General features: G+C 51.6%; 51 protein-coding genes and 2 pseudogenes (1 of these 53 running past the window's edge). 33 read left to right on the plus strand and 20 right to left on the minus strand.

All coding sequences use genetic code 11. The features are described from left to right. Positions 1-1,529: autotransporter outer membrane beta-barrel domain-containing protein (locus H9644_RS18035; protein WP_225221448.1), on the minus strand; the 1,529-nt coding region annotated here is incomplete at its 3' end. Positions 1,530-2,095: 566 nt separating this feature from the next. Between H9644_RS18035 and yahO the strand changes: the two genes are divergently transcribed. Then, entirely contained in the window at positions 2,096-2,371 is a 276-nt protein-coding gene (gene yahO, locus H9644_RS18040; protein WP_000848012.1) for a DUF1471 family periplasmic protein YahO, read from the plus strand. 110 nt (positions 2,372-2,481) lie between these two features. On the opposite strand, the gene prpR is transcribed toward yahO, so the two are convergent. Continuing rightward, positions 2,482-4,068, minus strand: a complete 1,587-nt coding sequence (gene prpR / locus H9644_RS18045; RefSeq protein ID WP_191775747.1) for a propionate catabolism operon regulatory protein PrpR — start codon at positions 4,066-4,068, stop codon at positions 2,482-2,484. A 238-nt stretch (positions 4,069-4,306) separates the two neighbouring features. On the opposite strand from prpR, the gene prpB reads away from it, so the two are divergent. The 6 genes from prpB to codA all read left to right on the plus strand — a co-directional run bounded on the left by prpB (position 4,307) and on the right by codA (position 12,991). Next, positions 4,307-5,197, plus strand: coding sequence for a methylisocitrate lyase (gene prpB / locus H9644_RS18050; RefSeq protein WP_032280350.1), 891 nt, complete (start codon positions 4,307-4,309; stop codon positions 5,195-5,197). A gap of 255 nt (positions 5,198-5,452) precedes the next feature. Continuing rightward, positions 5,453-6,622: a bifunctional 2-methylcitrate synthase/citrate synthase gene (gene prpC, locus H9644_RS18055; protein ID WP_130206117.1), complete on the plus strand. Its 1,170-nt coding sequence runs from the start codon at positions 5,453-5,455 to the stop codon at positions 6,620-6,622. A gap of 33 nt (positions 6,623-6,655) precedes the next feature. After that, the gene (prpD, locus tag H9644_RS18060; protein ID WP_191775749.1) at positions 6,656-8,107 is read left to right on the plus strand and encodes a 2-methylcitrate dehydratase; all 1,452 of its coding nucleotides are present in this window, start codon (positions 6,656-6,658) and stop codon (positions 8,105-8,107) included. Between the two features lie 39 nt (positions 8,108-8,146). Further along, positions 8,147-10,033, plus strand: coding sequence for a propionate--CoA ligase (prpE, locus tag H9644_RS18065; protein WP_191775751.1), 1,887 nt, complete (start codon positions 8,147-8,149; stop codon positions 10,031-10,033). A 425-nt stretch (positions 10,034-10,458) separates the two neighbouring features. Then, positions 10,459-11,718, plus strand: a complete 1,260-nt coding sequence (gene codB / locus H9644_RS18070; RefSeq protein WP_000076233.1) for a cytosine permease — start codon at positions 10,459-10,461, stop codon at positions 11,716-11,718. Further along, the gene (gene codA / locus H9644_RS18075) at positions 11,708-12,991 is read left to right on the plus strand and encodes a cytosine/isoguanine deaminase (RefSeq protein WP_064527015.1); all 1,284 of its coding nucleotides are present in this window, start codon (positions 11,708-11,710) and stop codon (positions 12,989-12,991) included. Before codB ends, codA begins: the two co-directional genes overlap by 11 nt. 136 nt (positions 12,992-13,127) lie before the next feature. On the opposite strand, the gene cynR is transcribed toward codA, so the two are convergent. Continuing rightward, positions 13,128-14,027 (minus strand): transcriptional regulator CynR, encoded by a 900-nt coding sequence (gene cynR, locus H9644_RS18080; protein WP_191775887.1) that lies wholly within the window; start codon positions 14,025-14,027, stop codon positions 13,128-13,130. Between the two features lie 109 nt (positions 14,028-14,136). On the opposite strand from cynR, the gene cynT reads away from it, so the two are divergent. Genes cynT through H9644_RS18095 form a run of 3 tightly spaced genes read left to right on the plus strand, consistent with a single transcriptional unit; the run spans position 14,137 to position 16,484 of the window. Then, positions 14,137-14,796: a carbonic anhydrase CynT gene (cynT, locus tag H9644_RS18085; RefSeq protein ID WP_064527019.1), complete on the plus strand. Its 660-nt coding sequence runs from the start codon at positions 14,137-14,139 to the stop codon at positions 14,794-14,796. Positions 14,797-14,826: 30 nt separating this feature from the next. Next, positions 14,827-15,297: a cyanase gene (cynS, locus tag H9644_RS18090; protein WP_191775753.1), complete on the plus strand. Its 471-nt coding sequence runs from the start codon at positions 14,827-14,829 to the stop codon at positions 15,295-15,297. A 5-nt stretch (positions 15,298-15,302) separates the two neighbouring features. Beyond that, positions 15,303-16,484, plus strand: a complete 1,182-nt coding sequence (locus H9644_RS18095; protein ID WP_191775756.1) for a CynX/NimT family MFS transporter — start codon at positions 15,303-15,305, stop codon at positions 16,482-16,484. 85 nt (positions 16,485-16,569) lie between these two features. Here H9644_RS18095 and lacA read toward each other — a convergent pair whose 3' ends face one another. The 5 genes from lacA to H9644_RS18120 form a co-directional block, all read right to left on the minus strand. Continuing rightward, on the minus strand, positions 16,570-17,181 hold the full coding sequence (gene lacA, locus H9644_RS18100; RefSeq protein ID WP_191775758.1) for a galactoside O-acetyltransferase: 612 nt from the start codon (positions 17,179-17,181) through the stop codon (positions 16,570-16,572). Positions 17,182-17,245: 64 nt separating this feature from the next. Then, entirely contained in the window at positions 17,246-18,499 is a 1,254-nt protein-coding gene (lacY, locus tag H9644_RS18105) for a lactose permease (protein WP_064527027.1), read from the minus strand. A 51-nt stretch (positions 18,500-18,550) separates the two neighbouring features. Continuing rightward, positions 18,551-21,625: a beta-galactosidase gene (gene lacZ / locus H9644_RS18110; RefSeq protein WP_191775760.1), complete on the minus strand. Its 3,075-nt coding sequence runs from the start codon at positions 21,623-21,625 to the stop codon at positions 18,551-18,553. A 122-nt stretch (positions 21,626-21,747) separates the two neighbouring features. Continuing rightward, the gene (lacI, locus tag H9644_RS18115; RefSeq protein WP_191775762.1) at positions 21,748-22,839 is read right to left on the minus strand and encodes a DNA-binding transcriptional repressor LacI; all 1,092 of its coding nucleotides are present in this window, start codon (positions 22,837-22,839) and stop codon (positions 21,748-21,750) included. A 67-nt stretch (positions 22,840-22,906) separates the two neighbouring features. Further along, positions 22,907-23,740, minus strand: coding sequence for a DNA-binding transcriptional regulator (locus H9644_RS18120; protein ID WP_225221451.1), 834 nt, complete (start codon positions 23,738-23,740; stop codon positions 22,907-22,909). A 190-nt stretch (positions 23,741-23,930) separates the two neighbouring features. On the opposite strand from H9644_RS18120, the gene H9644_RS18125 reads away from it, so the two are divergent. The 8 genes from H9644_RS18125 (at position 23,931) to H9644_RS18160 (ending at position 32,359) form a co-directional block, all read left to right on the plus strand. Next, a complete protein-coding gene (locus tag H9644_RS18125) occupies positions 23,931-25,595 on the plus strand; it encodes a bifunctional 3-(3-hydroxy-phenyl)propionate/3-hydroxycinnamic acid hydroxylase (protein WP_191775767.1) in 1,665 nt (554 codons plus the stop codon). Position 25,596: 1 nt separating this feature from the next. Beyond that, on the plus strand, positions 25,597-26,541 hold the full coding sequence (gene mhpB, locus H9644_RS18130) for a 2,3-dihydroxyphenylpropionate/2,3-dihydroxicinnamic acid 1,2-dioxygenase (RefSeq protein ID WP_191775769.1): 945 nt from the start codon (positions 25,597-25,599) through the stop codon (positions 26,539-26,541). 17 nt (positions 26,542-26,558) lie between these two features. Next, positions 26,559-27,425, plus strand: a complete 867-nt coding sequence (gene mhpC / locus H9644_RS18135) for a 2-hydroxy-6-oxonona-2,4-dienedioate hydrolase (protein ID WP_191775890.1) — start codon at positions 26,559-26,561, stop codon at positions 27,423-27,425. Between the two features lie 9 nt (positions 27,426-27,434). Further along, positions 27,435-28,244 carry a 2-keto-4-pentenoate hydratase gene (mhpD, locus tag H9644_RS18140; protein ID WP_191775772.1) on the plus strand — a complete coding sequence of 270 codons (810 nt, stop codon included), beginning with the start codon at positions 27,435-27,437 and terminating at the stop codon, positions 28,242-28,244. After that, a complete protein-coding gene (gene mhpF / locus H9644_RS18145) occupies positions 28,241-29,191 on the plus strand; it encodes an acetaldehyde dehydrogenase (protein ID WP_191775774.1) in 951 nt (316 codons plus the stop codon). The genes mhpD and mhpF overlap by 4 nt, the downstream gene beginning before the upstream one ends. Then, entirely contained in the window at positions 29,188-30,201 is a 1,014-nt protein-coding gene (gene mhpE, locus H9644_RS18150) for a 4-hydroxy-2-oxovalerate aldolase (protein ID WP_191775776.1), read from the plus strand. The genes mhpF and mhpE overlap by 4 nt, the downstream gene beginning before the upstream one ends. A 305-nt stretch (positions 30,202-30,506) precedes the next feature. After that, positions 30,507-31,718 (plus strand): 3-(3-hydroxy-phenyl)propionate transporter MhpT, encoded by a 1,212-nt coding sequence (mhpT, locus tag H9644_RS18155; RefSeq protein ID WP_064527044.1) that lies wholly within the window; start codon positions 30,507-30,509, stop codon positions 31,716-31,718. 101 nt (positions 31,719-31,819) lie between these two features. Beyond that, positions 31,820-32,359 carry a DUF2058 domain-containing protein gene (locus H9644_RS18160; protein WP_064527047.1) on the plus strand — a complete coding sequence of 180 codons (540 nt, stop codon included), beginning with the start codon at positions 31,820-31,822 and terminating at the stop codon, positions 32,357-32,359. A gap of 88 nt (positions 32,360-32,447) precedes the next feature. Here the strand turns inward: H9644_RS18160 and H9644_RS18165 are convergent. The 6 genes and pseudogenes from H9644_RS18165 to H9644_RS18190 all read right to left on the minus strand — a co-directional run. After that, positions 32,448-32,639 (minus strand): annotated as a pseudogene (locus tag H9644_RS18165) (alpha/beta hydrolase-fold protein); the annotation flags it as partial. Positions 32,640-32,708: 69 nt separating this feature from the next. Next, positions 32,709-33,818: an S-(hydroxymethyl)glutathione dehydrogenase gene (gene frmA, locus H9644_RS18170; RefSeq protein ID WP_064527049.1), complete on the minus strand. Its 1,110-nt coding sequence runs from the start codon at positions 33,816-33,818 to the stop codon at positions 32,709-32,711. A gap of 34 nt (positions 33,819-33,852) precedes the next feature. Continuing rightward, positions 33,853-34,128 (minus strand): formaldehyde-responsive transcriptional repressor FrmR, encoded by a 276-nt coding sequence (gene frmR, locus H9644_RS18175; protein WP_001141271.1) that lies wholly within the window; start codon positions 34,126-34,128, stop codon positions 33,853-33,855. A gap of 203 nt (positions 34,129-34,331) precedes the next feature. Then, positions 34,332-35,105, minus strand: coding sequence for a YaiO family outer membrane beta-barrel protein (locus H9644_RS18180; RefSeq protein WP_191775778.1), 774 nt, complete (start codon positions 35,103-35,105; stop codon positions 34,332-34,334). 1 nt (position 35,106) lies between these two features. After that, positions 35,107-35,700 (minus strand): LbetaH domain-containing protein, encoded by a 594-nt coding sequence (locus H9644_RS18185; RefSeq protein ID WP_225221455.1) that lies wholly within the window; start codon positions 35,698-35,700, stop codon positions 35,107-35,109. Further along, on the minus strand, positions 35,666-36,862 hold the full coding sequence (locus H9644_RS18190) for a glycosyltransferase (RefSeq protein ID WP_191775780.1): 1,197 nt from the start codon (positions 36,860-36,862) through the stop codon (positions 35,666-35,668). Before H9644_RS18190 ends, H9644_RS18185 begins: the two co-directional genes overlap by 35 nt. Before the next feature lie 24 nt (positions 36,863-36,886). Between H9644_RS18190 and H9644_RS22080 the strand changes: the two genes are divergently transcribed. Beyond that, complete coding sequence (locus tag H9644_RS22080) at positions 36,887-37,006, plus strand: hypothetical protein (protein WP_449757719.1); 120 nt, start codon at positions 36,887-36,889, stop codon at positions 37,004-37,006. A 126-nt stretch (positions 37,007-37,132) separates the two neighbouring features. Here H9644_RS22080 and H9644_RS22085 read toward each other — a convergent pair. Next, positions 37,133-37,543: pseudogene (locus H9644_RS22085) on the minus strand (PIG-L deacetylase family protein); the annotation flags it as partial. A 607-nt stretch (positions 37,544-38,150) separates the two neighbouring features. On the opposite strand from H9644_RS22085, the gene tauA reads away from it, so the two are divergent. Genes tauA through tauD form a run of 4 tightly spaced genes read left to right on the plus strand, consistent with a single transcriptional unit; the run spans position 38,151 to position 41,565 of the window. Further along, positions 38,151-39,113 (plus strand): taurine ABC transporter substrate-binding protein, encoded by a 963-nt coding sequence (gene tauA / locus H9644_RS18200; RefSeq protein WP_191775784.1) that lies wholly within the window; start codon positions 38,151-38,153, stop codon positions 39,111-39,113. A 12-nt stretch (positions 39,114-39,125) separates the two neighbouring features. Beyond that, positions 39,126-39,893, plus strand: a complete 768-nt coding sequence (tauB, locus tag H9644_RS18205) for a taurine ABC transporter ATP-binding subunit (RefSeq protein WP_064527059.1) — start codon at positions 39,126-39,128, stop codon at positions 39,891-39,893. Continuing rightward, positions 39,890-40,717 (plus strand): taurine ABC transporter permease TauC, encoded by an 828-nt coding sequence (gene tauC / locus H9644_RS18210; RefSeq protein WP_191775787.1) that lies wholly within the window; start codon positions 39,890-39,892, stop codon positions 40,715-40,717. The genes tauB and tauC overlap by 4 nt, the downstream gene beginning before the upstream one ends. Then, positions 40,714-41,565, plus strand: coding sequence for a taurine dioxygenase (gene tauD, locus H9644_RS18215; protein ID WP_191775789.1), 852 nt, complete (start codon positions 40,714-40,716; stop codon positions 41,563-41,565). Before tauC ends, tauD begins: the two co-directional genes overlap by 4 nt. Positions 41,566-41,605: 40 nt before the next feature. Here the strand turns inward: tauD and hemB are convergent, their stop codons facing one another. After that, the gene (hemB, locus tag H9644_RS18220; RefSeq protein ID WP_001295337.1) at positions 41,606-42,580 is read right to left on the minus strand and encodes a porphobilinogen synthase; all 975 of its coding nucleotides are present in this window, start codon (positions 42,578-42,580) and stop codon (positions 41,606-41,608) included. A gap of 525 nt (positions 42,581-43,105) precedes the next feature. On the opposite strand from hemB, the gene H9644_RS18225 reads away from it, so the two are divergent. Next, positions 43,106-46,069, plus strand: coding sequence for an autotransporter outer membrane beta-barrel domain-containing protein (locus tag H9644_RS18225; protein WP_191775791.1), 2,964 nt, complete (start codon positions 43,106-43,108; stop codon positions 46,067-46,069). Between the two features lie 87 nt (positions 46,070-46,156). Continuing rightward, positions 46,157-46,780, plus strand: coding sequence for a hydrogen peroxide resistance inhibitor IprA (iprA, locus tag H9644_RS18230; RefSeq protein WP_064527067.1), 624 nt, complete (start codon positions 46,157-46,159; stop codon positions 46,778-46,780). Here iprA and ampH read toward each other — a convergent pair whose 3' ends face one another. Continuing rightward, positions 46,781-47,938: a D-alanyl-D-alanine-carboxypeptidase/endopeptidase AmpH gene (gene ampH, locus H9644_RS18235; RefSeq protein ID WP_191775793.1), complete on the minus strand. Its 1,158-nt coding sequence runs from the start codon at positions 47,936-47,938 to the stop codon at positions 46,781-46,783. Between the two features lie 351 nt (positions 47,939-48,289). Between ampH and sbmA the strand changes: the two genes are divergently transcribed. Further along, complete coding sequence (sbmA, locus tag H9644_RS18240) at positions 48,290-49,510, plus strand: peptide antibiotic transporter SbmA (RefSeq protein WP_191775795.1); 1,221 nt, start codon at positions 48,290-48,292, stop codon at positions 49,508-49,510. 12 nt (positions 49,511-49,522) lie between these two features. Further along, positions 49,523-50,617, plus strand: a complete 1,095-nt coding sequence (gene yaiW / locus H9644_RS18245) for a surface-exposed outer membrane lipoprotein YaiW (protein ID WP_191775797.1) — start codon at positions 49,523-49,525, stop codon at positions 50,615-50,617. A 52-nt stretch (positions 50,618-50,669) separates the two neighbouring features. On the opposite strand, the gene H9644_RS18250 is transcribed toward yaiW, so the two are convergent. Then, positions 50,670-50,978, minus strand: a complete 309-nt coding sequence (locus H9644_RS18250) for a YaiY family protein (RefSeq protein WP_064527077.1) — start codon at positions 50,976-50,978, stop codon at positions 50,670-50,672. A 259-nt stretch (positions 50,979-51,237) separates the two neighbouring features. On the opposite strand from H9644_RS18250, the gene H9644_RS18255 reads away from it, so the two are divergent. Further along, positions 51,238-51,450, plus strand: a complete 213-nt coding sequence (locus H9644_RS18255; RefSeq protein WP_191775800.1) for a DUF2754 domain-containing protein — start codon at positions 51,238-51,240, stop codon at positions 51,448-51,450. A 168-nt stretch (positions 51,451-51,618) separates the two neighbouring features. Here H9644_RS18255 and ddlA read toward each other — a convergent pair whose 3' ends face one another. Then, positions 51,619-52,713 (minus strand): D-alanine--D-alanine ligase, encoded by a 1,095-nt coding sequence (gene ddlA, locus H9644_RS18260; protein WP_135486597.1) that lies wholly within the window; start codon positions 52,711-52,713, stop codon positions 51,619-51,621. Positions 52,714-53,177: 464 nt separating this feature from the next. Between ddlA and iraP the strand changes: the two genes are divergently transcribed. From iraP to adrA, 4 genes are all read left to right on the plus strand, one after another. After that, entirely contained in the window at positions 53,178-53,438 is a 261-nt protein-coding gene (gene iraP, locus H9644_RS18265; RefSeq protein WP_064527081.1) for an anti-adapter protein IraP, read from the plus strand. A gap of 99 nt (positions 53,439-53,537) precedes the next feature. Further along, a complete protein-coding gene (gene phoA, locus H9644_RS18270) occupies positions 53,538-54,953 on the plus strand; it encodes an alkaline phosphatase (protein ID WP_191775803.1) in 1,416 nt (471 codons plus the stop codon). 118 nt (positions 54,954-55,071) lie between these two features. Further along, positions 55,072-55,392 carry a phosphate starvation-inducible protein PsiF gene (psiF, locus tag H9644_RS18275; RefSeq protein ID WP_191775806.1) on the plus strand — a complete coding sequence of 107 codons (321 nt, stop codon included), beginning with the start codon at positions 55,072-55,074 and terminating at the stop codon, positions 55,390-55,392. A gap of 100 nt (positions 55,393-55,492) precedes the next feature. Beyond that, positions 55,493-56,608 carry a diguanylate cyclase AdrA gene (adrA, locus tag H9644_RS18280; RefSeq protein WP_191775809.1) on the plus strand — a complete coding sequence of 372 codons (1,116 nt, stop codon included), beginning with the start codon at positions 55,493-55,495 and terminating at the stop codon, positions 56,606-56,608. 16 nt (positions 56,609-56,624) lie between these two features. On the opposite strand, the gene proC is transcribed toward adrA, so the two are convergent. After that, positions 56,625-57,434, minus strand: a complete 810-nt coding sequence (proC, locus tag H9644_RS18285) for a pyrroline-5-carboxylate reductase (RefSeq protein ID WP_064527089.1) — start codon at positions 57,432-57,434, stop codon at positions 56,625-56,627. 120 nt (positions 57,435-57,554) lie between these two features. Between proC and H9644_RS18290 the strand changes: the two genes are divergently transcribed. Beyond that, positions 57,555-57,671, plus strand: partial view of a YaiI/YqxD family protein gene (locus H9644_RS18290; RefSeq protein WP_191775813.1) — the beginning only. Its footprint extends 342 nt past the window's final position; the window shows 117 of its 459 coding nt (coding positions 1-117); it begins with the start codon at positions 57,555-57,557; its stop codon lies beyond the right edge, outside the window.

Below are 57,671 nucleotides of genomic sequence, written 5' to 3' on the forward strand. Positions count from 1 at the left end.
GGGGTATACGGTCCTGCGGGAATTTCACTGGTTAAAAACCAGTTCTGGTTGTCGCTTTTTACCACGTTGTAGTCATAAGGACCGGCAACAATACGGCCTTCTTTACTGAAAACGCCCTCTGACAGGCCGTCAACCTCCACAATTTTTATCCCTTCCAGGGTATCCGCGCCCAGACCGCCCGCATTGTTGACCATGACGCGGGTGCTACCGGAAGTATCACCTTTTACAATGAGTTTATCCGTTGCGGAATTATCATCGCCTAATACAGTATGCATGACTAACAAACCATCACTGGCAGTATAGTTGCCGTCAATGGTCAGAGTGGTCGGCGTGAACTCGTGGCCCTGTTCATACGAAGACAGCGTCGCCGTACCAGCCAGCGCCAGCGTTTTTAACGCCTGCGAATAACCGTTTAAATCGAGATGTCCACCACTGTCGACAATATAATCGGAGTTGGCGCTGAAGGTATTATCGTTACCTGCGCGTAGGCTGCCTTTGGTTATATAGGTATTACCGTCATAGTTATTCATACCGGATAATGTTGTCGTTCCGGAGCCGACCTGGTTAACCTGGCCTTTGCCATCTATGGGTACGGTCAGAACAAAATTAGCATTGGTGTGATTAAAGTTTACTATCGACGTAGTAGAGGTATTTGCCCCTCCTAAAATAATGACGGGAGTATTAATTGAACCAGCAGGCTGCGCAGCTTCACCTTGCGCCCCTCCAATATTTAACACTCCTGTTCCGTTAGAGGAGACGCCAACCATGATATATAAACTCGCATTGATTACGGCATCGTTGCTGACAGTGAGGACCCCGGTAGTATCAGAAGTAGAGGATGGGTCATATCCGCCCAGAAGTATATATGGGGCATTTACTGTTGAGTTTTTGTCGGCAACCTGAACTTCTCCATAACTACTCTGGTTAGCTGACAAAGGAGAATGTGCGTTAACATACCCAATATTCAGTTGTTTCAGGGAAGTGAGTGTTCCGCCATTAGTAACAGATACTTTTCCCGTTCCCTGATCGCCAACAATAGCAATGTTAGTGGTGACTGATGAGTTTTCTCCATCAATAACCAACGTCCCCCTGGCATCACCATAAAACTCACCGATTCTTATTGATTGCAGGCCACTTATCTTACTACCTTCTAACACGTATAACGTACCGGACCCTTCGTTAGTGCCCAAAAAAATATTGGAAGTAGGGGTGTCTAACTGCCAGTTGGTATGATTGGTTAAAGTGATGGTGCCTTCAGCATGATTACCAATGCTGGCTGATGAAGTGGTAAATGAAAGATTATCAATGAGCAATGAACCATTAGAGTCTTCACCTACTTTCAATGATTTAAAATGCTCCCATCCGGGATCGTAGCCCTCTGAGGCAATGAGTTTTACCTCTTCATTATTATTAATGACAACATTACTATCTGAATTTATAGGTGGGGTGATGGCCAGGGATTCTGGCGTAAATAATATGGTTAAAATGGCTATAGACAGCGTTGATAAAGCATGTTTTGTTAACTTCATATCACTTACTTTCATCCTTAAAAATCATATGGCGAGATGTGTTTCATTGCAGTGCTTTTCTCCAGCTATCTAATAAGGCTTAAGCATGCAGTTATAGAATAATAGCTTCAATGTGGCCTATTAGAAGATTGTTCAACTATTGGTTGTTCATTGTATCTTTAGAATTTGGCGGTTAATAAGTGATGTTGCCATGTTTTTTTATTGTTTTTAAATAAAATAATGATGAATTATCTGAATGTTTATGTAAATGAATTCAATAAAACCAATAAAAATCATATTAATATGTTTTGTTGGTTTTGTTATTCGGAAAAATAGCAATAGAAGTGTGAGTTTTGCATTGATTTTTGTGCTGGTTGGATATTTCAGATTTTTGTGAAAAATAATTTAAGTCGTGCTATCGATAATTGTATTAAACGGTGGGGCTAGTGTAGCCCCCATTAAGAACAATACAAATATATTTTCTTTTCCTGTGGATTTTTCCTAACCGCTGAACTACTTATTAATCAACCCTGATGATGACTGTTAGCTTCAGGGCATTAGCCAATCACACATTATGGAGTTCACCTATGAAAACTGGAACTAAGCTCTTAGTTGGTGCGTTAGCTTTTGTTGTCACAAACGTCTATGCCGCTGAATTGATGACCAAAGCGGAATTTGAAAAGGTTGAATCGCAATATGAAAAAATAGGTGATATTTCAACAAGTAATGAAATGTCGACTGCAGATGCAAAAGAAGATTTGATCAAAAAAGCGGATGAAAAAGGTGCTGATGTGTTGGTACTGACCTCCGGTCAGACTGACAATAAGATCCACGGCACGGCAAATATCTATAAGAAGAAGTAATTCTGAAATTCATATAAACATGCCCGATGCGCACGTCTATCGGTGAACGCAACATATTGAAATTCATGATTTTGTAGGCCGGATAGGGCGTTCACGCCGCATCCGGCAATTTAATTTTTCAGCCGCCGCCAGAACGTTGTTCGGCTGATACCTAAATAATTCGCCGCTGCTGTTTTATCACCATTAAATTTCTCCAGTGCTTGTTGGGGTGTCAGCAAGGCTGGGGCGGGAATTTTCGCCGACTCGCGCGCCAGTTCCGGCAGTAGCAGCTGCAAAAATTGCGGCGTTAAATCCGGCGTCGGTTCCACACTTAAAAATAGCGCCAGTCGCTCCATCATATTGCGCAGTTCTCGAATATTTCCCGGCCACTCATAGTGCAATAAAACCACCTGGCAGGTATTTAACCCCTCACGTAACGCAGCAGAACACGGGGCGGAGAGCGCCGCCAGTGACACTTTCAAAAAGCTCTCTGCCAGCGGCAGAATATCTGTAATCCGCTCGCGCAGTGGGGGTAATTGCAGGCGCAAAATACTCAGACGATAAAACAGATCACGGCGAAACTGACCTTGTAGCATATCCTCCTCCAGATTGCAGTGGGTGGCGCTAATGACCCGCACACTTACCGGAACAGGCTGATGCCCGCCGACGCGGGTAACCTCTTTTTCTTCCAGCACTCGTAACAGGCGAGTCTGCAATGGCAGCGGCATTTCGCCAATCTCATCAAGAAACAGCGTGCCGCCGTGAGCAATTTCAAACAGCCCGGCGCGACCTCCGCGTCGTGAGCCGGTAAATGCCCCTTCCTCATAGCCAAACAGCTCCGCTTCCAGCAATGATTCGGCAATCGCTCCGCAGTTAACGGCAACAAACGGATGCGACTTTTTGCCCTGTCGCGCTTCGTGGCGGGCAAAGTATTCCCGATGAATCGCCTGGGCCGCCAGCTCTTTGCCCGTCCCCGTTTCCCCCTCAATCAACACCGCCGCACTGGAGCGGGCATACAGCAAAATAGTCTGCCGCACCTGTTCCATTTGTGGCGATTGACCAAGCATATCGCCCAGCACGTAACGAGTACGCAGGGCGTTGCGGGTCGTGTTGTGGGCATTATTCCGCAGAGACATACGCGTCATATCCAGCGCATCGCTGAACGCCTGGCGCACGGTGGCAGCAGAATAGATAAAAATTCCGGTTATTCCGGCTTCTTCTGCCAGATCGGTAATCAGCCCCGCGCCGACCACGGCTTCGGTGCCATTAGCTTTGAGCTCGTTAATCTGCCCGCGTGCGTCTTCTTCGGTAATGTAGCTACGTTGGTCGAGACGCAAATTAAAGGTTTTTTGAAACGCGACCAGCGCCGGAATGGTTTCCTGATAAGTGACAACGCCGATAGAAGACGTGAGTTTTCCCGCTTTTGCCAGTGCCTGTAACACATCGAATCCGCTCGGTTTAATCAGAATTACCGGCACCGACAGGCGACTTTTCAGATACGCGCCGTTAGAGCCAGCAGCGATGATAGCGTCGCAGCGTTCGTTTGCCAGTTTCTTGCGGATGTAGGCCACCGCTTTTTCAAAGCCAAGCTGGATAGGGGTGATGTTCGCCAGATGATCAAACTCGAGGCTGATATCGCGAAACAGTTCGAACAGTCGCGTCACCGATACTGTCCAGATAACTGGTTTGTCGTCATTCAGCCGTGGTGGATGTGCCATAGCGCACCGCAAAGTTAAGAAACCGAATATTGGGTTTAGTCTTGTTTCATAATTGTTGCAATGAAACGCGGTGAAACATTTCCTGAAACGTTAACTGAAACGCATATTTGCGCATTAAGTAAGAATGTTTTAATTAAGTAATTGAAATGCATCGATTATTTTATTTTTAATAATTCTGGCACACCCCTTGCCTTGTGTTTATCAACGCAAATAACAAGTTGATAACAAAGGATGGGCTATGTCTCTACACTCTCCAGGCAAAGCGTTTCGCGCTGCACTGAGCAAAGAAACCCCGTTGCAAATTGTCGGCACCATTAACGCTAACCATGCGCTGTTGGCGCAGCGTGCCGGATATCAGGCGATTTATCTTTCCGGCGGTGGCGTGGCGGCAGGTTCTCTGGGGCTGCCCGATCTCGGTATTTCTACTCTTGATGATGTGCTGACCGACATTCGCCGTATCACTGACGTTTGCTCGCTGCCGCTGCTGGTGGATGCAGATATCGGTTTTGGCTCTTCGGCCTTTAACGTCGCCCGCACTGTGAAATCGATGATCAAAGCAGGCGCGGCGGGCTTACATATTGAAGATCAGGTAGGTGCGAAACGTTGTGGTCATCGCCCGAACAAAGCGATCGTCTCAAAAGAGGAGATGGTGGATCGGATCCGTGCGGCGGTGGATGCGAAAACCGATCCTGATTTTGTGATCATGGCGCGCACCGATGCGCTGGCAGTAGAAGGGCTGGACGCCGCGATTGAGCGCGCGCAGGCCTACGTTGAAGCCGGTGCCGAGATGTTGTTCCCGGAGGCGATTACCGAACTCGCCATGTACCGCCAGTTTGCCGATGCGGTGCAGGTACCGATCCTTGCCAACATTACTGAATTTGGTGCAACACCGCTGTTTACTACCGACGAATTACGCAGCGCCCATGTGGCGATGGCGCTCTACCCCCTGTCAGCATTCCGCGCCATGAACCGCGCCGCTGAACATGTCTACAACGTCTTGCGTCAGGAAGGTACGCAGAAAAGCGTCATCGACACTATGCAAACCCGCAACGAACTGTACGAAAGCATCAACTACTACCAGTACGAAGAGAAACTCGACGACCTGTTTGCCCGTAGCCAGGCGAAATAAGAAGAAACGTCCGTTGGTTGTATCCGACAACCGATGCCTGATGCGTCACTGACGCGACTTATCAGGCCTACGGGGGAACTGAGCTGCAGATCGGATAAGACACACAGCGTCGCATCCGACAACCGATGCCTGATGCGTCGCTGATGCGATTTATCAGGCCTACGGAGTGTACTGAGCTGCAGGTCGGATAAGACGCACAGCGTCGCATCCGACAACAATCCAGACCCTACAAATGATAACAATGACGAGGACAACATGAGCGACACAACGATCCTGCAAAACAGTACCCATGTCATTAAACCGAAAAAATCTGTGGCACTTTCTGGCGTTCCGGCGGGTAACACCGCGCTTTGTACCGTAGGCAAAAGCGGCAACGACCTGCACTACCGCGGCTACGATATTCTTGATCTGGCAGAACATTGCGAATTTGAAGAAGTGGCGCATCTGCTGATCCACGGCAAACTGCCGACCCGTGACGAACTTGCCGCCTACAAAACGAAACTGAAAGCCCTGCGTGGTTTACCGGCTAACGTGCGTACCGTGCTGGAAGCCCTACCTGCGGCGTCGCACCCGATGGATGTCATGCGCACCGGCGTTTCCGCGCTCGGCTGCACGCTGCCGGAAAAAGAGGGGCATACCGTCTCTGGTGCGCGGGATATTGCCGACAAACTGTTGGCGTCGCTGAGTTCGATTCTTCTCTACTGGTATCACTACAGCCACAATGGCGAACGCATCCAGCCGGAAACCGATGATGACTCTATCGGCGGTCACTTCCTGCATCTGTTGCATGGCGAAAAGCCATCGCAAAGCTGGGAAAAGGCGATGCAGATTTCGCTGGTGCTGTACGCCGAGCATGAGTTTAACGCCTCCACCTTTACCAGCCGGGTAATTGCCGGCACCGGCTCTGATATGTATTCAGCCATTATTGGCGCAATCGGCGCATTGCGCGGGCCGAAACATGGCGGGGCGAATGAAGTCTCACTGGAGATCCAGCAACGCTACGAAACGCCGGACGAAGCCGAAGCAGATATCCGTAAGCGCGTGGAAAACAAAGAGGTGGTGATTGGTTTTGGGCATCCGGTTTATACCATCGCCGACCCGCGCCATCAGGTGATCAAGCGTGTGGCGAAGCAGCTCTCGCAGGAAGGCGGCTCGCTGAAGATGTACAACATTGCCGATCGCCTGGAAACGGTAATGTGGGAGACGAAAAAGATGTTCCCCAATCTCGACTGGTTCTCAGCCGTTTCTTACAACATGATGGGCGTTCCCACCGAGATGTTCACTCCACTGTTTGTTATCGCCCGCGTCACCGGCTGGGCGGCGCACATTATCGAACAACGTCAGGACAACAAAATTATCCGTCCTTCGGCGAATTACGTTGGACCGGAAGACCGCCCGTTTGTCGCGCTGGATAAGCGCCAGTAAACCTCTACGAATAACAATAAGGAAACGTACCCAATGTCAGCTCAAATCAACAACATCCGCCCGGAATTCGACCGTGAAATCGTTGATATCGTCGATTACGTCATGAACTACGAAATCAGCTCCAGAGTGGCCTACGACACCGCGCACTACTGCCTGCTCGACACTCTCGGCTGCGGTCTGGAAGCTCTTGAATACCCAGCCTGTAAAAAACTGTTGGGGCCAATTGTCCCCGGCACCGTCGTACCTAACGGCGTGCGCGTCCCCGGAACTCAGTTCCAGCTCGACCCCGTCCAGGCGGCATTTAACATCGGCGCGATGATCCGCTGGCTCGATTTCAACGATACCTGGCTGGCGGCGGAATGGGGCCATCCTTCTGACAACCTCGGCGGCATTCTTGCAACGGCGGACTGGCTTTCACGCAACGCGGTCGCCAGCGGCAAAGCGCCGTTGACCATGAAACAGGTGCTGACTGGAATGATCAAAGCCCATGAGATTCAGGGCTGCATCGCGCTGGAAAACTCCTTTAACCGCGTCGGCCTCGACCACGTTCTGTTAGTGAAAGTCGCCTCCACCGCCGTGGTAGCTGAAATGCTCGGCCTGACCCGCGAGGAAATCCTCAACGCCGTTTCACTGGCGTGGGTAGACGGTCAGTCGCTGCGCACTTATCGCCATGCGCCGAACACCGGCACGCGTAAATCCTGGGCGGCGGGCGATGCGACGTCTCGCGCGGTACGTTTGGCGCTGATGGCGAAAACGGGCGAAATGGGTTATCCGTCAGCCCTGACCGCGCCGGTGTGGGGCTTCTACGATGTCTCCTTTAAAGGTGAGTCGTTCCGCTTCCAGCGTCCGTACGGTTCCTACGTGATGGAAAATGTGCTGTTCAAAATCTCCTTCCCGGCGGAGTTCCACTCCCAGACGGCAGTTGAGGCGGCGATGACGCTCTATGAACAGATGCAGGCGGCAGGTAAAACGGCGGCAGATATCGAAAAAGTGACCATTCGCACCCACGAAGCCTGTATTCGCATCATCGACAAAAAAGGGCCGCTCAATAACCCGGCTGACCGTGACCACTGCATTCAGTACATGGTGGCGATCCCGCTGCTGTTCGGACGTTTAACGGCGGCAGATTACGAAGACAAGGTTGCGCAAGATAAACGCATTGACGCCCTGCGTGAGAAGATCAATTGCTTTGAAGATCCGGCATTTACCGCTGACTACCACGACCCGGAAAAACGCGCCATCGCCAATGCCATTACCCTTGAGTTCACCGACGGCACGCGTTTTGAAGAAGTGGTGGTGGAGTACCCAATTGGTCATGCTCGCCGCCGCCAGGACGGCATTCCGAAACTGGTCGATAAATTCAAAATCAACCTCGCGCGCCAGTTCCCGACTCGCCAGCAGCAGCGCATTCTGGATGTTTCTCTCGACAGAGCTCGCCTCGAACAGATGTCGGTCAACGAGTATCTCGACCTGTACGTCATTTAAGCAAACAGCGGTAAGGCGTAAGTTCAACAGGAGAGCATTATGTCTTTTAGCGAATTTTATCAGCGTTCGATTAACGAACCGGAGCAGTTCTGGGCCGAGCAGGCCCAGCGTATCGACTGGCAGACGCCCTTTACGCAAACACTCGATCACAGCAATCCACCGTTTGCCCGTTGGTTTTGTGAAGGCCGAACCAACTTGTGCCACAACGCCATCGACCGCTGGCTGGAGAAACAGCCAGAGGCGCTGGCATTGATTGCCGTCTCTTCAGAAACAGAAGAAGAGCGCACCTTCACCTTTCGCCAGCTGTATGACGAAGTGAATGCGGTGGCGTCAATGCTGCGCTCACTGGGCGTGCAGCGTGGCGATCGGGTGCTGGTGTATATGCCGATGATTGCCGAAGCGCATATTACGCTACTGGCCTGCGCGCGCATTGGCGCTATTCATTCGGTGGTATTTGGTGGTTTTGCCTCGCACAGCGTGGCGGCGCGGATTGATGATGCCAGACCGGTGCTGATTGTCTCGGCAGATGCAGGCGCGCGCGGTGGTAAAATCATTCCGTATAAAAAATTGCTCGACGATGCGATAAGCCAGGCGCAGCACCAGCCGCGCCACGTTTTACTGGTGGATCGCGGGCTGGCGAAAATGGCGCGCGTCAGTGGGCGGGATGTCGATTTCGCTTCGTTGCGTCATCAGCATATTGGTGCGCGAGTCCCCGTGGCCTGGCTGGAATCCAACGAAACCTCCTGCATTCTCTACACCTCCGGCACGACCGGCAAACCTAAAGGCGTGCAGCGTGATGTCGGCGGTTATGCGGTGGCGCTGGCGACCTCGATGGAAACCATTTTTGGCGGCAAAGCGGGCGGTGTGTTCTTTTGTGCGTCGGATATCGGCTGGGTAGTAGGGCATTCGTATATCGTCTACGCGCCGCTGCTGGCAGGGATGGCGACCATTGTTTACGAAGGATTGCCGACCTGGCCGGACTGCGGCGTGTGGTGGAAAATCGTCGAGAAATATCAGGTGAGCCGTATGTTCTCGGCGCCGACCGCCATTCGCGTGCTGAAAAAATTCCCCACCGCTGAAATTCGCAAACACGATCTCTCGTCGCTGGAAGTGCTTTATCTGGCAGGAGAACCGCTGGACGAGCCGACCGCCAGTTGGGTGAGCAATACGCTGGATGTGCCGGTGATCGACAACTACTGGCAGACCGAATCCGGCTGGCCGATTATGGCGATTGCTCGCGGTCTGGACGACAGGCCGACGCGTCTGGGAAGCCCCGGCGTGCCGATGTATGGCTACAACGTGCAGTTGCTCAACGAAGCCACCGGCGAACCGTGCGGTGTCAATGAGAAAGGGATGCTGGTGGTGGAAGGGCCGCTGCCGCCGGGCTGTATTCAAACCATCTGGGGTGATGACGACCGTTTTGTGAAGACTTACTGGTCGCTGTTTTCCCGTCCGGTTTACGCCACGTTTGACTGGGGCATCCGCGACGCTGACGGGTATCACTTTATTCTCGGGCGTACCGATGACGTGATTAATGTTGCCGGGCATCGGTTGGGGACGCGTGAGATTGAAGAGAGTATCTCCAGCCATCCGGGCGTTGCCGAAGTGGCGGTGGTTGGGGTGAAAGATGCGCTGAAAGGGCAGGTGGCGGTGGCGTTTGTCATTCCGAAAGAGAGCGACAGCCTGGAAGACCGTGATGTGGCGCACTCGCAAGAGAAGGCGATAATGGCGCTGGTGGATAGCCAGATTGGCAACTTTGGCCGCCCGGCGCACGTCTGGTTTGTCTCGCAATTGCCGAAAACACGATCCGGAAAAATGCTGCGCCGCACGATCCAGGCAATTTGCGAAGGACGCGATCCGGGGGATCTGACGACCATTGATGATCCTGCGTCGTTGGATCAGATCCGCCAGGCGATGGAAGAGTAGGTTATTGTCGGATGCGTCGCGGGCCGCATCCAACAGTCGTGCGCCGATGCCTGATGCGACGCTGGCGCGTCTTATCATGCCTACAGGCCTGAACCGTAGGTCGGATAAGGCGCTCGCGCCGCATCCGACAGGCGTGCACCGATGCCTGATGCGACGCTGGCGCGTCTTATCATGCCTACGGGCCTGAACCGTAGGTCGGATAAGGCGCTCGCGCCGCATCCGACAGTCGTGCGCCGATGCCTGATGCGACGCTGGCGCGTCTTATCACGCCTACCCACTGTTTTTACACAGATAATTTTTTCCCCACCTTTTTTCACTCATTCATATAAAAAATACATTTCCCCACGGAAACGATTGCTTTTTATCTTCAGATGAATAGAATGCGGCGGATTTTTTGGGTTTTAAACAGCAAACGGAGGAATTTCGTGTCGCAAGATAACAACTTTAGCCAGGGGCCAGTCCCGCAGTCGGCGCGGAAAGGGGTATTGGCATTGACGTTCGTCATGCTGGGATTAACCTTCTTTTCCGCTAGTATGTGGACCGGCGGCACTCTCGGAACCGGTCTTAGCTATCATGATTTCTTCCTCGCAGTCCTCATCGGTAATCTTCTCCTCGGTATTTACACTTCATTTCTTGGTTACATTGGCGCAAAAACCGGCCTGACCACTCATCTTCTTGCTCGCTTCTCGTTTGGCGTTAAAGGCTCATGGCTGCCTTCACTGCTGTTGGGCGGCACCCAGGTTGGCTGGTTTGGCGTTGGCGTGGCGATGTTTGCCATTCCCGTGGGCAAGGCGACCGGACTGGATATTAATTTGCTGATTGCCGTCTCCGGTTTACTGATGACCGTCACCGTCTTCTTTGGCATTTCGGCGCTGACCGTTCTTTCGGTGATTGCGGTTCCGGCTATTGCCTGTCTTGGCGGTTATTCGGTGTGGCTGGCCGTTAACGGCATGGGCGGTCTGGACGCATTAAAAGCGGTCGTTCCCGCACAACCGTTAGATTTCAATGTCGCGCTGGCGCTGGTTGTTGGGTCATTTATCAGTGCGGGTACGCTCACCGCTGACTTTGTCCGGTTTGGTCGCAATGCCAAACTGGCGGTGCTGGTGGCGATGGTGGCCTTCTTCCTCGGCAACTCGTTGATGTTTATTTTCGGCGCGGCAGGCGCTGCGGCACTTGGCATGGCAGATATTTCTGATGTGATGATTGCTCAGGGCCTGCTGTTGCCCGCGATTGTGGTGCTGGGGCTGAATATCTGGACCACCAACGATAACGCGCTTTATGCGTCGGGCTTAGGTTTCGCCAACATTACCGGTATGTCGAGCAAAACCCTTTCGGTAATCAACGGTATTATCGGTACGGTCTGCGCATTATGGCTGTACAACAATTTTGTCGGCTGGCTGACTTTCCTTTCGGCAGCGATTCCTCCGGTGGGTGGCGTGATCATCGCCGACTATCTGATGAACCGTCGCCGCTATGAGCACTTTGCGACCACGCGTATGATGAGTGTCAATTGGGTGGCGATTCTGGCGGTCGCGCTGGGGATTGCCGCAGGCCACTGGTTACCGGGGATTGTTCCGGTCAACGCTGTATTAGGTGGCGCACTGAGCTATCTGATCCTTAACCCGATTTTGAATCGTAAAACGACAGCAGCAATGACGCATGTGGAGGCTAACAGTGTCGAATAACGCTTTACAAACAATTATTAACGCCCGGTTACCCGGCAAAGAGGGGCTGTGGCAGATTCATTTGCAGAACGGCAAAATCAGCGCCATTGATGCGCAATCTGGCGTTATGCCCGTCACTGAAAACAGTCTGGATGCAGAGCAAGGTTTAGTTTTACCGCCGTTTGTGGAGCCGCATATTCACCTGGACACCACGCAAACCGCCGGGCAACCTAACTGGAATCAGTCCGGTACGCTGTTTGAAGGCATTGAACGCTGGGCCGAGCGCAAAGCGTTATTAACCCATGACGATGTGAAACAACGCGCATGGCAAACGCTGAAATGGCAGATTGCCAACGGCATTCAGCATGTGCGTACCCATGTCGATGTTTCGGATGCAACGCTGACTGCGCTGAAAGCAATGCTGGAAGTGAAGCAGGAAGTCGCGCCGTGGATTGATCTGCAAATCGTTGCCTTCCCGCAGGAAGGGATTTTGTCGTATCCCAACGGCGAAGAGTTGCTGGAAGAGGCGCTGCGCTTAGGGGCAGACGTTGTTGGGGCGATTCCGCATTTTGAATTTACCCGCGAATACGGCGTGGAGTCGCTGCATAAAACCTTCGCTCTGGCGCAAAAATACGACCGCCTGATCGATGTTCACTGTGATGAGATCGACGATGAGCAGTCACGTTTTGTCGAAACCGTTGCCGCCCTGGCGCACCGTGAAGGAATGGGCGCGCGCGTCACCGCCAGCCACACCACGGCAATGCACTCCTATAACGGGGCGTATACCTCACGCCTGTTCCGCTTGCTGAAAATGTCCGGTATTAACTTTGTCGCCAATCCGCTGGTTAATATTCATCTGCAAGGGCGTTTCGATACTTATCCAAAACGTCGCGGCATTACGCGCGTTAAAGAGATGCTGGAGTCAGGCATTAACGTCTGCTTTGGTCATGATGATGTTTTCGATCCGTGGTATCCGCTGGGGACGGCAAATATGCTGCAAGTGCTGCATATGGGGCTGCATGTTTGCCAGTTGATGGGCTACGGGCAGATTAACGATGGCCTGAATTTAATCACCCACCATAGTGCCAGAACGCTGAATTTGCAGGATTACGGCATTGCCGCCGGAAACAGCGCTAACCTGATTATCCTGCCGGCTGAAAATGGATTTGACGCGCTGCGCCGTCAGGTTCCGGTACGTTATTCGGTACGTGGCGGTAAGGTGATTGCCAGTACACAACCGGCACAAACCACTGTGTATCTGGAGCAGCCGGAACCCATTGATTACAAACGGTGATCGGCTGAGTTACAGCGAGCGTAGTTTATGCCGGATGCGGCGTGAACGCCTTATCCGGCCTACGTAGAGCACTAAACTCGTAGGCCTGATAAGCGTAGCGCATCAGGCAATTTCAGCCGCTGACCTGTGTCAGTGGCTACCGTGATTCATTCCCGCTAACATCCGCGCATTCATCCAACGCCATTTGCAAAAATGCCTTCGCGGCGGCAGTCTGCCAGCTATTTTTCCGCCGCAACAAAACTGCCGTTCTTTCCAGTAGTGGCGGGGCAAGAGAAATAGCTTTAAGCCCATCATGTTGTGTGGCAATCGCTGCAGGCAGCAAGGTGGAAAGGGCGGTGCGGCGAATCAGTTCCAGAACCGCGCTAATTGAGTTCGCCTCAATGACCACCTGTGGATGCAGCCCGGCTTTCTCGCAGTAGTGGTCAATTTGCTCCCTTGTGGCAAATTCCGCACTGAGCAGGACCAGTTTTTCATCATGCAAGCGACTCAACGCCACTTGTTCATGGTCGGCCAGCGGATGATGTTGCGCCACCACCAACGCTAAACTTTCTGTAAGTAAAGGAATTGCCTCCAGCTCCGACGAATGCACAGGCGCGAAGGCAATTCCAACGTCCAGTTCATCGCGGCAAAGCAGATCTTCGATTTTCTCCTGCGACATTTCCTGTAGCCGGAGCGTGATGCCGGGGTAACGTGCATAGAAATCCGCCATTAAGGGGCCGATAAAGTAGCTCGTAAAAGTAGGCGTGACGGCGATACGCAACGAGCCACGTGTCAGATCGGCAACATCATGGATTGCCCGTTTACCCGCTCCCAGTTCCTGTAACGCCCGGCTGGCGTATTGTCGCCAGACTTCCCCTGCATCGGTGAGGCGAATCGTTCGCCCGCTACGGTCAAACAGCGGCACGCCTAAACTCTCCTCTAACTGACGAATCTGCTGGGAAAGCGCAGGCTGGGATACGTGCAATGCACTGGCGGCACGGGTGAAGCTGCCATGTTCTGCCACGGCAAGAAAGTAATTGATATGTCGAGAGAGCATTCGCCAACCTATAAGTAAATCCAATAGAACTCATCATAAATGAGTCTTTTACCTTATAGCAATCGGCGAGTAGTCTGCCTCTCATTCCAGAGACAGACAGAGGTTAACGGTGAAAGAGATTATTGACGGATTCCTTAAATTCCAGCGCGAGGCATTTCCTGAGCGGGAAGCCTTGTTTAAACAGCTGGCGACACAGCAAAGCCCGCGCACCCTTTTTATCTCCTGCTCCGACAGCCGTCTGGTCCCTGAGCTGGTGACACAACGCGAACCCGGCGATCTGTTCGTTATTCGCAACGCGGGCAATATCGTTCCTTCTTATGGGCCGGAACCCGGTGGTGTCTCCGCTTCGGTGGAGTATGCCGTCGCCGCGCTTCGTGTATCCGACATTGTGATTTGCGGTCATTCCAACTGTGGCGCAATGACCGCTATTGCCAGCTGCCAGTGCATGGACCATATGCCTGCCGTCTCTCACTGGCTGCGTTATGCCGATTCTGCCCGCGTCGTTAATGAGGCGCGGCCACATAGCGATTTACCATCCAAAGCTGCGGCGATGGTGCGTGAAAACGTGATTGCTCAGTTGGCTAATCTGCAAACTCATCCATCGGTGCGCCTGGCGCTTGAAGAGGGGCGGATCGCCCTGCATGGCTGGGTCTACGACATTGAAAGCGGCTGCATCACAGCCTTTGACGGCGCAACTCGCCAGTTCGTGCCACTGGCAGCTAATCCCGGCGTTTGTGCCATATCACCACGCCAGCAAACCGCAGCGTAACCATACTTTTAATCCATCAGGAGATTTACCATGATTCAGTCGCAAATTAACCGCAATATTCGTCTTGATCTTGCCGATAGCATTCTGCTCTGCAAAGCTAAAAAAGATCTCTCATTTGCTGAGATTGCCGACGGCACCGGTCTGGCAGAAGCCTTTGTGACCGCTGCTTTGCTGGGGCAGCAGGCGCTTCCTGCCGACGCCGCTCGCCTGGTTGGGGCGAAGCTGGATCTCGACGAAGACGCCATTCTACTGTTGCAGATGATTCCACTGCGTGGCTGCATTGATGATCGTGTACCAACCGACCCAACGATGTACCGTTTCTATGAAATGTTGCAGGTGTACGGCACAACGCTGAAAGCGTTGGTACATGAGAAGTTTGGCGATGGCATTATCAGCGCGATTAACTTCAAACTCGACGTCAAGAAAGTGGCGGACCCGGAAGGTGGCGAACGTGCGGTCATCACCTTAGATGGTAAATATCTGCCGACCAAACCGTTCTGAAAGCCATGCGCGACCATCAAAAGACGTTCACGATGCTGCTGGTTCTGGTGCTGATTGGTCTTAATATGCGACCACTGCTCACCTCCGTCGGGCCACTGCTACCGCAATTGCGCCAGGCGAGCGGAATGAGCTTTAGCGTAGCTGCCCTGTTGACGGCTCTGCCAGTGGTCACCATGGGCGGGCTGGCACTGGCCGGAGGCTGGCTGCAACAGTACGTCAGTGAACGTCGCAGCGTCGCCATCAGTCTGTTGCTGATTGCCGTCGGTGCATTGATGCGTGAGCTTTACCCTTATAGTGCGCTGCTGCTCAGTAGCGCACTGCTCGGTGGGGTAGGGATTGGCATTATTCAGGCGGTGATGCCTTCGGTGATTAAGCGGCGGTTTCAGCAGCGTACGCCAGTGGTGATGGGGCTGTGGTCTGCGGCACTGATGGGTGGTGGTGGACTTGGTGCCGCTCTTACGCCCTGGTTAGTGCAACACAGCGAAACCTGGTATCAAACACTCGCCTGGTGGGCGTTGCCTGCCATTGTTGCGCTCTTTGCCTGGTGGTGGCAGAGCAATCGCCAGGCCTCTTCATCTCACAACTCGACAATCACTCCGGTTCGCGTGGTATTCACTCCCCGCGCCTGGACGCTGGGGCTTTACTTCGGTCTGATTAACGGCGGTTACGCCAGCCTGATTGCCTGGTTACCCGCTTTTTATATGGAGATCGGTGCCAGCGCGCAGTACAGCGGTTCTTTGCTGGCATTGATGACGCTTGGGCAAGCTGCGGGGGCGTTACTGATGCCTGCCATGGCTCGCCATCAGGATCGGCGCAAACTGTTAATGCTGGCACTGGCGTTACAACTGATCGGTTTCTGCGGCTTTATCTGGCTGCCGCTACAATTGCCGGTATTGTGGGCGATGGTGTGCGGATTAGGTCTGGGCGGTGCGTTTCCGCTCTGTTTGCTGCTGGCGCTCGACCACTCTCCACAACCGGGTATTGCTGGCAAGCTGGTGGCATTTATGCAGGGGATCGGCTTTATCATCGCCGGGCTTTCCCCCTGGTTTTCTGGCGTGCTGCGTAGTATCAGTGGCAATTACCTGATGGACTGGATGTTTCATGCGCTGTGCGTTGTTGGGCTGATGATCATAACCCTGCGCTTTGCACCGACACGTTTTCCACAGTTGTGGGTCAAAGAGGCATAATGCGGCGCGAACGCCTTATCCGGCCTACGTAGAACACTGAACTTGTAGGCCTGATAAGTAGAGCGCATCAGGCAATTTTGCTAATTTAAACTGAAGACTCAACTTTATAATCTTTAAAATAATAGTGTTTATCCCGGTCGTTTATTTCGCGAATAACCCGACAAGGAACGCCAGCGGCAACGACGTTTGGCGGAATGTCTTTTGTGACGACACTACCCGCGCCAATAACAGAGTTATCCCCGATGGTGACGCCTGGATTAATGACCACATGACTCCCGATCCAGACATTATTGCCAATCGTTATCGGAAAAGAGTACATCTCTCCGTTTTTTCTTAATTCATGGTGTACCGGGTGTCCCGTAACGGAAATAGTAACGTTGGGTGCAATCAGTACGTTATCACCGATAGTTACCGTGTAGTCATCGACAATAGTTAAATTGAAATTTGCGTAAAAATTGCGGCCTATATGAATGTTGGAACCATAAGAGAAATAGACAGGCGGCTCTATCCAGGCATTTTCCCCTACCGTGGCAAACATTTCTTTAATCAGGCTTTCCCTTTTTTCAACTTCCGATGGGCGCGAGTGATTAAACTCATACATTAACTCTTTTCCACGAAGTCTTTTTTCAGGTAAACCTTCGCACATATCGGTAAATAGCTTTCCTGCTTTTATTCTTTCGGTCATTGGCATGTTCATTACGATTATTCCATTTTATAAGTAGGTCGGATAAGGCGCTCGCGCCGCATCCGACATTGCTTGCTTAAGCGACTTCATTCACCTGGCGACGCAGTAGGGAAAGCGGGCCGGGGCCGCTAAGTGTGAACACGGAAATTAAGGTGAAGCCCAGTGCTACCAGACCCAGCACCAGATAAGCGCCCTGGAAACCGATGCTTTCATACATATTGCCCGCCAGAACAGACATGAAAATCATCGCCAGCTGCTTAAAGAAGCAGAAACAGACCAGATAAATTGTCGCTGAGAATCGCACTTCAAACTGGCTGGTAATATATTTAAAGCAGCCCACCAGCAGGAACGGTACTTCAAACATATGCAGTGTTTTTAGAATAACCACTTCCAGCGCCGAGGTGGCGAACGATGAGCCAATAATACGTACAGACATAATAGTGCCAGCCAGCAGCAGGGCGTTTTTCCCACCAATGCGATTAATAATCAGCGGCGCAAAGAACATAATTGAGGCGTTGAGTAATTCGCCCATCGTCGTTACGTAGCCAAATACCCGCGTACCCTGTTCACTGGAGGTAAAAAACGAAGTGAAGAAATTAGCAAACTGTTGGTCAAAAACATCGTAGGTGCAGGAAACGCCAATAACATACAGCGACAAAAACCACAGTTTTGGCTGCCTGAACAGTTCCAGTGCCAGCTTAAGGCTAAATGCAGAATGGTTGGCGCCTACGGCATTGGCAACCGTCGCGGAAGAAGGGGCGTCCGTTTTGGCGAAAAAGAGCAAAATGGCGAGGATGAGTGCGCAGCCAGAACCCAGCCAGAATACAAACTGGTTATTGATGGTGAACATGATGCCGACAATCGAGGCACACAGCGCCCAGCCAACGCAGCCAAACATCCGCGCGCGACCAAATTCGAAATTACTGCGACGGCTGACCTTCTCGATAAATGCTTCTACCGCGGGCGCACCGGCGTTAAAACAAAAGCCAAGATAAATACCACCAACAATCGATCCTACTAAAATGTTGTATTGTAACAATGGGCCAAAGATAAAAATAAAGAACGGCGCAAACATCACTAACATGCCGGTAATAATCCATAGCAGGTATTTGCGCAGCCCGAGTTTGTCAGAAAGCAGACCAAACAGCGGTTGGAATAACAGAGAGAACAGAGAGATAGCGGCAAAAATAATACCCGTATCACTTTTGCTGATATGGTTGATGTCATGTAGCCAAATCGGGAAAAACGGGAAGTAGGCCCCCATGATAAAAAAGTAAAAGAAAAAGAATAAGCCGAACATCCAAAAGTTTGTGTTTTTTAAATAGAACATAATGGATTTCCTTACGCGAAATACGGGCAGACATGGCCTGCCCGGTTATTATTATTTTTGACACCAGACCAACTGGTAATGGTAGCGACCGGCGCTCAACTGGAATTCCGCCGACACTGACGGGCTCCAGGAGTCGTCGCCACCAACCCCCATATGGAAACCGTCGATATTCAGCCATGTGCCTTCTTCTGCGTGCAGCAGATGGCGATGGCTGGTTTCCATCAGTTGTTGTTGGCTGTAGCGGCTGATATTGAACTGGAAGTCGCCGCGCCACTGGTGTGAGCCATAATTCAATTCGCGCGTCCCGCAGCGCAGACCGTTTTCGCTCGGGAAGACGTACGGGGTATACATGTCTGACAATGGCAGATCCCAGCGGTTAAAACAGGCCGCAGTAAGGCGGTCAGGATAGTTTTCTTGCGGCCCTAATCCGAGCCAGTTTACCTGCTCTGCTACCTGTGCCAGCTGGCAGGTCAGGCCAATCCGCGCCGGATGCGGCGTATCGCTCGCCACTTCAACATCCACACTGATGACCATCTCACCGTGTCCATCAATTCGGTAGGTTTTCCGGCTGATAAATAAGGTTTTCCCCTGATGCTGCCAGGCGTGGACAGTCGTAATCAGCACCGCGTCGGCAAGCGTATCTGCCGTACACTGCAACAACGCCGCTTCGGCCTGGTAATGGCCTGCCGCCTTCCAGCGTTCGACCCAGGCGTTCGGGTCAATGCGGGTCGCTTCACTCACGCCAATGTCGTTATCCAGCGGTGCACGGGTGAACTGATCGCGCAGCGGCGTCAGCAGTTGTTTTTCATCGCCAATCCACATCTGTGAAAGAAGGCCTGACTGACGGTTAAATTGCCAACGCTTATTACCCAGCTCGATGCAAAAATCCGTTTCGCTGGTGGTCAGTTGCGGGATGGCGTGGGGCGCGGAGGGGGGCGTCACACTGAGATTTTCCGCCAGTTGCCACTGTTGCCAGGCGCTGAGGTGTCCGGCTTCTGACCATGCGGTCGCGTTCGGTTGCACCACGCGTACTGTGAGCCAAAGTTGCCCGGCGCTCTCCGGCTGTGGCAGTTCAGGTAATTCAATCAACTGTTTACCTTGTGGAGCAACAGTCAGAAGCACTTCACCGCTTGCCAGCGGCTTACCATCCAGCGCCACCGACCAGTGCAGGATTTCGTTATCACTATGACGGAACAGGTATTCGCTGGTGACTTCGATGGTTCGCCCGGACAAACGGAACTGGAAAAACTGCTGTTGGTGTTTTGCTTCTGTTAGTGCCGGATGCGGCGTGCGATCGGCAAAGACCAGACCGTTCATGCAGAACTGGCGATCGTTCGGCGTATCGCCAAAATCACCGCCGTAAGCCGACCACGGGTTGCCGTTTTCATCATATTTAATCAGCGACTGATCCACCCAGTCCCAGACGAAGCCGCCCTGTAAACGTGGGTACTGACGAAACGCCTGCCAGTATTTAGCAAAGCCGCCAAGACTGTTACCCATCGCGTGGGCATATTCACAAAGGATCAGCGGGCGCGTCTCTCCTGGCAGCGAAAGCCATTTTTTGATAGACCATTTCGGCGCTGCCGGGAAGGGTTGGTCTTCATCTACGCGCGCGTACATCGGGCAAATAATATCGGTTGCCGTGGTGTCTGCTCCGCCGCCTTCATACTGCACCGGGCGGGAAGGATCGACAGATTTAATCCAGCGATACAGCGCGTCGTGATTAGCGCCGTGGCCTGATTCATTCCCCAGCGACCAGATAATTACGCTCGGGTGATTACGATCGCGCTGCACCATCCGCGTTACGCGTTCGCTCATTGCTGGCAGCCACTGCGGATCATCGGTCAGACGATTCATTGGCACCATGCCGTGGGTTTCGATATTGGCTTCATCCACCACATACAGGCCGTAGCGGTCGCACAGCGTGTACCACAGCGGATGGTTCGGATAATGTGAACAGCGCACGGCGTTAAAGTTGTTCTGCTTCATCAGCAGGATATCCTGCACCATCGTCTGCTCATCCATGACCTGACCGTGCAGAGGATGATGCTCGTGACGGTTAACGCCGCGAATCAGCAACGGCTTGCCGTTCAGCAGCAGCAGGCCATTTTCAATCCGCACCTGGCGGAAACCAACATCACAGGCTTCCGCTTCAATTAGCGTGCCGTCGGCGGTATGCAGTTCAACTACCGCACGATAGAGGTTCGGGAGTTCGGCGCTCCACAGCGCCGGGTTTTCGACGTTCAGACGTAGCGTGACGCGATCGGCATAACCGCCGCGCTCATCGATAATTTCGCTGCCGAAAGGTGCGGTGCCGCTGGCGACCTGCGTTTCCCCCTGCCATAAAGATACGGTTACCCGCAGCTCATCGCGCAGCTCGCCGCACATCTGAACTTCAGCCTCCAGCACGGCGCGGCTGAAATCATCATTAAAATGGGTAGCAACATAGAAGTCGCTGATTTGCGTGGTCGGTTTGTGCAGCAGTGAGACGTCGCGGAAAATGCCGCTCATCCGCCACATATCCTGATCTTCCAGATAACTGCCGTCACTCCAGCGCAGCACCATCACCGCGAGGCGGTTTTCTCCGGCGCGTAAAAAGTCACTCAGATCAAATTCAGACGGCAAACGGCTGTCTTGCCCGTAACCGACCCAGCGTCCGTTGCACCACAGATGAAACGCTGAGTTAACACCATCAAAAATAATCCGTGTCTGGCCTTCCTGTAGCCAGCTTTCATCAATAGTAAATGTGAGCGAGTAACATCCTGTCGGATTCTCTGCGGGAACATACGGCGGATTGACCGCAATGGGGTAGGTTACGTTGGTGTAGATGGGGGCATCGTAACCGTGCATCTGCCAGTTTGATGGCACTGATACGCAATCGGCGTCAGGAAGATCGCACTCCAGCCAGCTTTCCGGCACTGCTTCGGGAGCCGGAAACCAGGCAAATTTCCATTCGCCATTCAGACTGCGCAACTGGCGGGAAGGGTGATTATTGCGGGCTTCTTCGCTATTACGCCAGCTGGCGAAAGGGGGATGTGCTGCAAGGCGATTAAGTTGCGTAACGCCAGGGTTTTCCCAGTCACGACGTTGTAGTACGACGGCCAGTGAATCCGTAATCATGGTCATAGCTGTATCCTGTGTGAAATTGTTATCCGCTCACAATTTCACACAACATACGAGCCTGACGCATAGAGTGTAAAGCCTGGGGGGCCTAATGAGTGAGCTGACTCACATTAATTGCGTTGCGCTCACTGTCCGCTTTCCAGACGGGAAATTTGCCTTGCCAGCTGCATTAATGAATCTGCCAACGCGCGGGGAGAGGCGGTTTGCGTATTGGGTGGCAGGGTGGTTTTTCTTTTCACCAGTGAAACGGGCAGTAGCTGATTTCCTTTTACCGCCTGCCCCTGAGAGAGTTGCAGCAAGCGGTCTACGCTGGTTTGCCCCAGCAGACGAAAATCCTGTTTGATGGTGGTTAGCGGCGGGATATAACATGAGCTGTCTTCGGTATCGTCGTATCCCACTACCGAGATATCCGCGCCGACGCGCAGCCCAAACTCAGTAATGGCGCGCATTGCGCCCAACGCCATCTGATCGTTAGCAACCAGCATCGCGGTGGGAATAACACCCTCATTCAGCATCTGCATGGTTTGTTGAAAACCGGACATGGCGCTCCAGTCGCCTTCCAGTTCCGCTATTGGCTGAATTTGATTGTGTTTGAGATATTTGTGCCAGCCCGCCAGACGCAGACGCGCCGAGACAGAACTCAATGGGCCTGCTAACAGGGCGATTTGCTGGTGACCCCATTCGACAAGATGATCCACGCCCAGTCGCGTACCGTCTTCATGGGAAAAAATAATACTGTTGATAGGGGCCTGGTCAGAGACATCAAGAAACAAAACCGGAACATTAGCACAGGCCGCTTCCACGGTAATGGCATCCTGGTCATCCAGCGGATAGTTGATGATCAGACCGCTAACGCGTTGCGCGAGAAGGTTGTGTACCGCTGCTTTACAGGCTTCGACGCCGCTTCGTTCTACCATCGACACCACCACGCTGGCACCCAGTTGGTCGGCGCGAGATTTAATCGCCGCGACAATTTGCGACGGCGCGTGCAGGGCCAGGCTGGAGGTAGCAACGCCAATCAACAACGACTGTTTGCCCGCCAGTTGTTGTGCCACGCGGTTGGGAATGTAATTCAGCTCCGCCATTGCCGCTTCCACTTTTTCCCGCGTTTTCGCAGAAACGTGGCTGGCCTGATTCACCACGCGGGAAACGGTCTGATAAGAAACTCCGGCATACTCTGCGACATCGTATAGCGTTACTGGTTTCACATTCACCATCCTGAATTGACTCTCTTCCGGGCGCTATCATGCCATACCACGAAAGGTTTTGCGCCATTCGGCGGCGTTAACGTAAATGCACGCCACTTCGCCGTCCGGCCACCAGGATAGCCTGCGATTCCACCCCTTCTTCGATCTGTTTTGCTACCCGTTGCAGCGCCGGAAGATGTTTTTCTGCCGCCTGTTCGATGGTCATCGCGCTGGCCATATACACCAGATTCAGGCAGCCAATCACCCGTTGTTCACTGCGCAGCGGTACGGCGATAGAGGCTATTTTCTCTTCCTGATCCCAGCCACGGTAGTTCTGTCCGTAACCTTCTTTGCGTGCTCGCGCCAGAATGGCATCCAGCTTTAACGGTTCCCGTGCCAGTTGATAGTCATCACCGGGGCGGGCGGCTAACATTTCGATTAACGCCTGGCGTTCTTTTTCCGGACAAAAGGCCAGCCAGGTCAGGCCTGATGCAGTTTTCAGAAGAGGTAAACGCCGCCCGACCATTGCCCGGTGAAAGGATAATCGACTGAAACGGTGAGTGGTTTCGCGTACTACCATTGCGTCAACATCCAGCGTGGAAACATCTGTCGGCCACACCACATCGCGCAACAGATCGCCCAATAGTGGGGCCGCCAGCGCAGAAATCCACTGTTCGTCACGAAATCCTTCGCTTAATTGCCGCACTTTGATGGTCAGACGAAAACTGTCATCGGAGGTACTGCGCCGGACATATCCCTCTTCCTGCAGCGTCTCCAGCAGCCGCCGCACCGTGGTGCGATGCAGGCCGCTGAGTTCCGCCAGTAGCCCGACGCTGGCACCGCCGTCAAGTTTATTTAACATATTTAATAACATTAGCCCGCGGGTTAATCCGCGTACGGTTTTGTATTCTGTCTGCTCATCGTTTTGCATATTAATTGACATTTCTATAGTTAAAACAACGTTGTGCACCTGATGCACATTCAGGCATGTTTTGATTGTAGCCGAAAACGCCCTTCCTATACTGACCACACAATAAAAAATCATTTACATGTTTTTAACAAAATGGGTTGCGACTTACTGTGCGCGCAACGGCATTTTGTCCGAGTCGTGAGGTACTGAAATGGCAACACAACCCCCTGATATTCAGCCTGCTGTTAACCATAGCGTTCAGGTGGCGATCGCTGGCGCCGGTCCGGTCGGGCTGATGATGGCGAACTATCTCGGCCAGATGGGCATTGAGGTGCTGGTGGTGGAGAAACTCGATAAGTTGATCGACTACCCGCGTGCGATTGGCATTGATGACGAGGCGCTGCGCACCATGCAGTCGGTCGGCCTCGTTGATCATGTTTTACCGCACACCACGCCGTGGCACGCGATGCGTTTTCTCACCCCAAAAGGCCGCTGTTTTGCTGACATTCAGCCAATGACCGATGAATTTGGCTGGCCGCGCCGCAACGCCTTTATTCAGCCGCAGGTCGATGCGGTGATGCTGGAAGGGTTGTCGCGTTTTCCGAATGTACGCTGCCTGTTTTCCCGCGAGCTGGAGGCCTTCAGCCAGCAAGATGACGAAGTGACCTTGCACCTGAAAACGGCAGAAGGGCAGCGGGAAACTGTCAAAGCCCAATGGCTGGTGGCCTGTGACGGTGGGGCAAGTTTTGTTCGTCGCACCCTGAACGTGCCGTTTGAAGGTAAAACCGCGCCAAATCAGTGGATTGTGGTGGATATCGCCAACGATCCGTTAAGCACGCCGCATATCTATTTGTGTTGCGATCCGGTGCGTCCGTATGTTTCCGCCGCGCTGCCTCATGCGGTACGTCGCTTCGAATTTATGGTGATGCCGGGAGAAACCGAGGAGCAGCTGCGTGAGCCGCAAAACATGCGCAAGCTGTTAAGCAAAGTGCTGCCTAATCCGGACAACGTCGAATTGATTCGCCAGCGTGTCTACACCCACAACGCGCGACTGGCGCAACGTTTTCGTATTGACCGCGTACTGCTGGCGGGTGATGCCGCGCACATCATGCCGGTGTGGCAGGGGCAGGGCTATAACAGCGGTATGCGCGACGCCTTTAATCTCGCCTGGAAACTGGCGTTGGTTATTCAGGGGAAAGCCCGCGATGCGCTGCTCGATACCTATCAACAAGAACGTCGCGATCACGCCAAAGCGATGATTGACCTGTCGGTGACGGCGGGCAACGTGCTGGCTCCGCCGAAACGCTGGCAGGGTACGTTACGTGATGGCGTTTCCTGGCTGCTCAATTATCTGCCGCCAGTAAAACGCTACTTCCTCGAAATGCGCTTCAAGCCGATGCCGCAATATTACGCCGGTGCGCTGGTGCGTGAGGGCGAGGCGAAGCACTCTCCGGTCGGCAAGATGTTTATTCAGCCGAAAGTCACGCTGGAAAACGGCGACGTGACGCTGCTCGATAACGCGATCGGCGCGAACTTCGCGGTAATTGGCTGGGGATGCAATCCACTGTGGGGGATGAGCGATGAGCAAATCCAGCAGTGGCGCGCGCTGGGTACTCGTTTCATTCAGATGGTGCCGGAAGTGCAAATTCATACTGCGCAGGATAACCACGACGGCGTGCTACGCGTGGGAGATGCGCAAGGTCGCCTGCGTAGCTGGTTTGCACAACATAATGCTTCGCTGGTGGTGATGCGCCCGGATCGCTTTGTTGCCGCCACTGCCATTCCGCAAACCCTGGGCAATACGCTGAATAAACTGGCGTCGGTGATGACGCTGACCCGCCCTGATGCCGACGTTTCTGTCGAAAAGGTAGCCTGATATGCACGCTTATCTTCACTGTCTTTCCCACTCGCCGCTGGTGGGGTATGTCGACCCGGCGCAAGAGGTACTCGATGAGGTCAATGGTGTGATTGCCAGCGCCCGCGAGCGTATTGCGGCTTTCTCCCCTGAGCTGGTGGTGCTGTTTGCGCCAGATCACTACAACGGTTTTTTCTATGACGTGATGCCGCCGTTCTGTTTAGGCGTTGGGGCGACGGCAATTGGTGATTTCGGCAGTGCGGCAGGAGAACTTCCCGTGCCTGTGGAGCTGGCGGAGGCTTGTGCGCATGCCGTCATGAAAAGCGGGATCGATCTTGCCGTTTCTTACTGTATGCAGGTGGATCACGGGTTCGCCCAGCCGCTGGAGTTCCTGCTTGGCGGACTGGATAAGGTGCCGGTTCTGCCCGTGTTCATCAACGGCGTCGCCACGCCGCTGCCTGGTTTCCAGCGTACCCGCATGTTGGGGGAAGCCATTGGCCGTTTCACCAGTACACTGAATAAGCGCGTGCTGTTCGTTGGTTCCGGTGGGCTTTCCCATCAGCCGCCGGTGCCAGAACTGGCAAAAGCCGATGCCCATATGCGCGATCGTCTGTTGGGTAGCGGGAAAGATTTGCCCGCCAATGAGCGCGAAATGCGCCAGCAACGGGTGATTAGCGCCGCGGAGAAGTTTGTTGAGGATCAGAGAACTCTGCATCCGCTAAACCCGATTTGGGATAACCAGTTCATGACTTTGCTGGAGCAGGGGCGCATTCAGGAGCTGGATGCCGTCAGTAACGAAGAGCTTTCCGCCATTGCCGGAAAGTCGACACATGAAATCAAAACCTGGGTCGCCGCTTTTGCCGCTATTTCTGCGTTTGGCAACTGGCGTAGCGAAGGGCGTTATTACCGCCCAATCCCGGAGTGGATTGCCGGATTTGGCTCGTTAAGCGCCAGAACAGAGAACTGAATATGCAGGAGAAGATGATGAGTTATCAGCCACAAACCGAAGCCGCCACCAGCCGTTTTCTGAATGTAGAAGAAGCGGGTAAAACGCTGCGCATCCATTTTAATGACTGCGGGCAAGGCGACGAAACCGTTGTCCTGCTGCACGGTTCCGGCCCGGGAGCCACGGGCTGGGCGAACTTCAGCCGCAATATCGATCCGCTGGTAGAGGCGGGCTATCGGGTGATCCTGCTGGATTGTCCGGGCTGGGGTAAGAGCGATTCGATCGTTAACAGTGGTTCACGATCGGATCTTAATGCGCGCATCCTTAAAAGCGTGGTGGATCAACTGGATATCGCCAAAATCCACCTACTGGGCAACTCGATGGGCGGCCACAGTTCTGTGGCGTTCACCCTTAACTGGCCGGAGCGTGTTGGCAAACTGGTGCTGATGGGCGGCGGTACGGGGGGCATGAGTTTGTTTACGCCGATGCCAACCGAAGGCATTAAGCGACTAAATCAGCTCTACCGCCAGCCTACTATCGAAAATCTGAAGCTGATGATGGATATCTTCGTTTTCGATACCAGCGATTTGACCGACGCCCTGTTTGAAGCGCGCCTGAATAATATGCTGTCGCGCCGCGATCACCTGGAAAACTTCGTTAAGAGCCTGGAAGCCAATCCGAAACAGTTCCCGGATTTTGGTCCACGTCTGGCGGAAATCAAAGCACAGACTCTGATTGTCTGGGGACGCAACGACCGCTTTGTGCCGATGGATGCGGGTCTACGTCTGCTTTCTGGCATCGCCGGTTCTGAACTGCATATCTTCCGCGACTGTGGTCACTGGGCGCAGTGGGAACATGCAGATGCTTTCAACCAACTGGTGCTGAATTTCCTCACACGTCCTTAAGGAGCGGTCATGACGAAGCAGACTCTTGAGCAACTGGCGGCGGATTTACGCCGCGCCGCAGAGCTGGGCGAAGCGATTGCGCCTCTGCGCGATCTGATTGGTATCGAAAACGCTAAAGCCGCCTACGCGATTCAGCGCATCAATGTGCGACATGACGTCGCGCAGGGGCGGCGAGTGGTGGGGCGCAAAGTGGGACTGACGCATCCGAAAGTGCAACAACAACTGGGCGTTGATCAACCGGATTTTGGGACGTTATTTGCCGACATGTGTTATGGCGATAATGAAACCATTCCTTTTTCGCGCGTCCTGCAACCCCGCATTGAAGCGGAGATCGCACTGGTTTTAAACCGCGATTTGCCCGCGACCGATACCACGTTTAACGAACTGTATAACGCCATTGAGTGGGTACTTCCGGCGCTGGAAGTGGTGGGCAGCCGTATTCGTGACTGGTCGATTCAGTTTGTCGATACGGTGGCAGATAACGCCTCCTGCGGGGTGTATGTCATCGGCGGTCCGGCGCAACGTCCGGCGGGGGTAGACCTGAAAAACTGCGCCATGAAGATGACGCGTAATAACGAAGAAGTTTCCAGCGGGCGCGGCAGCGAATGCCTGGGGCATCCGCTTAACGCCGCCGTCTGGCTGGCACGCAAAATGGCTAGCCTGGGTGAACCGCTACGCGCCGGAGATATCATTCTTACCGGGGCATTAGGTCCGATGGTGGCAGTAAATGCGGGCGATCGTTTTGAAGCCCATATCGAAGGCATAGGTTCAGTTGCCGCGACATTTTCAAGCGCAGCCCCAAAAGGAAGTCAGTCATGAGTAAGCGTAAAGTTGCCATTATCGGTTCTGGCAATATTGGCACCGATCTGATGATTAAAGTTTTGCGTCATGGTCAGCATCTGGAGATGGCGGTGATGGTCGGCATTGATCCACAGTCCGACGGGCTGGCGCGTGCCAGACGCATGGGCGTCGCCACCACCCATGAAGGGGTAATCGGACTGATGAACATGCCTGAATTTGCTGATATCGACATTGTATTTGATGCCACCAGCGCGGGCGCGCATGTGAAAAACGATGCCGCTCTGCGTGAAGCGAAACCAGATATTCGCTTAATTGACCTGACGCCTGCTGCCATCGGCCCTTACTGCGTGCCGGTGGTTAACCTCGATGCGAATGTCGAACAACTGAACGTTAACATGGTCACCTGCGGTGGCCAGGCCACCATTCCGATGGTGGCGGCAGTTTCACGCGTGGCACGTGTTCATTACGCTGAAATTATCGCTTCTATTGCCAGTAAATCTGCCGGACCCGGCACGCGTGCCAATATCGATGAATTTACTGAAACCACTTCGCGAGCCATTGAAGTGGTGGGCGGTGCGACAAAAGGGAAGGCGATTATCGTGCTTAACCCAGCAGAGCCACCGTTGATGATGCGCGACACGGTGTATGTACTGAGCGACGAAGCTTCACAAGATGATATCGAAGCTTCGATCAATGAAATGGCTGAGGCGGTGCAGGCTTACGTACCAGGTTATCGCCTGAAACAGCGCGTGCAGTTTGAAGTCATCCCGCAGGATAAACCGGTTAATTTACCGGGCGTGGGTCAGTTCTCCGGACTGAAAACGGCGGTCTGGCTGGAAGTCGAAGGCGCAGCGCATTATCTGCCTGCCTATGCGGGCAACCTCGACATTATGACTTCCAGTGCGCTGGCGACAGCGGAAAAAATGGCCCAGTCACTGGCGCGCAAGGCAGGAGAAGCGGCATGAACGGTAAAAAACTTTATATTTCGGACGTCACGTTGCGTGACGGTATGCATGCCATTCGTCATCAGTATTCGCTGGAAAACGTCCGCCAGATTGCCAAAGCACTGGACAATGCGCGCGTGGATTCGATTGAAGTGGCCCATGGCGACGGTTTGCAGGGTTCCAGCTTTAACTATGGTTTCGGCGCACATAGCGACCTTGAATGGATTGAAGCGGCGGCGGATGTGGTGAAGCACGCCAAAATCGCGACGTTGCTGCTGCCAGGAATCGGCACTATTCACGATCTGAAAAATGCTTATCAGGCTGGCGCGCGGGTGGTTCGTGTGGCAACGCACTGTACCGAAGCTGATGTTTCCGCCCAGCATATTCAGTACGCCCGCGAGCTCGGAATGGACACCGTTGGCTTTTTGATGATGAGTCACATGACCACGCCGGAAAATCTCGCGAAGCAGGCAAAGCTGATGGAAGGCTACGGCGCGACCTGTATTTATGTGGTGGATTCTGGTGGTGCGATGAACATGAGCGATATCCGTGACCGTTTCCGCGCCCTGAAAGTAGTGCTGAAACCGGAAACGCAAACCGGCATGCATGCTCACCATAATTTGAGTCTTGGCGTGGCGAACTCTATCGCGGCGGTGGAAGAGGGCTGTGACCGAATCGACGCCAGCCTCGCGGGAATGGGCGCGGGCGCAGGTAACGCGCCGCTGGAGGTGTTTATTGCTGCCGCGGATAAACTGGGCTGGCAGCACGGGACCGATCTCTATGCGTTAATGGATGCCGCTGACGACCTGGTGCGTCCGTTGCAGGATCGTCCGGTACGGGTCGATCGCGAAACGCTGGCGTTGGGATACGCTGGCGTTTACTCCAGCTTCCTGCGTCACTGTGAAACGGCGGCGGCGCGTTATGGCTTAAGCGCGGTGGATATTCTCGTTGAGTTGGGCAAACGCCGGATGGTTGGTGGCCAGGAGGATATGATTGTCGACGTGGCGCTGGATCTGCGTAACAACAAATAATTCTGACTGCTGACAAATGCCTGCCCATCGTAGGCCTGATAAGACGCGTCAGCGTCGCATCAGGCATCAGCGCGCGACTGCCGGATGCGGCGTGAACGCCTTATCCGACCTACTTTCGCCCGCAGGCCGTAGGCATGATAAGACGCGTCAGCGTCGCATCAGGCAAAGGTGCTCAGGTGTCGGATGCGGCATAAACGCCTTATCCGGCCTACATTTCGCCTGTAGGCAGTCGTTAAATGGTTCTGATTACGCGGTTGGCAATGTATCAGCCGCGATTCACCTGTACTCGCAACGAGGTTCATCTTATGTCGACTCGTACCCCTTCATCATCTTCATCTCGCCTGATGCTGACCATCGGGCTTTGTTTTTTGGTCGCTCTGATGGAAGGACTGGATCTTCAGGCGGCTGGCATTGCAGCGGGTGGTATCGCCCAGGCTTTCGCACTCGATAAAATGCAAATGGGCTGGATATTCAGCGCTGGAATCCTCGGGTTGCTACCCGGCGCGCTGGTTGGCGGAATGCTGGCGGACCGTTATGGTCGTAAGCGTATTTTGATTAGCTCAGTTGCGCTGTTTGGTTTGTTCTCGCTGGCAACGGCTATTGCCTGGGATTTCCCATCGCTGGTATTTGCGCGGCTGATGACCGGTGTCGGGCTGGGGGCCGCGTTGCCGAATCTTATCGCCCTGACGTCTGAAGCGGCGGGGCCACGTTTTCGCGGGACGGCAGTGAGCCTGATGTATTGCGGAGTTCCCATTGGCGCGGCGCTGGCGGCAACGCTGGGTTTTGCAGGGGCAAACTTAGCCTGGCAAACGGTGTTCTGGGTAGGCGGTGTGGTGCCGTTGATTTTAGTACCGCTGTTAATGCGTTGGCTGCCGGAGTCGGCGGTTTTCGCTGGTGAAAAACAGGCCGCGCCACCGCTGCGTGCGTTATTTGCGCCAGCCACGGCCACCGCGACGCTGCTGCTGTGGTTGTGTTATTTCTTCACTCTGCTGGTGGTCTACATGTTGATCAACTGGCTGCCGATGCTTTTGGTGGAGCAAGGATTCCAGCCATCGCAGGCGGCAGGGGTGATGTTTGCACTGCAAATGGGGGCGGCAAGCGGAACGTTAATTTTGGGCGCGTTGATGGATAAGCTGCGACCAATGGCCATGTCGTTACTGATTTATAGCGGCATGTTAGCTTCGCTGCTGGCGCTGGGAACGGTGTCGTCATTTAACGGTATGTTGCTGGCGGGATTCGTCGCGGGGTTGTTTGCAACAGGCGGGCAAAGCGTTTTGTATGCACTGGCACCGTTGTTTTACAGCTCGCAGATCCGCGCAACAGGTGTGGGAACAGCCGTGGCGGTAGGGCGTCTTGGTGCCATGAGCGGTCCGTTGCTGGCCGGGAAAATGCTGGCATTAGGCACTGGCACGGTTGGCGTAATGGCCGCTTCTGCGCCGGGTATTCTTGTTGCTGGGTTAGCGGTGTTTGTTTTGATGAGTCGGAAATCCCGAATGCAGCCGTGCACCGATGCCTGACGCGCCTTATTAAGCAGGGGGGAAAGGGACTTGCCCCCAATACACCTACGGCGTTTACAGGTATACTCGCTAAAAATTATTCAGCGGGTTTGGAAACAAAGATGGCAAAACTTACCTTACAAGAGCAGTTGCTCAAAGCAGGATTAGTCACCAGCAAAAAAGCGGCGAAGGTCGAGAGAACGGCGAAAAAATCGCGCGTTCAGGCACGTGAAGCTCGGGCGGCGGTAGAAGAAAATAAAAAGGCACAGCTTGAGCGCGATAAACAACTTAGCGAGCAACAAAAACAAGCGGCGTTAGCGAAAGAATATAAAGCTCAGGTGAAGCAGCTCATTGAAATGAACCGTATCACTATTGCTAATGGCGATATCGGTTTTAACTTCACTGACGGTAATCTGATTAAGAAAATCTTTGTCGATAAACTCACGCAAACGCAGTTGATTAATGGCCGCCTGGCGATTGCCCGCTTGCTGGTCGATAACAACGGTGAAGGTGAGTACGCCATTATTCCGGCAAGCGTTGCTGATAAAATTGCCCAGCGTGATGCCAGCTGTATTGTGTTGCATAGTGCACTCAGCGCCGAAGAGCAGGATGAAGACGATCCGTATGCCGACTTCAAAGTGCCTGATGATTTGATGTGGTAAACATAGTGCACTGATGCCTGATGCGACGCTTTGCGCGTCTTATCATGCCTACGGTTTATGGGCGAAATGTAGGACGGATAAGGTGTTTGCGCCGCATCCCCGATTTGGTAATGAAATTCTGCTCGTTGCAGGTCAGGCCCGAAAGCCAGTACAGCACCGGCAATTTTTCACTCGCGGCTTTTGGTGGGAGATAGACGCCGACATTCATTTCACAATTAAGTGATTGGGAGTAATGCCGATACACATTTTGCCAGCCGCCAAAGCTGGCATTTTTTTTCAATGAGTTACATCAGCTATTATCTCATGGTTAATTCCCCGGACGGCTGCCCGGGGTAAAACCAGCGGGAAATTAGTAACGAATTACAGTTCGAATGGATTTGCCTTCATGCATCAGATCAAAGGCGTCATTAATTTCATCAAGGGTCATGGTATGCGTCACAAACGGTTCCAGGTCGATATCACCTTTCATCGCATCTTCAACCATACCCGGTAACTGGGAACGACCTTTCACGCCACCAAACGCAGAACCTTTCCATACACGTCCGGTGACCAGCTGGAAGGGACGCGTTGAGATTTCCTGACCGGCGCCAGCCACCCCAATGATCACCGATTGCCCCCAGCCGCGGTGCGCACTTTCCAGCGCCGCACGCATCACGTTGACGTTACCGATGCACTCAAAGGTATGGTCGATACCCCATTTGTTGATATCCAGCAGGACATCTTTAATCGGTTTGTCGTGGTCATTCGGATTAATGCAGTCGGTGGCACCGAAGCGACGCGCCAGATCGAATTTCTTCGGATTGGTATCGATAGCGATAATTCGTCCTGCTTGCGCCTGACGAGCGCCCTGAACCACCGCCAGACCAATTGCGCCAAGACCAAACACAGCAACAGAATCACCTGGCTGGACTTTAGCGGTGTTATGCACCGCGCCGATGCCAGTGGTTACGCCACAGCCCAGCAGGCAGACGTGTTCATGGTTTGCTTCTGGATTAATTTTTGCCAGAGACACTTCCGCGACCACGGTGTATTCACTGAATGTAGAACAGCCCATGTAGTGATAAAGGGGCTGCCCGTTGTAAGAAAAACGGGTGGTACCATCTGGCATCAGCCCTTTGCCCTGAGTTTCGCGAACCGCGACACAGAGGTTGGTTTTGCCAGAGCGACAGAACTCACACTCGCCGCACTCTGCGGTGTAAAGCGGGATCACATGGTCACCAGGTTTCACGCTGGTTACGCCTTCACCAACTTCAACCACAATGCCAGCCCCTTCGTGACCGAGAACCACCGGGAATACACCTTCCGGGTCATCGCCGGAGAGGGTAAATGCGTCGGTATGGCAAACGCCGGTATGGGTGACTTTAATCAGCACTTCACCTTTTTTCGGTGGTGCAACGTCAATTTCAACGATTTCCAGTGGTTTACCAGGAGCAAATGCAACGGCAGCACGTGATTTCATATCTCGCTTTTCCTCAATATGGTAATAGATTCAGCTATTTAAGATAGGCTCGAACCAGTTCAATAGTGTCGTCAACGGATTGGCTGACTTCGCGGCTGTAGCAGTCATTTCGGTCAAACGTTTCCCGGATATGGCTTTCAAGAACTTCTGCCATCAGCCCGTTAGCCGCGCCCCGAACGGCGGCTATCTGTTGGAGTATGGCACGGCATTCGGCATCCCCCTCCAGCGACCGTTCCAGAGCATCAATCTGCCCCCGAATACGACGAACTCGAGTAAGGACCTTTTTCTTCTCTTCCGGAGTACTGGGCATTTCGCACCTCATCATCTGCACGCAATATACTATAGGGGGGTATGCTATGTGTCAATGCATACCCCCCTATAGTATATAACACTGGAGAATAAAATTTATCCGATGAATGTGGGGGGATATCTGGAGGAAACGAAGAGGGAAGAAGAGTGTTTGGGGCGCTAATCACATGGGATTGCCGCCCGGATAGCAGGCGGCGGAAAGAATCAGAATTTCCAGGTCAGATTAGCAGCGAATTGCAGGCCGTTATAATCATCGGTTGGCGTGTCGTACCATACTTTACCGACAGTCAGTCCCAGATTAAGCTGCTCTGTCAAAGGCTGGATACGTTGTAAACTGACGCTCTTCATGCTGCCGTGACGCGTCTCTGGCGACCAGTCGTAGGTGTAAGCTCCCGTCCCACGACTAAGCCAAAGTTGAGTATAACCGCCGCCGCGTGGGTCATTCAGACGTACGGAAATCATATTGCTGTAACTGCCGCCCGCATCGCTGGAGTCATAATGGGTATAGCGATAGCTGGTGATCACCGGGCCAGTGTAGAGCGATACGCCGCCTTGCCAGGCATCGACTTCAACATCATCGTAATATTTGGTGTAGCGATAACCGGTCGTGAACAGCGTTTTTGGCAGCAGGGCCAGGTTAATATCCTGACGAAAATCCTGGCGAGCAAAAACCGGAGTATTATCGGCAAAGGCAATCCCCGTGCGGGTTGTCAGCCAGTTATTCCATTTGTACCAGACAGCGCCCTGACCACGAGTGGCATTGAATCGTTCAGTCTCATAATCACGGCGCCCCTGGGAAAGATTAAAAAGCAGCGTTGCGTTTTCAACTTTCGCCACCAGTTCAGCATACGCTAAATTACGGTTGCCATGGTCGCCAGAATAATCGGTAAAATCGTAGCCTGCGGTAATAGAAGTCAACCCGGCATAAGCGGGCAATGCGCTAAAGATTGCCGCCGCTAATAACGTCCGTTTTATCATTTTAATCTCCTGTACGGATAAGCTCTTGCCGGAGTGAATAATTTCCGGTAGGTAAATTACGTTCTACAATCACGCGCGGGCCAAGTTGCGTGTTCGGTGAAATAATTCGCCCAGGTAAAATAATTACCTGCACGCCAAGACGTGAACGCTGACCAATATAACAACCTAATTTATCGCAGCCGGTAGCGATAATACCCTCTGGGGTGCGAACAGATACTGGCTGTTCATCCAGTCGATGGTTACTGGTACGCACTTGTGCGCCCAAATATGCCTGGCTTGCAACAACGGAATCGGCAATAAAACATTGCGGTCCAATCATCGCTTCCATTTCAATAACCGCATTTTTGATTTCAGTGGCAAAACCAATTTTTACGCCATTGCTGATTACCGTGCCGGGGCGAATAAACGCATAATTACCTATCAGGCAGTTTGCGCCAATCACGACTGGTCCTTGAATAACCGCACCGTGACAAATACGGGTATTGGCGCCGATAACAACTTCACCGGCGCTTTCATCAATAATCACCTGGTCAGCAATCTGAATATTTTTCTCTTTAATATTAAGCTTCAGATAGCTTTTCAGTTCCTGCGACAGATGGTTGGGAATAAGCGGTTGGCGCTTCCACCAGTACGGAATAACGGGTGGGTTTGTCACGCTGAGGTTCGCGTCCAGTAACAAAGGCAATAAGTCCATAAATAATCCAGATGGCATAAGCTAATAATACATACACAACGGAAAGTGGTGCTAAAGGCACCAACAACCAGCAACGATGAAACCAGGCGCTAAAAGCACCAATAACACAAACTACGCCGACCCAGATAAGCGGAAACATTGCCAACACTACGCCATGTGGCCCGGTGGTGATTAATTCATTAAACCAGGTGGTCAGATAAATCCCAACGCCATAGAGCACGACCAACAGCATGGGGAAAATACTGAATATACCGAAGCGGCTAAATAAAAGCTTTTTATGCAGACGCATACAGACTGCGTAGCCCACAATCCAGCGCCGCCAGCGACGCCACTCCTCACGCGGGCTGTTGCATTCCTGTGGGTATACGATGCAGCGATTCGCCTGCCGAATACGGTAGCCGTTCGCCACCAATGTCCAGGTGAGATCAAGGTCTTCGACTTTAGTCCGATCAGAGAAACCGAACTTACGCAATACATCTGTACGGAACATCCCACAGGCACCGCTGATAATAAACGGTGCGCCGCCCAGGAGCTGCTGTAGCGTGCGCTTCATAACAATCATCGGCAACTTTACGGTCGCGCGGATATGCGGTAACAGGCCTGCGCCTTTCAACGCAGTAGAGGGAATGCCGCCTACTGCATCAGCACCGCGCTCAATTTCTGCCAGCATATAGCCCATTCCGTCTTGATCGGGCGGAACATAGGTGTCGGCATCACTTAAAAAAACCTGGTCGCAGGTGGCGTAATTGAGGCCATTCATCAGCGCACCACCTTTACCGGTATTTTTTTGCGTGACGGCAATAAAGCGGTCGCCCCATTTGCGTTTGACTTCTGCCATGACCGCTTCGGTATTGTCCGTGGAGCCGTCGTTAACGCAAATTACCCGGCAAAAATAAGGGTTACGCAGCAGATTATCCAGTGACTGCGCCAGACACGGGCCTTCGTTATAAGCAGGTATAATAGCGTCAATACAGCCTTTCTTTTGGCTGGGCTTGCGTCTTAGCGTACTTAAAAACCATAGCAACATTGCTACGGCCATAAATATAAAGATCCAGGTTTTCATTTAATCTGCTCAAAGAATCATTTTATGAATAACAAAGCCTTCACCCAGATCGCTATTGACCTGTTGTCCGCGAAATTGTGCAACAGCACGCAGACGCTCCGGGCGCATATAATCTCGCTGGCTCTGACTTTGATGTTTTTTTAACGCAGTCAGTTTAAGAGAAAAATATTTTTCTTCCACGGATTCAAAAACCTGAGGCATAAATGAAAGCCAGGTGCTTGGCGTTTCATAGCCGAGAATTTGTGGAATAGAACGGCAGGCAACCATTGAAGCCTGATAGACGGCAAGATGATCCTGATGACGGTCGGCATCATGCATGGTGTATACACGAATGATTTCTATATCAGAGGGAATTTCATTTTTAATAATGTTTTCCAGGGCAGAAATCATATCATTGAGCTGTAAATGAGCGCGGGTGTCAGCAAAATTAAGATGAATAGTTTGTTGGCACCCTAATATCTTTAGGGCGTTGCGTGATTCTTCGTGGCGATCGATTATTCCATCTACGCCAGAATTGCCGGTAGTCATCACCACAGCAGCAATATAAATTCCTTTTTGCGCAAGGCGAGCTAGCGATGCGCCACAGCCTAATTCTATATCGTCAGGATGTGCGCCAATAGCAAGGATACCCTTTCTTTTATTTTCCGAAGAAAGGATGGCTGAGTCTAAAACCTTATCCACTTAATGACACTCCATTTTAATTATTATACTACAAGCGCAGCGATACGCACAGAGACGTAATCTCTGGCGCAGTAAGATGCTAATTTTATAAGTGTTAAATATTGCTAATAACTGAAAGGCAAGGGACTTTCAGACACGGGAATACGACTGGGTGATTTTTTATGTAGTTCATATGTTAAGTGTTTGTGTGTTTGGTTTGTATAGTTATATTGTTTTATATATTGTATTTAAATGTGATTTAGTTTGTCAATTAATTGCATTTAAAAAATATGTTCTGAACACAAACATTGTATATATATGCTATGTGAATATATTATGAGGTTGATTGAGAATGATACAGTGATATATGTAATTCGAATATAATAATTTCATTGTATGTATTGCTATTAATGAAATAATAAGCCTCATAATCTGCTTGTTTATGCGTTGATAAAGTGAAGTGCAGTAATTTACTGAGTTGTTAGAGTGGGGTAATTGCATATTTAATCTTTCCTTTGCTGTTTTTTTGCTAAGAATGAAATCATCTTTGCCATAACGACTAATTCTTTTATCAAATGGCTTTGTCCGCGAATACTGCACCTATAACAAGACAGGGGAGCAGACAATCATGGCAATTTCATCGCGTAACACACTTCTTGCCGCACTGGCATTCATCGCTTTTCAGGCGCAGGCGGTGAACGTCACCGTTGCGTATCAAACCTCCGCCGAACCAGCGAAGGTGGCTCAGGCTGATAACACCTTTGCCAAAGAGAGCGGGGCGACGGTGGACTGGCGTAAGTTTGACAGCGGGGCCAGTATCGTTCGGGCATTGGCTTCGGGTGATGTGCAAATTGGAAATCTTGGCTCCAGCCCTTTAGCGGTGGCAGCCAGCCAACAGGTGCCAATTGAAGTCTTTTTGCTGGCGTCAAAACTGGGCAACTCCGAGGCGTTGGTGGTGAAAAAAGCCATCAGTAAACCGGATGACTTGATTGGTAAACGTATTGCCGTGCCGTTTATCTCCACCACGCACTACAGCCTGCTGGCTGCGCTGAAACACTGGGGTATTAAACCTGGACAAGTGGAGATTGTGAACCTGCAACCGCCCGCGATTATCGCCGCCTGGCAACGGGGAGATATTGATGGTGCTTACGTCTGGGCACCGGCGGTTAACGCACTGGCAAAAGATGGCAAGGTGTTGATTGATTCTGAACAGGTCGGGCAGTGGGGCGCGCCGACGCTGGATGTCTGGGTAGTACGTAAAGATTTTGCCGAGAAACATCCTGAGGTAGTGAAAGCATTCGCTAAAAGCGCCATCGCTGCCCAGCAACCGTACATTGCTAACCCTGATGCGTGGCTGAAACAGCCGGAAAACATCAGCAAACTGGCGCGTTTAAGCGGTGTACCGGAAGGTGACGTACCGGGGCTGGTGAAGGGAAACACCTATCTGACGCCGCAGCAGCAAACAGCAGAACTGACCGGACCAGTGAACAAAGCGATCATCGATACCGCCCAGTTTTTGAAAGATCAGGGCAAAGTCCCCGCCGTGGCGAATGATTACAGCCAGTACGTTACCTCTCGCTTCGTGCAATAAAAGGAGAAGTGGATGCTGCAAATCTCTCATCTTTACGCCGATTATGGCGGCAAACCGGTGCTGGAAGATATCAACCTGACGCTGGAAAGCAGCGAGCTGCTGGTAGTGCTGGGACCGTCAGGCTGCGGTAAAACCTCCTTGCTGAATTTGATTGCCGGTTTTGTGCCTTACCAGCACGGCAGCATTCAACTGGCGGGCAAACGCATTCAGGGACCGGGGGCAGAACGTGGCGTGGTTTTTCAGAATGAAGGATTGCTACCGTGGCGCAATGTGCAGGACAACGTGACGTTCGGTCTGCAACTGGCGGGGATGGAGAAAATGCAGCGTCTGGAAATCGCTCGCCAGATGCTGAAAAAAGTCGGTCTGGAAGGCGCAGAAAAACGCTTCATCTGGCAGCTTTCTGGTGGCCAACGTCAGCGGGTGGGGATTGCCCGCGCGCTGGCGGCAAATCCTCAACTGTTATTACTCGATGAGCCGTTTGGCGCGCTGGACGCCTTTACCCGCGATCAGATGCAAACCTTGTTGCTGAAACTCTGGCAGGAGACTGGCAAGCAGGTATTGTTGATTACTCACGATATAGAGGAAGCGGTGTTTATGGCGACCGAACTGGTTCTGCTTTCGCCTGGGCCGGGGCGTGTGCTGGAGCGTCTGCCGCTCGACTTCGCTCACCGCTTTGTTGCGGGAGAATCGAGTCGCAGCATCAAGTCCGATCCACAGTTTATTGCCATGCGCGAATATGTTTTAAGCCGCGTATTTGAGCAACGGGAGGCGTTCTCATGAGTGTGCTCATTAACGAGAAACTGTATTCGCGGCGGTTGAAATGGCGCTGGCCGCTCTCGCGGCAAGTGACCTTAAGCGTTGGCACGTTAGCGGTTTTACTCACCGTATGGTGGACGGTGGCGGCGCTGCAACTGATTAGCCCGCTGTTTTTGCCACCGCCGCAACAGGTACTGGAAAAACTGCTCACCATTGCCGGACCGCAAGGATTTATGGACGCCACGCTGTGGCAGCATCTGGCTGCCAGCCTGACACGTATTATGCTGGCGTTACTTGCGGCGGTGTTGATCGGTATTCCTGTCGGGATCGCGATGGGACTTAGCCCAACGGTGCGCGGCATTCTGGATCCGATAATCGAGCTTTATCGTCCCGTGCCGCCGCTGGCCTATTTGCCGCTGATGGTGATCTGGTTTGGTATTGGCGAAACGTCGAAGATCTTACTGATCTATTTAGCGATTTTTGCACCGGTGGCGATGTCGGCGTTGGCGGGGGTGAAAAGCGCGCAGCAGGTTCGCGTTCGTGCAGCGCAGTCGCTGGGGGCCAGCCGTGCGCAGGTGCTGTGGTTTGTCATTCTGCCTGGCGCACTGCCGGAAATCCTCACCGGATTACGCATTGGTCTGGGGGTAGGCTGGTCTACGCTGGTGGCGGCGGAGCTGATTGCCGCGACGCGAGGCTTAGGTTTTATGGTTCAGTCAGCGGGGGAGTTTCTCGCGACTGACGTGGTGCTGGCGGGGATCGCGGTGATTGCGATTATCGCTTTTCTTTTAGAACTGGGTCTGCGTGCGTTACAACGCCGCCTGACGCCCTGGCATGGAGAAGTACAATGAGTGAACGTCTGAGCATTACCCCGCTGGGGGCGTATATTGGCGCACAAATTTCGGGTGCCGACCTGACGCGCGCGTTAAGCGATAATCAGTTTGAACAGCTTTACCATGCGGTGCTTCGCCATCAGGTGGTTTTTCTGCGTGAACAGGCGATTACGCCACAGCAGCAACGTGCGCTGGCCCAGCGTTTTGGCGAACTGCATATTCATCCTGTTTATCCTCATGCCGAAGGGGTTGACGAGATCATTGTACTGGACACCCATAACGATAATCCGCCGGATAACGACAACTGGCACACCGATGTGACATTTATTGAGACGCCGCCCGCAGGGGCGATTCTGGCGGCGAAAGAGTTACCCTCGACCGGCGGCGATACGCTCTGGACCAGTGGTATCGCGGCATATGAGGCGCTTTCTGTTCCTTTCCGTCAGCTTTTGAGCGGGCTGCGCGCGGAGCATGATTTCCGCAAATCGTTCCCGGAATACAAGTACCGCAAAACCGAAGAGGAACATCAACGCTGGCGTGAGGCAGCCGCGAAAAATCCACCGTTGCTACATCCGGTGGTGCGTACGCATCCGGTGAGCGGCAAACAGGCACTGTTTGTTAATGAAGGATTTACCACGCGAATTGTCGATGTTAGCGAGAAAGAGAGCGAAGCCTTGTTAGGCTTTTTATTCGCCCATATCACCAAGCCGGAGTTTCAGGTGCGCTGGCGCTGGCAGCCAAATGATATTGCGATTTGGGATAACCGTGTGACTCAGCACTATGCGAATGCAGATTATTTGCCACAGCGGCGGATTATGCATCGCGCGACGATCCTCGGGGATAAACCGTTTTATCGGGCGGGATAAGGGGGAAATGCCGGGTAGGGATTACCCGGCATAATGATCATTAACGCAGAATCTTCTTCTCGGCCAGGTCCAGCGCAAAGTAGCTGAAGATCAGATCCGCACCCGCACGCTTAATTGAACCTAAGCTTTCGAGCACCACTTTCTCTTCATCTATAGCACCTGCCAGCGCGGCGAATTTAATCATCGCATACTCGCCACTCACCTGATACGCGCCAATCGGCAATTCAGTACGTTCACGCAGCTCTCGCACGATGTCGAGGTACGCTCCGGCTGGTTTAACCATCAGGCAGTCTGCGCCCTGGGCTTCATCCAGCAGTGACTCACGAATCGCCTCGCGACGGTTCATTGGGTTCATCTGATAGCTTTTGCGGTCGCCTTTTAATGCACTTCCGGCAGCTTCACGGAACGGACCATAAAAGGAGGAGGCGAATTTGGTTGAATACGACATGATCGCCGTATCTTTAAAGCCTGCGGCATCCAGCGCCTGGCGAATTGCCTGCACCTGACCGTCCATTGCAGCGGAAGGGGCGATGAAGTCTGCACCGGCGGCAGCGGCAACCACCGCTTGTTTGCCTAAATTTTCGAGGGTTGCGTCGTTGTCGACGCCATGCTCGCACAACACGCCGCAGTGACCGTGAGACGTGTATTCACAGAAGCAGGTGTCTGACATAACGATCATTTCTGGCACAGTCTGCTTGCAGATGCGCGACATACGCGCCACCAGGCCATCTTCCCGCCAGGCATCGCTGCCGGTTTCATCGGTATGGTGAGAGATGCCGAAAGTCATCACCGAACGAATACCTGCATTGGCGATGCGTTCAATTTCGCGTGCCAGATGTTTCTCTGGAATGCGCATCACGCCGGGCATGGCTTCAACGGCTTTGTAGTCGTCAATTTCTTCTTCAACAAAGATCGGCAACACCAGGTCGTTAAGGCTAAGTGTTGTCTCTTCAAACATTGCGCGCAGCGCAGGAGATTTGCGCAGGCGACGAGGGCGTTGGATTAAGTCTGTCATGGTCTGCCTGATGTTTGTGGAATTGAGGCGCACAGTATACCTGATGCTGGGCGGGAGTGTTTTACGAAAGTTGTCGCGATGTTGACAAGAAGAGAATGAAAGAGAAGCCAGGACATCTTTTTAATAGAAATAGCAATAATTTCATATTCACTGAAAATATTTTTAATTTTTATTTATAGTTCTCGGTTATTGTTTTTGCTGATTTGGTTTGGCTGTCAAAAATTGAATGAATTAAAGTTCATTGTTTATTGATACATTATTTATCTGATTTGTTGGTTTGATATTTTCATAGGCTATGTTTCAAAATTAATGCTTTCATTAACGTGTTGAAATACTGTGTTTTTGTCAATTTATTCTTTGCGTGTGTGGATGTTTTTTCTATATGTCCACATTCGGACTTAGGGGAAAGAATAATTGAACCATTCATCTGTAACGCCGCATAATCGTAAACGCGAAACATAATATGTTTTCTATGCATTGATAATTGATGGATCAACTTATTACGTCCCTGAGGAGGGATGACAAATGCACTCCTGGAAAAAGAAACTTGTAGTATCACAATTAGCATTGGCTTGCACTCTGGCTATCACCTCTCAGGCTAATGCAACTACTTATGACACCTGGACATATTACGACAATCCAACTACTGCTCTGGATTGGAGCAATATGGATAATCCGGGTACTGTAGATGGTAACTACGTGAATTATAGTGGCTTTGTCTACTATAACAACACCAATGGCGATTTCGATACCACCTTTAATGGTGACACCGTTAACGGCACTATCTCTACATATTACCTGAACCATGACTTTACTGATGGAACAACAAACCAGTTGAACATCAGCAACTCCCTGATTCATGGTTCAATCACTTCTATGCTGCCTATGGGTGAAAGCAGTGATGGTCATTATGTATATCAGTTCTCTGAATACGGTACTGATCGCGTAATTGATGATAATTGGCATGATGGTGATGTATTCACTTTAAATATTGCTAATTCTACAATTGATGATGATTACGAAGGTTTATACTTCACTGATTCATATCTGGACGGTGATGTTACCAAATATACTAACGAAACCTTCCGTACCCCAGCTGGTGAAGGTGAAGAATACGCCCGTTTGTTTGCAAACGGTGGTGTTGGTCTTGGGCTGGCAGTGAATCTTGATGTCGAAAGTAACATCAATATTTCTAACAACTCCCGTGTTGCTGGTATCAGCCTGACTCAGGGTAATACCGTAAACAATACTTACACTACTGAATCTCATACTTGGGATAACAATATCTCAGTTACCGATTCCACAGTGACTTCAGGTTCTGTAACTACTCTGGAAGACAGTGGTTTCTATGGTAACTCTGCGGAACCTAGTGATTACTCTGGTAACGGCGGAGCTAATGATGTAGCTCTGTATTTCAGTGATAGTGCGGCTTCAAATTACTCCATGAAAAACAATGTTTATTTCAGCAATTCTACTCTGCTGGGTGATGTTGTTTTCGCAAGTACTTTCAACGCAAACTTCTATCCGCATGGTCATGACAGTAATGCCGATGGCGTACTGGACACCAATGGTGGCTGGGCTGACGACTCACTTAATGTTGATGAACTGAATATCACTCTGGATAATGGTTCCAAGTGGGTAGGTTCAGCGACTACATCAGCGAATGTCGACGTTGACTCTACTGCTTCGACTGACTGGTATGATGTTACAGGTAATAGCCTATATCCAGGCGTTGTAACAGAAGCAAATGCTTGGGGTCGTACGATTGATGATCAAGTATTCCAGAGCGGTGTGTTTAACGTCACTCTGAATAATGGTTCTGAATGGAATACCGTTAACGCTTCAAACATTGATACTTTAGCTGTGAATAATGGCTCTGAAGTCAATGTTACGAATTCTTCCTTACTTTCTGATACTATTGGCTTAACTAATGGCTCTTCACTGAACATTGGTGAAGATGGTGAAGTTGCTACTGACCACCTGACAGTTGATAGCTATAGTACTGTTAATTTAACTGAATCTACTGGCTGGAATAACTATTCTAACCTGTACGCCAATACTATCACCGTAACTAACGGTGGTGTGCTGGATGTGAACGTTGATCAGTTCGATACTGAAGCTTTCCGTACCGATAAACTGGAACTGACTAGCGGCAACATCGCTGACCATAACGGTAACGTAGTATCTGGTGTGTTCGATATCCATAGCAGCGATTACGTTATGAACGCTGACCTGGTGAACGATCGTACCTGGGACACTGCTCAGGCTAACTACGGCTACGGTATTGTTGCTATGAACTCTGATGGTCATCTGACTATCAATGGTAACGGCGACATGAACAACGGCGACGAACTGGATAACAGCTCTGTAGACAACGTTGTTGCGGCAACCGGTAACTACAAAGTTCGTATCGACAACGCAACTGGCGCTGGCGCAATCGCTGATTACAAAGATAAAGAAATTATCTACGTAAACGACATCAACACCGACGCTACCTTCTCTGCTGCTAACAAAGCTGACCTGGGTGCTTACACCTACGAAGCTCGTCAGGAAGGTAACACTGTTGTTCTGCATCAGACCGAGCTGACTGACTACGCTAACATGGCGTTGAGCATCCCGTCTGCAAACACCAATATCTGGAACCTGGAACAAGACACCGTTGGTACTCGTTTGACCAACTCTCGTCATGGCCTGGCTGATAACGGCGGCGCATGGGTAAGCTACTTCGGTGGTAACTTCAACGGCAACAACGGTACCATTGACTACGATCAGGATGTTAACGGCATCATGGTCGGTGTTGATACCAAAATTGATGGTAACAACGCTAAGTGGATCGTCGGTGCTGCTGCAGGCTTCGGTAAAGGCGACATGAATGACCGTTCTGGTCAGGTGGATCAAGACAGTCAGTCTGCTTACATCTACTCTTCTGCTCGCTTCGCAAACAACATCTTTGTTGATGGTAGCTTGAGCTACTCTCACTTCAACAACGATCTGTCTGCAACCATGAGCAACGGTACTTACGTTGACGGTAGCACCAACTCTGACGCGTGGGGCTTCGGTTTGAAAGCCGGTTACGACTTCAAACTGGGTGATGCTGGTTACGTAACTCCTTACGGCAGCATTTCTGGTCTGTTCCAGTCTGGTGATGACTACCAGTTGAGCAACGACATGAAAGTTGACGGTCAGTCTTACGACAGCATGCGTTATGAACTGGGTGTAGATGCAGGTTATACCTTCACTTACAGCGAAGATCAGGCTCTGACTCCGTACTTCAAACTGGCTTACGTCTACGACGACTCTAACAACGATAACGATGTGAACGGCGATTCCATCGATAACGGTACTGAAGGGTCTGCAGTACGTGTTGGTCTGGGTACTCAGTTCAGCTTCACCAAGAACTTCAGCGCTTATACCGATGCTAGCTATCTCGGTGGTGGTGACGTAGATCAAGATTGGTCCGCGAACGTGGGTGTTAAATATACCTGGTAATATTCTTCACTCTGAAGAAATACTGGTAATTTAATCTAAATAATGCCCGTCAAGGATTTGACGGGCATTACTGCAAAGGACGCGCAAATGTTATCTGTAGTTAAACCTCTTCAGGAATTTGGTAAGCTCGATAAATGTTTGTCCAGATACGGCACGCGCTTCGAGTTTAATAATGAAAAGCAAGTTATATTTTCAAGTGATGTCAACAGCGAAGATACTTTCGTTATTTTAGAAGGCATTATCTCTCTGCGTAGAGAGGAAAACGTACTTATCGGCATTACCCAGGCACCTTTTATTATGGGACTGGCTGATGGTTTAATGAAAAACGATATACCATACAAATTAATATCAGAAGGAAATTGTACGGGATATCATCTGCCAGCTAAACAAACCATTACACTTATTGAACAAAATCAACTCTGGCGAGACGCTTTTTACTGGTTAGCCTGGCAAAATAGAATTCTGGAATTACGCGATGTGCAGCTTATTGGGCATAATTCCTACGAGCAAATCCGTGCGACGCTATTATCAATGATTGACTGGAATGATGAATTGCGCTCACGCATTGGTGTAATGAATTATATCCATCAACGTACACGCATATCACGCTCCGTCGTGGCAGAAGTTCTTGCGGCTTTACGCAAGGGCGGTTATATCGAAATGAATAAAGGCAAACTGGTCGCTATCAACCGTTTGCCTTCAGAGTATTAATCAGGACGCGGGGATGACCAGCGGTTTATTCCCGCTCAGTTCAGTTACCAGATCATTGATACCATCGCTCATATTTTTAAACCGAGTCAACGGCGAGCGAGTGACGACCACAAAAGCACCAATATTTTTTTGTGGGATCATCGCCATATAGGTAATGAAACCACCGCCACCACCTGTCTTCTGAATAATACCCGGACGTCCATCCTTCGGTGCCATATACACCCAGCCTAAACCGAGAGCATCCGCTCTGCCTGGCACATCCATGCCAATCACTTTCGTAAACTGCGCCCGCTGATAAATCAGCGTCTGCATGCGATCCGCCTGGTTACTGCGCTGATAAAAATCAGAAGACAAATATTGCTGCATCCAGCGCATCATATCGCCTGGTGTGGAATAAACGCCGCCGCTGCCAATGGCCGCCAGCGTATTGTTACACGGACTGGCGCCGCGCTCGGCAACCATCAAACGGCGGCACTGGTCCGGTGATGGTGTGTAGGTAGTGTCTTTCATCCCCAGCGGACGGGTAATCTGCTCTTCAAACAACTGGGTATAAGGCTTGCCGGACGCATTCGCCAGCGCATCCGCCAGCAGGTCAAACGCAAGGTTGGAGTACGCGGCCTGGCTGCCTGGCGCGGCTTTTAGCTTCGCCGTTGAAAGGTATTTCCAGCGTTGCTCGCGCGTTGGCCAGACAAACACCGGACGATTTGCCGCGCCGCCAGGTTGTTCACGCGGCAGGGCGCTGGTATGGGTCGCCAGATTCACCAGCGTAATGGGCTTTCCATTGTAAGTCGGTACTCGTGCGCCTGGTGGAGCATATTTACTCAGCGGATCGTTTAACTTCACTGTCCCCTGGTCCAGCAATTTCACCAGCATCTCACTGGTCATCAACTTGGTGAGCGAAGCAATACGTACTACCGAATCCAACTGCGGGCGAACGTTATTACCAGGGCGAGTTTCGCCATAACTGCGAAAGACACGCTGATTGCCGTCGATAACGACCAGCGCCATCCCGGTGGCACCGCTGCCGTAAAAAATATGGTCGGCATAGCGATCAACAATATCAGAGGCGAATTCAGGTTCGGCGATAGCTTGCGCCGCGTGGACAGAGGTCAATGACGCCGCACACAGCACGGCAGAAAAAAGCAGACTACGTTTCAACGGTGGTGTCCATAAATTAAATGAAGGTAACTGAGCGTATTTATACTACTCGTTGATGGATTGCAAAGCGCAAATTAGTGCAATAATAGTGTTAAAAACGTAACGGCGCGTAAACACGATCTTTTTCCTGCTCACCAATGTCTGCATTTGTGATCCTGTACGTGTTAATACGCTTATGTAAACAATCTTTTGTTTGTGAAATCCGTCGAAACAATTCTTCCAGCCAGGAGGACGAACTAAGCGCCCCGCGGTCGGTCACAGTGGACGGTTTCATTTGGCTGACTCTTTGAAGCGGCCATACGGTTAATACACAGCAGTTGCCAAAACGATAAGAACCTAGCAGGAGAGCATATGTTTAAGTCTTTTTTCCCAAAACCGGGAGCCTTTTTTCTCTCGGCCTTTGTTTGGGCATTGATTGCCGTAATCTTCTGGCAAGTCGGAGGCGGTGACTGGGTTGCCCGCATCATCGGGGCTTCTGGGCAGATCCCGATTAGCGCCGCCCGTTTCTGGTCGTTAGATTTCCTGGTTTTTTACGCTTATTACATTGTTTGCGTAGGACTTTTTGCGCTGTTCTGGTTTATCTATAGCCCGCATCGTTGGCAATATTGGTCAATACTCGGCACTGCGCTAATTATCTTCGTTACCTGGTTTCTGGTGGAAGTTGGTGTGGCAGTCAACGCCTGGTATGCACCGTTTTATGACCTGATTCAAACCGCGCTCAGTTCGCCGCATAAAGTGACCATCGAACAGTTTTATCGCGAAGTGGGTGTCTTTCTGGGGATTGCGCTGATTGCGGTGGTTATCAGTGTGCTGAACAACTTCTTTGTCAGCCACTACGTGTTCCGCTGGCGTACGGCGATGAACGAATACTACATGGCGAACTGGCAGCAACTGCGCCATATCGAAGGGGCCGCGCAGCGTGTGCAGGAAGACACCATGCGTTTTGCCTCAACGCTTGAGAATATGGGCGTCAGCTTTATTAACGCCATCATGACGCTGATCGCCTTCTTGCCGGTGCTGGTGACGCTCTCCGCGCACGTGCCAGAGTTGCCGATTGTTGGGCATATTCCGTATGGTTTGGTGATTGCCGCGATTGTCTGGTCGCTGATGGGGACCGGATTACTGGCGGTAGTGGGGATCAAACTGCCGGGGCTTGAGTTTAAAAACCAGCGAGTAGAAGCCGCCTACCGTAAAGAGTTGGTCTATGGTGAAGACGACGCCACGCGAGCAACACCGCCAACGGTGCGTGAGTTGTTCAGTGCGGTACGGAAGAACTATTTCCGCCTCTATTTTCACTATATGTATTTCAACATCGCCCGCATTCTCTACCTGCAGGTCGATAACGTTTTCGGTTTGTTCTTGCTGTTTCCGTCGATTGTTGCCGGTACGATTACGCTCGGCCTGATGACCCAAATCACCAACGTTTTTGGGCAGGTTCGCGGCGCTTTCCAGTATCTGATTAACTCATGGACCACGCTGGTCGAGTTGATGTCGATCTACAAACGTCTGCGCAGCTTTGAACATGAACTGGATAATGACAAAATTCAGGAAGTAACCCATACATTGAGCTAAAAAGGAGAGGTAATGTCGCGAGTCAATCATCTGTCTTCGCTTTCATTGTTGGCGGTTCTGGTTTTAGCGGGGTGTAGCAGTCAGGCGCCACAACCGTTGAAGAAGGGCGAAAAAGCGATAGATGTGGCGAGCGTGGTGCGGCAGAAGTTACCCGCCAGCGTAAAAGACCGCGATGCCTGGGCGAAAGATCTTGCCACTACTTTTGAAAGTCAGGGGCTGGCACCGACACTGGAAAATGTCTGCTCGGTGCTGGCGGTGGCGCAGCAGGAGTCAAATTATCAGGCGGATCCGGTCGTTCCAGGATTAAGTAAAATCGCCTGGCAAGAGATTGACCGCCGCGCCGAACGGATGCACATCCCTGCATTTCTGGTCCATACCGCGCTAAAAATCAAATCGCCAAACGGCAAAAGCTACAGCGAACGGTTAGATTCCGTGCGCACGGAAAAGCAGCTGAGTGCAATTTTTGACGATCTGATCAGCATGGTGCCGATGGGGCAGACGCTGTTTGGTTCGCTTAACCCGGTGCGCACCGGTGGGCCGATGCAGGTCAGCATTGCCTTTGCCGAACAGCATACCAGGGGGTATCCGTGGAAAATGGACGGTACGGTACGTCAGGAAGTCTTCAGTCGTCGCGGCGGATTATGGTTCGGTACTTACCATTTACTCAATTATCCTGCCAGCTATAGCGCGCCGATTTTCCGTTTCGCCGATTTTAATGCCGGTTGGTACGCCAGTCGTAATGCCGCGTTTCAGAATGCGGTCAGCAAAGCCAGTGGCGTGAAGCTGGCGCTGGATGGTGATTTGATTCGTTACGACAGTAAAGAACCCGGGAAAACAGAACTGGCGACGCGTAAGCTGGCGGGCAAACTGGGAATGAGCGACAGCGAAATTCGTCGTCAGCTAGAGAAAGGGGATAGTTTCTCTTTTGAAGAGACGGCGCTGTATAAGAAGGTTTATCAACTCGCCGAAGCGAAAATGGGTAAATCGCTACCGCGTGAAATGTTGCCCGGTATTCAACTAGAAAGCCCGAAAATCACCCGTAACCTTACCACTGCATGGTTTGCGAAGCGCGTCGATGAAAGGCGAGCGCGCTGTATGAAGCAGTGACCAAAAGGTAATCGTAGGCCAGATGTGTACGCCGCATCTGGCAAAATAAATCTTACTGGCGGCGATGTCGCCAGTGCAGCCACACCGCAACCACCGCAAAGATGAAGCAGCCAACCAAAAACGGGATCAGCCCGAAAATGGTGCCTACCCCCAGACCAATTTCTACCCGTGGGCGGCCCGTCTCCTGGACCTGCATTAAACGCTCATAGACACCTGGCGCATGCACCAACAAATTTAGCAATTGCGCCCCAGCCCAAAAGCAAAACAGCACAAACAATGCGTAGGCAATGTTGCCAGGCGTTGAAGAGGCATCGCGATATTTTCCGCTAAACAGCGATTTTGACAGGGTGAAATCAGCCATAAAAACCTCCGGAAGTCATCTGCTTCTCTTCTGGTGTGATACCAGCGGCTTATGGCAAGTCTGACAGGTCATTGGGATTGTCAATATCAGAATCATGGTAAATTGATGTTGGGAATATTCCCGAAGCGTGAATATTGGCCGTGAGTCACAAAATGGTAACTTTAAGTTAAATTTTTTAACGATTCTGAAAGTGCAGTCTACGACACAGACGAATGTTGCAGAATATGCGAGGATGTTGTTTTTCGTTAACGGAGCTGCCATGAATCTGCCTGTGAAAATCCGCCGCGACTGGCATTACTATGCGTTTTCCATTGGCCTTATTTTCATTTTTAATGGTGTAGTGGGGTTGCTGGGGTATGAAGCAAAAGGCTGGCAGACCTATGCGGTGGGGCTGGTGACGTGGGTGATTAGCTTCTGGCTGGCGGGACTGATTATTCGCCGTCGCGAAGAAGATACTGAAAACGCCCAATAACAGAGGATTGGGCGGTCGGGAGTGCTGACAAAATGCGCCGGATGCGGCGTGAACGCCTTATCCTGCCTACGAAAATCTGGTAGGCCTGATAAGCAAAGCGCATCAGGCAATCTTACGTTTGCCATTAATATTAAACGCCCAATAATAATATTACCGGGCGTTTGAATATTACATCGTGGTTTTCAATGCGTTATCCGCTGCGTGACGCTCCAGCGCCAGCTCAATCAAACGAGTGATCAGGTCAGTATAGCCCAGGCCACTGGCTTGCCACAGCTTCGGATACATGCTGATGTTAGTGAAACCTGGCAGTGTGTTGATCTCGTTGATCACCACCTCGTTTTCCGGCGTTAAAAAGACGTCTACACGCGCCATGCCAGCACATCCCAACGCCTGGTAAGCCTGAACGGCAATCGCCCGAATCTTATCGTTGATTTCCGGCGCAATGTCCGCCGGAACCACCACTTTCGCGCCATCTTCGTCAATGTACTTGGTGTCGTAGGCGTAGAAATCGCTGGTCAGTACGATCTCGCCACAGGTACTGGCTTGCGGATTGTCATTACCCAGAACCGCGCATTCGATCTCACGACCTTTGATCCCTTGCTCAACGATCACTTTGTGATCGAACTCGAACGCCAGATCGACAGCAAGCGCATACTGCTCTTCGCTGGTCACTTTGCTGACGCCAACAGAGGAACCCTGATTAGCTGGTTTTACAAACAGTGGCAACCCAAGTTTAGACTTCACTTCGGCGAAGCTGATTTTGTGGCGATTGGTGCGCGTCAGGGTAATAAATGGCGCGATGTTCAATCCGGCGTCACGCAGCAGACGTTTGGTGACGTCTTTATCCATACAAGCGGCAGAAGCCAGAACATCGGAACCGACAAACGGTAGATTGGCGACCCGCAGCATTCCCTGCAAGGAACCATCTTCACCCAACGTACCGTGGACAATTGGGAAAATGACATCCACCGTCGGCAATGGCTGACCGTTCTGCGCATCAATCAGTTGCTGTTCATGTTTACCAGGTACCTGCGCAAGACTGGTGGCCGAAGGGCGCAGCGCAATATGGGCAGGATCGTCTGCGTTCAGCAAATAATTGCTGGCATCGCTGACGTGCCATTGCCCTTGTTTATCAATGCCCAGCAGCACAACGTCAAAGCGACTTTTATCAATGGCATCGACAATGTTTTTTGCCGATTGCAGAGACACTTCATGTTCTGCTGACTTTCCACCAAAAACGATTCCTACCCGCAGTTTTTCCATCTTAAAAACCTATCCCGTAGAACACAAAGAGCATACATTACCACGACAAAACGGGGGATTCGCGGCCTTCTGACAGTTTGTTGCAATCTTCTGCTGACAAAGCGTGCAGCCTGCTGGTTAAGATTCATCGCTGGCTAAATTATGTGCGCAAAATCACAAAAATGATGAACGGGAAACTAATTTATTCCTGCTGTGAATTGCTACCCGGATGGTTATTATACTTAATAATAAGTTAACCAAGAGGATATATTCTATAACTTTTTATTATAAAAAGTATTAATAATTACATACCTATATTTTATGTGTGGAATTATATTAAAAAATAGAGAAACGTTTCGCTGATAAATGTGAAAAAAATATTTGCTAAAACTATTTCCTCTGTCATAAAAATACTACATCAAGACTCTATGCAGTTGTGAAACATAATGTTAACTTCTCCATACTTTGGATAAGGAAATACAGATATGAAAAATCTCATTGCTGAGTTGTTATTTAAGCTTGCCCAAAAGGAAGAGGAGTCGAAAGAATTGTGCGCGCAGGTCGAAGCACTAGAGATTATCGTTACTGCGATGCTTCGCAACATGGCGCAAAATGACCAACAGCGGTTGATTGATCAGGTTGAAGGAGCGCTATACTCGGTAAAGCCCGATGCCAGCATTCCAGATGATGATACGGAGCTGCTGCGCGATTACGTAAAGAAGTTATTGAGGCATCCTCGTCAGTAAAAAGTTAAACCTTCAACAGTTGTCATAATGCTGTCATGCCAGAGACTTATAGTCGCTTTGTTTTTATTTTTTAATGTATTTGTACATGGAGAAAATAAAGTGAAACAAAGCACTATTGCACTGGCTCTCTTGCCGTTACTGTTTACCCCTGTTACTAAAGCCCGGACACCAGAGATGCCAATTCTGGAAAACCGGGCGGCACAGGGTGATATTACTGCGCCAGGTGGCGCTCGTCGATTAACGAGTGATCAGACGGCAGCCTTACGCGACTCTCTTAGCGATAAACCCGCAAAAAATATTATTTTATTGATTGGTGATGGGATGGGGGATTCGGAAATCACTGCCGCACGCAATTATGCTGAAGGCGCGGGCGGTTTTTTTAAAGGGATCGATGCCTTACCGCTTACCGGACAATACACCCATTATGCGCTGGATAAAAAAACCGGAAAACCAGACTACGTGACCGACTCCGCCGCGTCAGCAACGGCCTGGTCAACTGGTGTCAAAACGTATAACGGCGCTCTGGGTGTCGATATTCATGAAAAAGATCATCCAACGATTCTGGAAATGGCAAAAGCCGCAGGACTGGCGACCGGCAACGTTTCAACAGCTGAAATACAGGATGCTACTCCCGCCGCGCTAGTGGCGCATGTGACCTCGCGCAAATGCTATGGTCCGAGCGTTACCAGCGAAAAATGCCCGAGCAACGCGCTGGAAAAAGGTGGAAAAGGATCGATTACCGAACAACTGCTTAACGCCCGTGCGGATGTTACGCTTGGCGGCGGCGCAAAAACGTTTGCAGAAACAGCAACCGCCGGTGAATGGCAGGGAAAAACGCTGCGTGAACAGGCGCTGGCGCGCGGTTATCAGTTAGTCAGCGATGCCGCATCGCTGACTGCGGTGACGGAAGCTAACCAACAAAAACCACTGCTCGGATTATTTGCCGACGGCAATATGCCAGTGCGCTGGAAAGGACCAAAGGCGTCTTATCACGGTAACATCGATAAACCTGCAGTCACCTGTACCCCGAATCCGCAACGCAATGACAGCGTGCCTACACTGGCGCAGATGACCGATAAAGCTATTGAGCTACTAAGCAAAAATGAGAAAGGATTCTTCCTGCAAGTTGAAGGCGCGTCGATCGATAAACAGGATCACGCCGCGAATCCTTGTGGCCAAATTGGCGAGACGGTCGATCTCGATGAAGCCGTACAGCGGGCGCTGGAATTTGCCAAAAAGGATGGCAACACACTGGTGGTGGTCACCGCTGACCACGCCCACGCCAGCCAGATTGTCGCGCCGGATACCAAAGCGCCGGGGCTGACTCAGGCGTTAAACACCAAAGATGGCGCAGTGATGGTGATGAGTTACGGGAACTCCGAAGAGGATTCACAAGAGCATACCGGTAGCCAGTTACGTATTGCTGCATATGGTCCACACGCTGCGAATGTGGTTGGTTTGACCGATCAGACCGATCTCTTCTACACCATGAAAGCTGCACTTGGGTTGAAATAACACCGAGCCCGGCGGCTAATTTTGGCCGTCGGGTGGTTTTTTTGCTGTTAGCAACCAGACTTAAAGGCAGATCAAGGGCGCAAACGCTCCTGGTTAAAATGTGAAGAGGGATGGTGCTATGAAAATAACATTACTGGTTACCCTGCTATTCGGTCTGGTTTTTTTAACCACTGTCGGCGCTGCCGAGAGAACGTTAACCCCACAACAACAGCGTATGACTTCCTGTAATCAACAGGCGACAGCCCAGGCGTTGAAAGGGGATGCCCGTAAGACATACATGAGTGATTGCCTGAAGAACAGCAAATCTGCGCTTGGTGAAAAGAGTTTGACGCCGCAGCAGCAGAAGATGCGCGAATGTAATAGCCAGGCGACGCAGCAATCTCTGAAAGGTGATGATCGTAATAAGTTTATGAGTGCCTGCCTCAAGAAAGCCGCGTAATACCTATAGTGCTAACGGGTGAGTTAAGAAAATGGCTCACCCGAAATATCATACTCCCGCCTTTAGCCCCATCTCTATAATTTGGGAAAATTGTTTCTGAATGTTCCCAAAAATAATGAATGATGAAAATTTTTTCAAAAAAGCGGCGGCGCACGGGGAGATACCACCATTAGCTCCTCAAAACGAACATCAGCGATCCGGGCTGCGCTTCGCCCGTCGCGTGAGACTACCGCGTGCGGTAGGACTGGCCGGGATGTTCTTACCAATCGCTTCGACACTGGTTTCGCACCCGCTGTCAGGCTGGTGGTGGCTGGTGTTGGTTGGCTGGGCGTTTGTCTGGCCGCATTTAGCCTGGCAGTTGGCGAGCAGGGCCGTTGATCCGCTTGGCCGGGAAATATACAACTTAAAAACTGATGCAGTGTTAGCTGGTATGTGGGTAGGCGTGATGGGCGTAAACGTGCTGCCTTCGATCGCAATGCTGATGATTATGTGCCTGAATTTGATGGGGGCAGGCGGCCCCCGTCTGTTTGTCGCCGGTTTGGTGTTGATGGTCGTTTCCTGCCTTGTCACTCTCGAACTCACGGGGATCACTGTGTCGCTCAAGAGTGCGCCGCTGGAATGGTGGCTCTCCCTTCCCATTATCGTCATTTATCCTCTGCTGTTTGGCTGGGTCAGCTACCAGACAGCGACCAAACTGGCTGAACATAAACGAAGATTGCAGGTCATGAGTACCCGCGACGGCATGACGGGTGTTTACAACCGACGTCACTGGGAAATCATGCTACGTAATGAGTTTGATAACTGCCGCCGACACAATCGCGATGCGACGCTATTGATTATCGATATCGACCATTTTAAGAGTATCAACGATACATGGGGTCACGATGTGGGTGATGAAGCGATAGTAGCCCTTACCCGACAGTTACAAATTACCCTGCGTGGCAGCGATGTGATTGGTCGCTTTGGCGGTGATGAATTTGCGGTGATTATGTCTGGTACGCCAGCCGAAAACGCCATTACTGCCATGTTACGTGTGCATGAAGGATTAAAGGCATTACGCCTGCCAAATACGCCACAGGTAATATTACGGATAAGCGTCGGTATCGCGCCGCTGAATCCGCAGATGAGTCACTACCGCGAGTGGCTGAAATCGGCTGATATGGCGCTCTACAAAGCAAAGAAAGCCGGACGTAACCGCACCGAAGTGGCGGCCTGACGTCCGGTGAGGGTCATCAGGACTTGCTGAGTTTTTCTGATTTTTCCATACACTTCGTCATCGCTTCGATCACCGCGGCACGGAAGCCTTTCTCTTCCAGAACGCGTACCGCTTCAATGGTTGTGCCTCCTGGTGAGCAGACCATATCTTTCAAGGCGCCCGGATGTTCGCCGGTTTCCAGCACCATTTTCGCGGAACCCATTACCGCCTGGGCGGCAAACTTGTAGGCCTGCGCGCGTGGCATCCCGCCCAGCACAGCGGCGTCGGCCATCGCTTCGATAAACATGAAGACATAGGCTGGCGAAGAACCGCTCACACCAACCACTGGGTGGATCATCGGTTCAGCAATGACTTCCGCCTCGCCAAAGCAACGGAAAATATTCAGTACATCGGCAGTATCTTCGGGAGTGACCAACGCGTTTGGCGTTACGGATGTCATCCCGGCGTTGACCAACGCGGGGGTATTCGGCATGGCGCGGATAATTTTCCGGTCGTGACCCAGCGCCCGGGCAAGTTGGTCGAGCGTAACGCCTGCGGCGATAGAAACCACCAGAGAGTCTTTATTCAGGCTGGAAGTGATTTCGCTAAGGACTTTAATCATTATGCCCGGTTTGACGGCTGCAAAGACGATATCGGCGATTTGCGCCACTTCCTGTGCTGATTCTGCAGCGTTGATACCAAACTGTTCATGTAAGGCGGCAACTTTATCCGGGGAGGGGGTATACACCCAGATTTGCCCTGGAAGGACCTGACCGCTGGCAATCAGACCGCCGAGAATGGCTTTTCCCATATTGCCGCAGCCAATAAAACCGATTTTCTTTTCCATTGCCACACTCCTGCCGTGAATTCGTTATTTTGAAAAGCGCCTGGTCAGAAGCATAAACAGAACTATGCCGGAAGGCAAAAGCGCGACACAATAGAAGATTACTCAACAGAGGATAGCCTTATGACAATATGGGTGGACGCCGATGCGTGTCCCAATGTAATTAAAGAGATTCTGTATCGCGCGGCAGAACGTATGCAGATGCCGCTGGTGTTGGTAGCAAATCAGAGTTTACGCGTG

The organism is Escherichia whittamii (genome assembly GCF_014836715.1).
GTDB lineage: Bacteria > Pseudomonadota > Gammaproteobacteria > Enterobacterales > Enterobacteriaceae > Escherichia > Escherichia whittamii.

Coding starts and splice junctions, on each gene's coding strand:
- yahO (WP_000848012.1), top strand. CDS start 2,096: ATGAAAACTGGAACTAAGCTCTTAGTTGGTGCGTTAGCTTTTGTTGTC.
- prpR (WP_191775747.1), bottom strand. CDS start 4,068: ATGGCACATCCACCACGGCTGAATGACGACAAACCAGTTATCTGGACA.
- prpB (WP_032280350.1), top strand. CDS start 4,307: ATGTCTCTACACTCTCCAGGCAAAGCGTTTCGCGCTGCACTGAGCAAA.
- prpC (WP_130206117.1), top strand. CDS start 5,453: ATGAGCGACACAACGATCCTGCAAAACAGTACCCATGTCATTAAACCG.
- prpD (WP_191775749.1), top strand. CDS start 6,656: ATGTCAGCTCAAATCAACAACATCCGCCCGGAATTCGACCGTGAAATC.
- prpE (WP_191775751.1), top strand. CDS start 8,147: ATGTCTTTTAGCGAATTTTATCAGCGTTCGATTAACGAACCGGAGCAG.
- cynR (WP_191775887.1), bottom strand. CDS start 14,027: ATGCTCTCTCGACATATCAATTACTTTCTTGCCGTGGCAGAACATGGC.
- cynS (WP_191775753.1), top strand. CDS start 14,827: ATGATTCAGTCGCAAATTAACCGCAATATTCGTCTTGATCTTGCCGAT.
- H9644_RS18095 (WP_191775756.1), top strand. CDS start 15,303: ATGCGCGACCATCAAAAGACGTTCACGATGCTGCTGGTTCTGGTGCTG.
- lacA (WP_191775758.1), bottom strand. CDS start 17,181: ATGAACATGCCAATGACCGAAAGAATAAAAGCAGGAAAGCTATTTACC.
- lacY (WP_064527027.1), bottom strand. CDS start 18,499: ATGTTCTATTTAAAAAACACAAACTTTTGGATGTTCGGCTTATTCTTT.
- lacZ (WP_191775760.1), bottom strand. CDS start 21,625: ATGACCATGATTACGGATTCACTGGCCGTCGTACTACAACGTCGTGAC.
- lacI (WP_191775762.1), bottom strand. CDS start 22,839: ATGGTGAATGTGAAACCAGTAACGCTATACGATGTCGCAGAGTATGCC.
- H9644_RS18120 (WP_225221451.1), bottom strand. CDS start 23,740: ATGCAAAACGATGAGCAGACAGAATACAAAACCGTACGCGGATTAACC.
- H9644_RS18125 (WP_191775767.1), top strand. CDS start 23,931: ATGGCAACACAACCCCCTGATATTCAGCCTGCTGTTAACCATAGCGTT.
- mhpB (WP_191775769.1), top strand. CDS start 25,597: ATGCACGCTTATCTTCACTGTCTTTCCCACTCGCCGCTGGTGGGGTAT.
- mhpC (WP_191775890.1), top strand. CDS start 26,559: ATGAGTTATCAGCCACAAACCGAAGCCGCCACCAGCCGTTTTCTGAAT.
- mhpD (WP_191775772.1), top strand. CDS start 27,435: ATGACGAAGCAGACTCTTGAGCAACTGGCGGCGGATTTACGCCGCGCC.
- mhpF (WP_191775774.1), top strand. CDS start 28,241: ATGAGTAAGCGTAAAGTTGCCATTATCGGTTCTGGCAATATTGGCACC.
- mhpE (WP_191775776.1), top strand. CDS start 29,188: ATGAACGGTAAAAAACTTTATATTTCGGACGTCACGTTGCGTGACGGT.
- mhpT (WP_064527044.1), top strand. CDS start 30,507: ATGTCGACTCGTACCCCTTCATCATCTTCATCTCGCCTGATGCTGACC.
- H9644_RS18160 (WP_064527047.1), top strand. CDS start 31,820: ATGGCAAAACTTACCTTACAAGAGCAGTTGCTCAAAGCAGGATTAGTC.
- frmA (WP_064527049.1), bottom strand. CDS start 33,818: ATGAAATCACGTGCTGCCGTTGCATTTGCTCCTGGTAAACCACTGGAA.
- frmR (WP_001141271.1), bottom strand. CDS start 34,128: ATGCCCAGTACTCCGGAAGAGAAGAAAAAGGTCCTTACTCGAGTTCGT.
- H9644_RS18180 (WP_191775778.1), bottom strand. CDS start 35,105: ATGATAAAACGGACGTTATTAGCGGCGGCAATCTTTAGCGCATTGCCC.
- H9644_RS18190 (WP_191775780.1), bottom strand. CDS start 36,862: ATGAAAACCTGGATCTTTATATTTATGGCCGTAGCAATGTTGCTATGG.
- H9644_RS22080 (WP_449757719.1), top strand. CDS start 36,887: ATGAATAACAAAGCCTTCACCCAGATCGCTATTGACCTGTTGTCCGCG.
- tauA (WP_191775784.1), top strand. CDS start 38,151: ATGGCAATTTCATCGCGTAACACACTTCTTGCCGCACTGGCATTCATC.
- tauB (WP_064527059.1), top strand. CDS start 39,126: ATGCTGCAAATCTCTCATCTTTACGCCGATTATGGCGGCAAACCGGTG.
- tauC (WP_191775787.1), top strand. CDS start 39,890: ATGAGTGTGCTCATTAACGAGAAACTGTATTCGCGGCGGTTGAAATGG.
- tauD (WP_191775789.1), top strand. CDS start 40,714: ATGAGTGAACGTCTGAGCATTACCCCGCTGGGGGCGTATATTGGCGCA.
- hemB (WP_001295337.1), bottom strand. CDS start 42,580: ATGACAGACTTAATCCAACGCCCTCGTCGCCTGCGCAAATCTCCTGCG.
- H9644_RS18225 (WP_191775791.1), top strand. CDS start 43,106: ATGCACTCCTGGAAAAAGAAACTTGTAGTATCACAATTAGCATTGGCT.
- iprA (WP_064527067.1), top strand. CDS start 46,157: ATGTTATCTGTAGTTAAACCTCTTCAGGAATTTGGTAAGCTCGATAAA.
- sbmA (WP_191775795.1), top strand. CDS start 48,290: ATGTTTAAGTCTTTTTTCCCAAAACCGGGAGCCTTTTTTCTCTCGGCC.
- yaiW (WP_191775797.1), top strand. CDS start 49,523: ATGTCGCGAGTCAATCATCTGTCTTCGCTTTCATTGTTGGCGGTTCTG.
- H9644_RS18250 (WP_064527077.1), bottom strand. CDS start 50,978: ATGGCTGATTTCACCCTGTCAAAATCGCTGTTTAGCGGAAAATATCGC.
- H9644_RS18255 (WP_191775800.1), top strand. CDS start 51,238: ATGAATCTGCCTGTGAAAATCCGCCGCGACTGGCATTACTATGCGTTT.
- ddlA (WP_135486597.1), bottom strand. CDS start 52,713: ATGGAAAAACTGCGGGTAGGAATCGTTTTTGGTGGAAAGTCAGCAGAA.
- iraP (WP_064527081.1), top strand. CDS start 53,178: ATGAAAAATCTCATTGCTGAGTTGTTATTTAAGCTTGCCCAAAAGGAA.
- psiF (WP_191775806.1), top strand. CDS start 55,072: ATGAAAATAACATTACTGGTTACCCTGCTATTCGGTCTGGTTTTTTTA.
- adrA (WP_191775809.1), top strand. CDS start 55,493: ATGTTCCCAAAAATAATGAATGATGAAAATTTTTTCAAAAAAGCGGCG.
- proC (WP_064527089.1), bottom strand. CDS start 57,434: ATGGAAAAGAAAATCGGTTTTATTGGCTGCGGCAATATGGGAAAAGCC.